This is a genomic window from Paracoccus sp. S3-43 (assembly GCF_029027965.1).
In the GTDB taxonomy this organism is placed as follows: Bacteria; Pseudomonadota; Alphaproteobacteria; order Rhodobacterales; family Rhodobacteraceae; genus Paracoccus.
In genome coordinates this window covers 1,459,306-1,514,994 of record NZ_CP119082.1, presented here as the reverse complement: position 1 = coordinate 1,514,994, position 55,689 = coordinate 1,459,306, and the positions used below count along the sequence as shown (strand labels likewise).

At 67.7% G+C, this 55,689-nt stretch carries 54 protein-coding genes, 1 tRNA gene and 1 pseudogene (2 of these 56 cut by a window edge); 40 read left to right on the top strand and 16 right to left on the bottom strand.

Annotation, left to right across the window (positions count from 1 at the left end; translation table 11 throughout):
- On the top strand, positions 1-2,080 hold the 3' portion of the coding sequence (gene ligA / locus PXD02_RS07805) for an NAD-dependent DNA ligase LigA (protein WP_275106251.1). It extends 107 nt beyond the left edge of the window; 2,080 of the gene's 2,187 nt are visible here — the last part of the coding sequence; its start codon lies beyond the left edge, outside the window; it ends in the stop codon at positions 2,078-2,080.
- Positions 2,077-4,173, top strand: a complete 2,097-nt coding sequence (gene recG, locus PXD02_RS07800) for an ATP-dependent DNA helicase RecG (protein ID WP_275106250.1) — start codon at positions 2,077-2,079, stop codon at positions 4,171-4,173. The genes ligA and recG overlap by 4 nt, the downstream gene beginning before the upstream one ends.
- A 259-nt stretch (positions 4,174-4,432) precedes the next feature.
- Here the strand turns inward: recG and PXD02_RS07795 are convergent, their stop codons facing one another.
- On the bottom strand, positions 4,433-4,870 hold the full coding sequence (locus PXD02_RS07795; RefSeq protein WP_275106249.1) for an iron-sulfur cluster assembly scaffold protein: 438 nt from the start codon (positions 4,868-4,870) through the stop codon (positions 4,433-4,435).
- 61 nt (positions 4,871-4,931) lie between these two features.
- Here PXD02_RS07795 and hisI point away from each other — a divergent pair, with 61 nt between their 5' ends.
- Complete coding sequence (hisI, locus tag PXD02_RS07790) at positions 4,932-5,288, top strand: phosphoribosyl-AMP cyclohydrolase (RefSeq protein ID WP_275106248.1); 357 nt, start codon at positions 4,932-4,934, stop codon at positions 5,286-5,288.
- On the opposite strand, the gene gluQRS is transcribed toward hisI, so the two are convergent.
- The 3 genes from gluQRS to PXD02_RS07775 all read right to left on the bottom strand — a co-directional run bounded on the left by gluQRS (position 5,285) and on the right by PXD02_RS07775 (position 8,150).
- A complete protein-coding gene (gluQRS, locus tag PXD02_RS07785) occupies positions 5,285-6,130 on the bottom strand; it encodes a tRNA glutamyl-Q(34) synthetase GluQRS (protein WP_275106247.1) in 846 nt (281 codons plus the stop codon). The genes hisI and gluQRS overlap by 4 nt on opposite strands.
- Entirely contained in the window at positions 6,112-7,449 is a 1,338-nt protein-coding gene (trmFO, locus tag PXD02_RS07780) for a methylenetetrahydrofolate--tRNA-(uracil(54)-C(5))-methyltransferase (FADH(2)-oxidizing) TrmFO (RefSeq protein ID WP_275106246.1), read from the bottom strand. The genes gluQRS and trmFO overlap by 19 nt, the downstream gene beginning before the upstream one ends.
- 80 nt (positions 7,450-7,529) lie before the next feature.
- Complete coding sequence (locus PXD02_RS07775; RefSeq protein ID WP_275106245.1) at positions 7,530-8,150, bottom strand: 50S ribosomal protein L25/general stress protein Ctc; 621 nt, start codon at positions 8,148-8,150, stop codon at positions 7,530-7,532.
- Between the two features lie 176 nt (positions 8,151-8,326).
- Here PXD02_RS07775 and PXD02_RS07770 point away from each other — a divergent pair, with 176 nt between their 5' ends.
- Together PXD02_RS07770 and PXD02_RS07765 are read left to right on the top strand one after the other, a co-directional pair.
- Positions 8,327-9,112 (top strand): hypothetical protein, encoded by a 786-nt coding sequence (locus tag PXD02_RS07770; RefSeq protein ID WP_275106244.1) that lies wholly within the window; start codon positions 8,327-8,329, stop codon positions 9,110-9,112.
- A gap of 1 nt (position 9,113) precedes the next feature.
- Positions 9,114-9,581, top strand: coding sequence for a hypothetical protein (locus PXD02_RS07765; RefSeq protein ID WP_275106243.1), 468 nt, complete (start codon positions 9,114-9,116; stop codon positions 9,579-9,581).
- On the opposite strand, the gene PXD02_RS07760 is transcribed toward PXD02_RS07765, so the two are convergent.
- Together PXD02_RS07760 and PXD02_RS07755 are read right to left on the bottom strand one after the other, a co-directional pair.
- Positions 9,573-10,754 (bottom strand): alpha-hydroxy acid oxidase, encoded by a 1,182-nt coding sequence (locus tag PXD02_RS07760; RefSeq protein ID WP_275106242.1) that lies wholly within the window; start codon positions 10,752-10,754, stop codon positions 9,573-9,575. The genes PXD02_RS07765 and PXD02_RS07760 overlap by 9 nt on opposite strands.
- A 56-nt stretch (positions 10,755-10,810) precedes the next feature.
- A complete protein-coding gene (locus PXD02_RS07755; RefSeq protein ID WP_275106241.1) occupies positions 10,811-11,071 on the bottom strand; it encodes a hypothetical protein in 261 nt (86 codons plus the stop codon).
- Between the two features lie 76 nt (positions 11,072-11,147).
- On the opposite strand from PXD02_RS07755, the gene PXD02_RS07750 reads away from it, so the two are divergent.
- The 7 genes from PXD02_RS07750 to ribD all read left to right on the top strand — a co-directional run bounded on the left by PXD02_RS07750 (position 11,148) and on the right by ribD (position 19,372).
- Positions 11,148-11,732, top strand: a complete 585-nt coding sequence (locus tag PXD02_RS07750) for a TetR/AcrR family transcriptional regulator (RefSeq protein WP_275106240.1) — start codon at positions 11,148-11,150, stop codon at positions 11,730-11,732.
- A 65-nt stretch (positions 11,733-11,797) separates the two neighbouring features.
- On the top strand, positions 11,798-13,687 hold the full coding sequence (gene dnaG / locus PXD02_RS07745) for a DNA primase (RefSeq protein ID WP_275106239.1): 1,890 nt from the start codon (positions 11,798-11,800) through the stop codon (positions 13,685-13,687).
- Between the two features lie 140 nt (positions 13,688-13,827).
- Positions 13,828-15,801 (top strand): RNA polymerase sigma factor RpoD, encoded by a 1,974-nt coding sequence (gene rpoD, locus PXD02_RS07740; RefSeq protein WP_275106238.1) that lies wholly within the window; start codon positions 13,828-13,830, stop codon positions 15,799-15,801.
- 99 nt (positions 15,802-15,900) lie between these two features.
- Positions 15,901-17,331 carry a DNA recombination protein RmuC gene (locus PXD02_RS07735; protein ID WP_275106237.1) on the top strand — a complete coding sequence of 477 codons (1,431 nt, stop codon included), beginning with the start codon at positions 15,901-15,903 and terminating at the stop codon, positions 17,329-17,331.
- A complete protein-coding gene (locus PXD02_RS07730) occupies positions 17,328-17,750 on the top strand; it encodes a secondary thiamine-phosphate synthase enzyme YjbQ (RefSeq protein WP_275106236.1) in 423 nt (140 codons plus the stop codon). The genes PXD02_RS07735 and PXD02_RS07730 overlap by 4 nt, the downstream gene beginning before the upstream one ends.
- A 120-nt stretch (positions 17,751-17,870) precedes the next feature.
- Positions 17,871-18,335 carry a transcriptional regulator NrdR gene (nrdR, locus tag PXD02_RS07725; RefSeq protein WP_275106235.1) on the top strand — a complete coding sequence of 155 codons (465 nt, stop codon included), beginning with the start codon at positions 17,871-17,873 and terminating at the stop codon, positions 18,333-18,335.
- Positions 18,336-18,364: 29 nt separating this feature from the next.
- Entirely contained in the window at positions 18,365-19,372 is a 1,008-nt protein-coding gene (ribD, locus tag PXD02_RS07720) for a bifunctional diaminohydroxyphosphoribosylaminopyrimidine deaminase/5-amino-6-(5-phosphoribosylamino)uracil reductase RibD (protein WP_275106388.1), read from the top strand.
- Between the two features lie 115 nt (positions 19,373-19,487).
- On the opposite strand, the gene PXD02_RS07715 is transcribed toward ribD, so the two are convergent.
- Positions 19,488-21,914: a penicillin acylase family protein gene (locus tag PXD02_RS07715; RefSeq protein ID WP_275106234.1), complete on the bottom strand. Its 2,427-nt coding sequence runs from the start codon at positions 21,912-21,914 to the stop codon at positions 19,488-19,490.
- Positions 21,915-22,059: 145 nt separating this feature from the next.
- On the opposite strand from PXD02_RS07715, the gene PXD02_RS07710 reads away from it, so the two are divergent.
- A complete protein-coding gene (locus PXD02_RS07710; protein WP_275106233.1) occupies positions 22,060-22,923 on the top strand; it encodes an NAD(P)-dependent oxidoreductase in 864 nt (287 codons plus the stop codon).
- On the opposite strand, the gene PXD02_RS07705 is transcribed toward PXD02_RS07710, so the two are convergent.
- From PXD02_RS07705 to PXD02_RS07695, 3 genes are read right to left on the bottom strand one after another with little or no spacing between them, the layout of a single operon-like run.
- Entirely contained in the window at positions 22,920-23,690 is a 771-nt protein-coding gene (locus PXD02_RS07705) for a hypothetical protein (protein WP_275106232.1), read from the bottom strand. The genes PXD02_RS07710 and PXD02_RS07705 overlap by 4 nt on opposite strands.
- Positions 23,690-25,114 carry a dihydrolipoyl dehydrogenase gene (locus PXD02_RS07700; protein WP_275106231.1) on the bottom strand — a complete coding sequence of 475 codons (1,425 nt, stop codon included), beginning with the start codon at positions 25,112-25,114 and terminating at the stop codon, positions 23,690-23,692. Before PXD02_RS07700 ends, PXD02_RS07705 begins: the two co-directional genes overlap by 1 nt.
- A gap of 60 nt (positions 25,115-25,174) precedes the next feature.
- Positions 25,175-25,972 (bottom strand): 2-dehydro-3-deoxygalactonokinase, encoded by a 798-nt coding sequence (locus PXD02_RS07695; RefSeq protein ID WP_275106230.1) that lies wholly within the window; start codon positions 25,970-25,972, stop codon positions 25,175-25,177.
- Between the two features lie 99 nt (positions 25,973-26,071).
- Between PXD02_RS07695 and PXD02_RS07690 the strand changes: the two genes are divergently transcribed.
- The 4 genes from PXD02_RS07690 (at position 26,072) to PXD02_RS07675 (ending at position 30,006) form a co-directional block, all read left to right on the top strand.
- Entirely contained in the window at positions 26,072-26,893 is an 822-nt protein-coding gene (locus PXD02_RS07690) for a TIGR00282 family metallophosphoesterase (protein ID WP_275106229.1), read from the top strand.
- A gap of 91 nt (positions 26,894-26,984) precedes the next feature.
- Positions 26,985-28,763 (top strand): SLC13 family permease, encoded by a 1,779-nt coding sequence (locus PXD02_RS07685; protein ID WP_275106228.1) that lies wholly within the window; start codon positions 26,985-26,987, stop codon positions 28,761-28,763.
- Between the two features lie 129 nt (positions 28,764-28,892).
- On the top strand, positions 28,893-29,114 hold the full coding sequence (locus tag PXD02_RS07680) for a hypothetical protein (RefSeq protein WP_275106227.1): 222 nt from the start codon (positions 28,893-28,895) through the stop codon (positions 29,112-29,114).
- Positions 29,115-29,262: 148 nt separating this feature from the next.
- Complete coding sequence (locus PXD02_RS07675) at positions 29,263-30,006, top strand: YebC/PmpR family DNA-binding transcriptional regulator (protein ID WP_275106226.1); 744 nt, start codon at positions 29,263-29,265, stop codon at positions 30,004-30,006.
- Positions 30,007-30,182: 176 nt separating this feature from the next.
- On the opposite strand, the pseudogene PXD02_RS07670 reads toward PXD02_RS07675, so the two are convergent.
- Positions 30,183-30,353, bottom strand: a pseudogene (locus PXD02_RS07670) (LysR family transcriptional regulator); the annotation flags it as partial.
- 81 nt (positions 30,354-30,434) lie between these two features.
- On the opposite strand from PXD02_RS07670, the gene PXD02_RS07665 reads away from it, so the two are divergent.
- On the top strand, positions 30,435-30,689 hold the full coding sequence (locus tag PXD02_RS07665; RefSeq protein ID WP_275106225.1) for a LysE/ArgO family amino acid transporter: 255 nt from the start codon (positions 30,435-30,437) through the stop codon (positions 30,687-30,689).
- Between the two features lie 68 nt (positions 30,690-30,757).
- Positions 30,758-31,648 (top strand): DMT family transporter, encoded by an 891-nt coding sequence (locus PXD02_RS07660; RefSeq protein WP_275106224.1) that lies wholly within the window; start codon positions 30,758-30,760, stop codon positions 31,646-31,648.
- 49 nt (positions 31,649-31,697) lie between these two features.
- Here the strand turns inward: PXD02_RS07660 and glyA are convergent, their stop codons facing one another.
- Positions 31,698-32,993 (bottom strand): serine hydroxymethyltransferase, encoded by a 1,296-nt coding sequence (glyA, locus tag PXD02_RS07655; protein ID WP_275106223.1) that lies wholly within the window; start codon positions 32,991-32,993, stop codon positions 31,698-31,700.
- Positions 32,994-33,111: 118 nt separating this feature from the next.
- On the opposite strand from glyA, the gene PXD02_RS07650 reads away from it, so the two are divergent.
- The 7 genes from PXD02_RS07650 to PXD02_RS07620 all read left to right on the top strand — a co-directional run bounded on the left by PXD02_RS07650 (position 33,112) and on the right by PXD02_RS07620 (position 39,034).
- Positions 33,112-33,921: an NAD kinase gene (locus tag PXD02_RS07650; RefSeq protein WP_342759906.1), complete on the top strand. Its 810-nt coding sequence runs from the start codon at positions 33,112-33,114 to the stop codon at positions 33,919-33,921.
- Positions 33,922-33,982: 61 nt separating this feature from the next.
- Positions 33,983-34,999 (top strand): alanine racemase, encoded by a 1,017-nt coding sequence (alr, locus tag PXD02_RS07645; RefSeq protein WP_275106221.1) that lies wholly within the window; start codon positions 33,983-33,985, stop codon positions 34,997-34,999.
- A complete protein-coding gene (locus PXD02_RS07640; protein WP_275106220.1) occupies positions 34,996-35,760 on the top strand; it encodes an MlaE family ABC transporter permease in 765 nt (254 codons plus the stop codon). The genes alr and PXD02_RS07640 overlap by 4 nt, the downstream gene beginning before the upstream one ends.
- Positions 35,757-36,470 (top strand): ABC transporter ATP-binding protein, encoded by a 714-nt coding sequence (locus tag PXD02_RS07635; RefSeq protein ID WP_275106219.1) that lies wholly within the window; start codon positions 35,757-35,759, stop codon positions 36,468-36,470. The genes PXD02_RS07640 and PXD02_RS07635 overlap by 4 nt, the downstream gene beginning before the upstream one ends.
- Before the next feature lie 59 nt (positions 36,471-36,529).
- A complete protein-coding gene (locus PXD02_RS07630) occupies positions 36,530-37,606 on the top strand; it encodes a PhoH family protein (RefSeq protein ID WP_275106218.1) in 1,077 nt (358 codons plus the stop codon).
- On the top strand, positions 37,599-38,093 hold the full coding sequence (gene ybeY / locus PXD02_RS07625) for an rRNA maturation RNase YbeY (RefSeq protein WP_275106217.1): 495 nt from the start codon (positions 37,599-37,601) through the stop codon (positions 38,091-38,093). Before PXD02_RS07630 ends, ybeY begins: the two co-directional genes overlap by 8 nt.
- Positions 38,093-39,034 (top strand): hemolysin family protein, encoded by a 942-nt coding sequence (locus PXD02_RS07620; protein ID WP_275106216.1) that lies wholly within the window; start codon positions 38,093-38,095, stop codon positions 39,032-39,034. Before ybeY ends, PXD02_RS07620 begins: the two co-directional genes overlap by 1 nt.
- Here the strand turns inward: PXD02_RS07620 and PXD02_RS07615 are convergent.
- Entirely contained in the window at positions 39,031-39,984 is a 954-nt protein-coding gene (locus tag PXD02_RS07615; protein ID WP_275106215.1) for an alpha/beta fold hydrolase, read from the bottom strand. The two genes, PXD02_RS07620 and PXD02_RS07615, sit on opposite strands and share 4 nt — an antisense overlap.
- Before the next feature lie 4 nt (positions 39,985-39,988).
- On the bottom strand, positions 39,989-40,273 hold the full coding sequence (locus tag PXD02_RS07610; protein ID WP_275106387.1) for an SCP2 sterol-binding domain-containing protein: 285 nt from the start codon (positions 40,271-40,273) through the stop codon (positions 39,989-39,991).
- A 196-nt stretch (positions 40,274-40,469) separates the two neighbouring features.
- On the opposite strand from PXD02_RS07610, the gene PXD02_RS07605 reads away from it, so the two are divergent.
- The 7 genes from PXD02_RS07605 to PXD02_RS07575 all read left to right on the top strand — a co-directional run bounded on the left by PXD02_RS07605 (position 40,470) and on the right by PXD02_RS07575 (position 46,156).
- Positions 40,470-40,937, top strand: a complete 468-nt coding sequence (locus PXD02_RS07605; RefSeq protein ID WP_275106214.1) for a tetratricopeptide repeat protein — start codon at positions 40,470-40,472, stop codon at positions 40,935-40,937.
- 3 nt (positions 40,938-40,940) lie between these two features.
- A complete protein-coding gene (locus PXD02_RS07600) occupies positions 40,941-43,910 on the top strand; it encodes a helicase-related protein (RefSeq protein WP_275106213.1) in 2,970 nt (989 codons plus the stop codon).
- Positions 43,907-44,185 (top strand): RNA-binding S4 domain-containing protein, encoded by a 279-nt coding sequence (locus PXD02_RS07595; protein WP_275106212.1) that lies wholly within the window; start codon positions 43,907-43,909, stop codon positions 44,183-44,185. The genes PXD02_RS07600 and PXD02_RS07595 overlap by 4 nt, the downstream gene beginning before the upstream one ends.
- Before the next feature lie 146 nt (positions 44,186-44,331).
- Entirely contained in the window at positions 44,332-44,670 is a 339-nt protein-coding gene (gene fdxA, locus PXD02_RS07590; protein ID WP_275106211.1) for a ferredoxin FdxA, read from the top strand.
- Between the two features lie 322 nt (positions 44,671-44,992).
- A complete protein-coding gene (locus tag PXD02_RS07585) occupies positions 44,993-45,502 on the top strand; it encodes a CarD family transcriptional regulator (RefSeq protein ID WP_275106210.1) in 510 nt (169 codons plus the stop codon).
- 68 nt (positions 45,503-45,570) lie between these two features.
- Positions 45,571-46,038 carry a GNAT family N-acetyltransferase gene (locus PXD02_RS07580; RefSeq protein ID WP_275106209.1) on the top strand — a complete coding sequence of 156 codons (468 nt, stop codon included), beginning with the start codon at positions 45,571-45,573 and terminating at the stop codon, positions 46,036-46,038.
- Between the two features lie 41 nt (positions 46,039-46,079).
- Positions 46,080-46,156 (top strand) — tRNA-Arg (locus PXD02_RS07575).
- Between the two features lie 11 nt (positions 46,157-46,167).
- Here PXD02_RS07575 and PXD02_RS07570 read toward each other — a convergent pair.
- Positions 46,168-47,637, bottom strand: a complete 1,470-nt coding sequence (locus PXD02_RS07570) for an APC family permease (protein ID WP_275106208.1) — start codon at positions 47,635-47,637, stop codon at positions 46,168-46,170.
- Between the two features lie 28 nt (positions 47,638-47,665).
- Positions 47,666-48,607, bottom strand: coding sequence for a LysR family transcriptional regulator (locus PXD02_RS07565; RefSeq protein WP_275106207.1), 942 nt, complete (start codon positions 48,605-48,607; stop codon positions 47,666-47,668).
- A gap of 185 nt (positions 48,608-48,792) precedes the next feature.
- On the opposite strand from PXD02_RS07565, the gene PXD02_RS07560 reads away from it, so the two are divergent.
- The 7 genes in view from PXD02_RS07560 to PXD02_RS07530 are tightly spaced (at most 52 nt apart) and all read left to right on the top strand, a layout consistent with a single transcriptional unit that may run on beyond the window.
- A complete protein-coding gene (locus PXD02_RS07560) occupies positions 48,793-49,995 on the top strand; it encodes an ABC transporter substrate-binding protein (protein WP_275106206.1) in 1,203 nt (400 codons plus the stop codon).
- A gap of 15 nt (positions 49,996-50,010) precedes the next feature.
- A complete protein-coding gene (locus PXD02_RS07555; protein WP_275106386.1) occupies positions 50,011-50,784 on the top strand; it encodes an ABC transporter ATP-binding protein in 774 nt (257 codons plus the stop codon).
- Entirely contained in the window at positions 50,781-51,485 is a 705-nt protein-coding gene (locus PXD02_RS07550) for an ABC transporter ATP-binding protein (RefSeq protein WP_275106205.1), read from the top strand. Before PXD02_RS07555 ends, PXD02_RS07550 begins: the two co-directional genes overlap by 4 nt.
- Before the next feature lies 1 nt (position 51,486).
- A complete protein-coding gene (locus PXD02_RS07545; protein WP_275106204.1) occupies positions 51,487-52,374 on the top strand; it encodes a branched-chain amino acid ABC transporter permease in 888 nt (295 codons plus the stop codon).
- Between the two features lie 16 nt (positions 52,375-52,390).
- Positions 52,391-53,389 (top strand): branched-chain amino acid ABC transporter permease, encoded by a 999-nt coding sequence (locus PXD02_RS07540; RefSeq protein WP_275106203.1) that lies wholly within the window; start codon positions 52,391-52,393, stop codon positions 53,387-53,389.
- Entirely contained in the window at positions 53,389-54,987 is a 1,599-nt protein-coding gene (locus tag PXD02_RS07535) for a GMC family oxidoreductase (RefSeq protein ID WP_275106202.1), read from the top strand. The genes PXD02_RS07540 and PXD02_RS07535 overlap by 1 nt, the downstream gene beginning before the upstream one ends.
- A gap of 52 nt (positions 54,988-55,039) precedes the next feature.
- Positions 55,040-55,689 carry the 5' end (the start) of a gamma-glutamyltransferase family protein gene (locus tag PXD02_RS07530; protein ID WP_275106201.1) on the top strand. It continues 958 nt past the right edge of the window, so the window shows 650 of its 1,608 coding nt (coding positions 1-650); it begins with the start codon at positions 55,040-55,042; its stop codon lies off the right edge, out of view.

The window sequence follows — 55,689 nt, the reverse complement described above, 5'->3', positions numbered from 1 at the left end:
CCAAGCGAACGAGGATTATCACCTCAAGGACGCTCCGGTCCTGTCGGATGCGGACTATGATGCGCTGAAGCATCGGCTGCTGGCGCTGGAACGCGCCTTTCCCCAGCTTGCCCGTCCCGACAGCCCGACCCAGGCGGTCGGCGCCGCCCCGGCCGAAGGCTTTGGCAAGGTCACCCATGCCCGGCGGATGATGTCGCTGGAAAACGGCTTCGGCGACGCGGACGTGACGGATTTCGTCGCCCGTGTCCGCAGCTTCCTTGGCCTGCGCGACGGCGATCTGGCCTTCACCGCCGAACCCAAGATCGACGGGCTGTCGCTGTCGCTGCGATACGAGGACGGCGTGCTGGTCCAGGCCGCGACACGCGGCGACGGCACCGTGGGCGAGAATGTGACCGCCAATGCCCGCACCATTGCCGACATTCCCCATCGGCTGACGGGGGCGCCCGCCGTCCTCGAGGTGCGCGGCGAGGTCTATATGAGCCATGCCGACTTCGAACGGCTGAACGCCGCGGAAGGCGGCCGGGTCTTTGCCAACCCCCGCAATGCCGCCGCCGGATCGCTGCGCCAGATCGACCCGGCCGTGACCGCCTCGCGCCCGCTGCGGTTCTTCGCCTATGGCTGGGGGCAGATCAGCGAACCGCTGGCCGATACGCAGATGGGCGCGGTGGACCGGCTGGCCGCGCTTGGCTTTCAGACCAACCCGCTGACGCGGCTGTGCCACGACGCCGATCAGATGCTGGCGGTCTGGGCCGAGATCGAACAGCAGCGCGCGACGCTGGGCTATGACATCGACGGGGTGGTCTACAAGGTCAACGACCTGTCCTATCAGGCCCGGCTGGGATACCGCTCGACCACGCCGCGATGGGCGCTGGCCCACAAGTTCCCGGCCGAGACCGCCTGGACCCGGCTGGACCGGATCGAGATCCAGGTCGGCCGCACCGGCGCGCTGTCGCCCGTCGCCCGGCTGGAGCCGGTCACGGTGGGCGGCGTCGTCGTCTCGAACGCGACCCTGCATAACGAGGATTACATCGCCGGGCGCGACAGCAGCGGCGCCCCGATCCGCGACGGCCGCGACATCCGCGAGGGCGATTGGGTCAAGGTCTATCGCGCGGGTGACGTGATCCCCAAGATCGCCGATGTCGACCTGTCGCGCAGGCCCCAGGGCAGCCAGCCCTATCGTTTCCCGGAAACCTGCCCGGAATGCGGATCCGCCGCGATCCGGGAACCCGGCGATTCGGTGCGCCGCTGCACGGGCGGCCTGATCTGCCCCGCCCAGGCCATCGAGAAGCTGAAGCATTTCGTCAGCCGGGGTGCCTTCGACATCGAGGGGCTGGGCGCCAAGCAGATCGAGATGTTCTTTGCCGACCCGACCCTGCCGATCCGCGAACCGGCCGATATCTTCACCCTGGCCGAACGCGACGCCCGCAACATCGCCAAGCTGAAGAACCGCGACGGTTTCGGCCCCAGATCCGCCGAAAAGCTGTTCGCCGCTATCGAGGACAAGCGCCGCATCCCCTTGGAACGGCTGATCTTCGCCCTGGGCATCCGCCATGTGGGCGAGGTCGCGGCGGGGATCCTGGCGCGGCATTTCGGCACCTGGGACGCGCTGATCGCCGCCGTCGATGCCGCGGCTACCGAACCCGCCTTCGCCGCCGAGGACAAGGCCCGCCGCGCCGCCCTGGCCGACAGCCCCAACTGGGCGGAGCTGACCGCGATCAACGGCATCGGCGGCGTGCTGGTCCAGTCGCTCGTCACCACCCTGGCCCAAGAGGCCGAGCGCGCCGGCATCGACCGCCTGATCGCCCAGGTCGAGGTGCTTCCGGCCGCCGCGCGTCAGATCCGGCAGACCGAGATCAGCGGCAAGACCCTGGTCTTCACCGGCACCCTGGAACGCATGACGCGCGCCGAGGCCAAGGCTCGGGCCGAGGCGATGGGCGCCAAGGTGGCGGGATCGGTCAGCGCCAAGACCGACCTGCTGGTCGCCGGACCGGGTGCCGGATCGAAAGCCGCAAAGGCCACCGAACTGGGCGTCACCGTCATCGACGAGGACGAATGGCTGCGCATCGCGGGCGGATCATGACGCAGCCAAGGGGGCGGCCGCCCGCGCTTTTTCCGCTGTTCGCGGCCATCGACACCTTGCCCGGCATCGGGCCGAAAAGCCGCGACGCCCTGGCGCAGATGGGGATCGAACGGCCGCGCGACCTGATCCTGACCCTGCCCGCAAGCGGCGTCATCCGCCGCCGCATCGACCGCATCGCCGACGCCCGCGCGCCCGAGATCGTGACGATTCCCGTCACCGTTGGCCGCCATCATCCGCCCGCCGCGAAGGGCCGCCCCTGGCGCGTCCATTGCGGCGACGGGGTGGGCGACCTGACGCTGGTGTTCTTTCATCCGCGCAAGGACTGGATCGAAAGCCAGCTTCCGACCGGCGCCCGCCGCATCGTCAGCGGCAAGGTCGAGCTGTTCGACGGCATGGCGCAGATGGTCCATCCCGACCATATCCAGCGCGAGGACGAACCGCCCCTGCCGGACTTCGAGGCCGTCTATCCCCTGACCGAGGGCCTGACGCGCAAGGTCATGGCCAAGGCCGTCGCCGCCGCGCTGACGCGCCTGCCGCCGATGCAGGAATGGATCGACCCGCAGCTTGTCGCGCAACGCGGCTGGCCGGATTTCGTGGACGCGCTGCGGCAGGCGCATGATCCGGGGTCGATGCGCGACCTGTCGCCCGATGCCCCGGCGCGGGCGCGGCTGGCCTATGACGAATTTCTGGCCCATCAGATGACGCTGGCCCTGGTGCGGCGCGAAAAGCGGCGGCTGAAGGGCCGGCCCAGCCAGGGCGACGGCCGTTTGCGCCGCGCGGTTCTGGACCATCTGCCCTGGCGGCCGACCGGCGCGCAGACCCGCGCGATCCGGGAAATCGCCGCCGACATGGCGGGCGAAGGCCGCATGAACCGGCTGCTGCAAGGCGATGTCGGGTCGGGCAAGACCCTGGTCGCGATGCTGGCCGCCTTGGTCGCGGTCGAGGCCGGGGGCCAGGCGGTCCTGATGGCCCCGACCGAAATCCTCGCCCGCCAGCACGCCCGCGCCCTGGAGCCTCTGGCCCGCGCGGCGGGCGTCCGGCTGGCCGCGCTGACCGGCCGGGACAAAGGTGATTTGCGCGCGCAATTGCTGGAGGATCTGGCCCAGGGGCGCATCGACATCCTGGTCGGCACCCATGCGGTGTTCCAGCGCGGCGTCGAATTCCACGATCTGCGCCTGGCGATCATCGACGAACAGCACCGTTTCGGCGTGGCCCAGCGGCTGGAGCTGTCGGCCAAGGGACAGGTGCCGCCCGACATGCTGATCATGACCGCGACGCCGATCCCGCGGTCCCTGGCGCTGACGCAATATGGCGACCTGGACATCTCGATCCTGGATGAAAAGCCGCCGGGGCGGCAGCCGATCACGACGGTGATGATCGGCGATCAGCGCCTGGATGAGGTGACCGCCCGGCTGCGGCGGGTGCTGGACCAAGGCGCGCGCGCCTATTGGGTCTGCCCGCTGGTCGAGGAAAGCGAGGTCAGCGACCTGACGGCGGCCGAGGCGCGGTTCCAGTCCCTGCGGGCGCAGTTCGGCGACATCGTGCGGCTGGTCCATGGCCAGATGCCGCCCGATCAGCGCGACGCCGCCATGGCCGATTTCGCCAGCGGCCGCGCGCGGCTTCTGGTCGCGACCACGGTGATCGAAGTCGGCGTGGACGTGCCCGAGGCCACGATCATGGTGATCGAGCGCGCCGAAAGTTTCGGGCTGGCGCAGTTGCACCAGTTGCGGGGACGGGTCGGGCGGGGCACGGGCGCCTCGACCTGCGTGCTGATGTATCATCCGCCGCTGAACGAAACCGGCGCGCGGCGCCTGACCACCCTGCGCGATACCGAGGACGGGTTTCGCATTGCCGAGGTCGATCTGGACATGCGCGGGGCGGGCGACGTGATCGGCACGGCCCAGTCGGGCCTGCCCCGGTTCCGCATCGGCGATCTGGAACATCAGGCGGCGCTGATGGCCGTGGCGCGCCAGGATGCCCGCGCTCTGCTGGACCGCGACCCTACGCTCGAAAGCCCGCGCGGGCAGGCGATTCGGATGCTGATGTGGCTGATGAGCCAGGAGGAGGCGATCCGGCTGATCTCGGTCGGATAAAAGTTCTTAAAATGTTCTTTACGAATCGCCGTGGAAATGAGAACAAAGGAGCAACTGATAGGAGTTGCTTATGTCCCGCGAATTCATCTGCGATCTTCTTGGCGTCACCGCCCTGACCGTGACCACCGTCATCGTGCTGTGGCTGCCCGCGATCCTGCAAGCTTGATCTCTGCCCCGCGTTGCGAGGACGGCGCCTGCCTGTGCGACCGTCACCTTTCCAGCACGCGCAACTGCCGGTCCTGTCACAGGACCGGCTTTTTCATGCCTGGGCCTGGTCGATCGCTGCCAGAACCGCGTCCCAGGCCAGCAGGATCGAGGCATGGCGGTTGGGATAGTCTCGGGCGGGCAGCAGGGCTTCCAAATCGGCGAAGGGCGCGGCCGGGGGATCGCCCGCCGCCGTCAGCATCGCGCGCAACGCGTCGCGGGTGGCGGCCAGTTCCGTTCTGCTGCGGCCGATGACCGCCTGTCCCAGGACCGAGGCCGAGGCCTGGCCCAAGGCGCAGGCCCGCACCTCTTGCCGGAAATCGGCGATCCGGTCGCCCTCCATCGCGACATAGGCGGTGACCGAGGATCCGCATTGCGGCGACCGGCGCATGGCCTTGCCGTCGAAGTCGGGCAGGGTGCCCAGATGCGGAATGGCCGTGGTCAGCGCCAGGATCCGGCGGGAATAAAGCTGCATCAGGTCGCTGTCGGCCATCGGTCTTTCCCATGGGCTGCCTTGCGCCTAGATAGGAACGACGAGTGCGAAAGGAAACCCGATGTTCGATCCCGCCGGCCTGAAATACGACTCGCACGGGCTGATTCCCGCCATCGCCCAGGATCCCGACAGCGGCGAGATCCTGATGATGGCTTGGATGAATGCCGAAAGCGTGGCGCGGACGTTGCAGACCGGGCGCGTCACCTATTGGTCGCGGTCGCGGCGGGCGTTCTGGGTCAAGGGCCAAAGCTCGGGCCATGTGCAGGAACTGGTGGAACTGCGCGTCGATTGCGACCGGGATTGCCTGCTGGTGCTGGTGCGCCAGACCGGCCCGGCCTGCCACACCAACCGGCGAAGCTGCTTCTATACCGCGATCCGCGACGGGGCCGAGGTCGAGATCATGGCGCCGATGGCCTAGAAACCGACAAGCCGGCGAATGTCCTGCGGCGTGGCGCCTTCGTCGCGGAAATGGCGGATCGCGCGGGCGTCGTCGCGTTTGGCCAGCCGCTTGCCTGCGTCGTCCCGGATCAGGCGGTGGTGGTGATAGAGCGGCGTCGGCAGGTCCAGAAGTTTCTGAAGAAGAACGTGGATATGGGTTGAATCGAAAAGATCTTTTCCGCGCGTGACCAGCGTGATTCCCTGCGCCGCATCGTCGACGACCACCGCCAGATGATAGGACGTTCCCATGCCGCGCCGCGACAGGATCACGTCGCCGATCCCGTCCTGGAACTGATCGCGGGTCAGCACATGGTCCTGGCCCGGCATGATCGCCTGATCACGAAAGGACACCCGGTCGATGCCCAGGGCGTCGAAGGCCCGCGCCACATCCAGCCGGATCACGTCATCCGGCCCGGCATCGGCCATGCTGCGGCCCCGGCAAGTGCCGGGATAGACCATCCCGTCCGGCCCGGCGGGCAGGGCGCCTTCCTGAGGGGCCAACAGCGCGGCGCGGATGTCGCCCCGGCGGCAGCGGCAGGGATAGGTCAGCGGCGACAGCCGCGCCAGCGCCTCGTGATAGGCCGCCATGCGGTCGGACTGACGCATCACCGGTTGCGGCCATGTCAACCCCAGCCAGGCCAGATCCTCGTAAATCGCCGCCTCGTATTCATGACGGCAGCGGTCGCGGTCGATATCCTCGATCCGCAACAAGAAGCGGCCGGGATCGGCCAGGCTTGCGGCCACAAGCGCGGCATAGGCATGGCCCAGATGCAGCAGCCCGGTGGGCGAGGGCGCGAAGCGGGTTACTGCGCCGCCAGCCATGCGCTGAAATCGTCCTTGGCGCGCTGCGTATAGGCGGGATAGCGGTCCTTGCGGCCCTTCCTGCCGACCCGCGCCTGATCCAGCGGCGGGAACAGGCCGAAATTCACGTTCATCGGCTGGAAGGTCTTGGCCTCGGCCCCGCCGGTGATGTGATTGACCAGGGCGCCCATGGCGGTGGTCGGCGCCGGGGGCGGCAGGTCGCGCCCAAGCGCCTGCGCCGCCGCCATCCGCCCGGCCAAGAGGCCCATCGCGGCGCTTTCGACATAGCCCTCGACCCCGGTGACCTGCCCGGCGAAGCGCAGGTTGGAACGCTGGCGCAGCCGCATCCGGTCGTCCAGCAGCGTGGGCGAATTGAGAAAGGAATTGCGGTGAATGCCCCCCAGACGGGCGAAGCTGGCGTTTTCCAGGCCGGGAATCATGCGGAACACCTGGGTCTGCGCGCCGTATTTCATCTTGGTTTGGAAGCCGACGATATTATAGAGTGTTCCCAGAGCGTTATCGCGGCGAAGTTGAACCACTGCATAAGATTTTTCGTGGGGCTTGTGGGCATTGGTCAGCCCCACAGGTTTCATCGGACCGTGGCGCAATGTCTCTCGTCCGCGTTCCGCCATCACCTCGATCGGCAGGCAGCCGTCGAAATAGCCCGCGGTCTCGCCCTCGTGGAACTCGGTCTTTTCGGCGGCCAGCAGGGCGTCGATGAAAGCCTCGTATTGGTCGCGGGTCATCGGACAGTTGATATAGGCGCGTCGCTCGGCCTCGGTCCCGCCCTTGTCATAGCGGCTTTGTTCCCAGGCCACCGTCATGTCGATGGTCTCGGCATGGACGATGGGGGCGATGGCGTCGAAGAAGGCCAGCGAGTCGGTGCCCGTCACGGACCGGATCGCCTGCGCCAGCCTGTCCGAGGTCAGCGGCCCGGTCGCCACGATCCAGTTGCCGTCCGAGGGCAGGTCCGTCACCTCGCCCGGCACGACCCGGATCAGCGGTTCGGCCCGCAACGCCTGGGTCACGGCGGCGGAAAAGGCGTCGCGGTCCACGGCCAGGGCGCCGCCCGCGGGCAGGCGGTGGCGGTCGGCCATCGCCATGATCAGGCCGCCCGCCGCGCGCATTTCCCAATGCAGCTGTCCGACCGCGTTCATCACGTCGTCGTCGGACCGGAAACTGTTGGAACAGACCATTTCCGCGCAATCGCCGGTCTTGTGGGCGAAGGTGCCCTTGGCGGGGCGCATCTCGTGCAGGATCACCGGGACGCCCGCGCGGGCGACCTGCCAGGCGGCCTCGGATCCGGCGAGGCCCGCGCCGATGATGTGGACTGGTTCCATGTGACCCCCTGCAAACGACTAGCAAAATGGAAAGGGCGGCGCCAGCGGCACCGCCCCAGGATCGCGCGAGGCGGCCGGGTTCACTCCTCGGCTGCGACCTCGGCTTCTTCGTCGTCACCGCCCGAACGCAGCGCGGAGGGCGCGGCGATGTTGGCGATCACGAAGTTGCGGTCGATGGTCGGCTTCACGCCATCGGGCAGCTTCACGTCGGCGATGTGGATGGTGTCGCCGACGTTCAGGCCATCCAGATCGACGGTGATGTGATCGGGGATGTCGCCCGCCGTCACGACCAGCTCGACCTCGGGGCGCACCGTGACCAGCGTGCCGCCGCGCTTCAGGCCGGGGCATTTGTCGTGGTTGATGAAGTCCACATGGATGAACAGGTTCACCTTCGACGTGCGGCGCAGGCGCATGAAGTCGATATGGATCGGCAGATCCTTCACCACGTCCTTCTGGACGCCGCGGCAGATGACGCGCACGTCTTCCTGGCCTTCGACCTTCAGGTTGAACAGGGTGGACATGAAGCGGCCGGCGCGCAGTTGCGTCAGCAGCTTGTTGAAGTCGAACTGCACGTTGACCGGGTCTTTGTGGTCGCCGTAAACGACTCCGGGAACCTTACCGTCGCGGCGAGCTTGGCGGGCGGCCCCCTTGCCTGACCCCGCGCGCGGCTCGGCCACCAGATCAGGGATCTCTTTGGCCATGATATCTATCCTAAACAGGTTGTGAGCGCCGCCATCCTCCAAGGGTGCATGGCGGAAGATGGGGCTATAGCGCGGGTCACGGACGATGTGAAGTCATAAATGCCCGGTCGCGGTGGGGTGCTTGTGCCGAATCACCTGCTCTGCCAGACTGAAACCGTGCCTGGTGCGGGGTTTGCATGGTCTCGGTGCGTTTGCGCAAGCTTGCGGTTGCAACAACCCTTGCCATGCTGCTGGCCGGCTGCCGGTTCGAGGCCGAGCGTGATATCTTGGCAGGCCGGCCCCCGTTGTCGTTGGATGCGACATTGGCTGTGTTGCCCGCCACCCGCTACGAGGAAGTCGGCGGCACGCGCTCAGCCAGCCTTGAGATGACCCCCGACGGCCTGCTGGAGGTGACGCTGTTCGATAACGGCATTGAAAAACAGCAGGTCAGATTCGTTGCGCTTTATACCGTTCCCGGTCCCATGAATGCCAAGCTGGGGGCGGAAATGCAGGATTCGGGCCGGGTCCACTATTACCTGTTCCGCACCCACGCCGACGGGCGCATTGATTTTGTCGATGTGGATACAGTCACCCATGACGATCCACGGGTTCTGCTGAACCGCGCCAATCTCTGGGCGGTGGGTATCCCGCAGCTTTTCAAGATAATCAACCTTTACGACGAATCCGGGACGTTCCGCCCCTCTCGCCAATCGGAAGCGGATTTTGATGCCGCCGTCGCAGCCCGCCGGCAGCAGAAGGCCGGGGACGACGCGCGACGCAACCGGCAGGAATGTCTGGCGATGATGGCCGACTGCCCCCTGGCCAATGCGGTCTGCGTGGCCGAAGACGACCAGTTGATCGTTAACAGCGTGGACGGCAGGTTCTGGTATTCCTTTGAAACCGGCGCCTTTGTGGCTGGATCAGAAGAGGGGCTTCTGGGAACGGGGCGGCCGAACTGTGGCATGGAAAAGCTGGTGGATTGACATGAGGGGACTGCAATTGTTTTCCGCTGCCGTTCTTGCTGCGGCAGGTCTGTCGCCAGCCCAGAGTGATGCCGCGCAGCTTGCGGTCTGCGCCAGCGACATCGGTTTGCGCATCGCCTATGGCCAACTGGCCGATCACGGTTGGGTGACGCAGGGCTGGGTCAGCATCGGCGCAGGCGACTGCCAAGTTCTGTCCGTCACCATGGGCAAGCCCATCGACCTGCGCCTTCTGGCCTTGCGCCAGGACGAGTCGGGACCAGTCATGACATCCCGCCTTCCGGGCACGCAGGACGAAACAGAACCGACCTACATGCGGGACGAAGAGGTGGTTTGCGGTGCACAGACTGATTTCGAATCCGTCGGCACGATCATTTTCACCATGCAATCCTGCCCCCAGGGACAGGAGCGCATGGTTCTTCCCATGCGTATCCTTGTTCCGGCAAATGCACGGTATCGCCTGTCACTCTGACAGGGCGGCAACCTGATATTCGTCCAGGAAGCCGTGCGGGATCATCACGTTCTGCGGACCGATATTCCTGACATCGCGTTCGCCGCACAGCGCCATGCTGATGTCCAGTTCCTTGCGGATGATCTGAAGCGCGGCGGTCACGCCCGCCTCGCCTATGGCGCCAAGCCCGTGCAACCAGGCGCGGCCGATCCAGGTGGAATGCGCGCCAAGCGCAAGTGCCTTCAGCACGTCCTGGCCCGACCGGATGCCGCCGTCCATATGGATTTCGACACGGTCGCCCACCGCCTTGACGATATGCGGCAACATGCGGATGGACGACAGCGCCCCGTCCAGCTGCCGCCCGCCGTGGTTGCTGACGATGATCGCGTCGGCCCCGAAATCGGCGGCGATGCGGGCGTCGTCGGGATCCAGCACGCCCTTCAGGATCAGCTTGCCGCCCCACAGGTCGCGGATCCGGGCGATCTTGTCCCAGTCCAGCTTTTCGTCGAACTGCTCGGCCGTCCAGCTCATCAGGCTGGAGGGGTCGGCGACGCCTTTCGCATGACCCACGATATTGCCGAAGAAACGCCGCCTGGTTTGCAGCATCCCCATGCCCCACCGCCAGCGCGTCGCCAGATCCAGCAGCGTCGGCAGGGTCAGCTTGGGCGGCGCGGACAGGCCGTTCTTCAGATCCTTGTGCCGCTGGCCCAGGATTTGCAGATCCAGCGTCAGCACAAGCGCGCTGCACCCGGCTTTCTTCGCGCGTTCGATGATGGCCGCCAGGAAGTCCTGGTCCTTCATCACGTAGAGCTGGAACATGAAGGGCTTGGTCGTGTGTTCCGCCACATCCTCGATGGAACAGATCGACATGGTGGACAGGCAGAAGGGCACGCCGAATTGCTCCGCCGCGCGGGCCGCGTGGATTTCGCCGTCCGCGTGCTGCATTCCGGTCAGGCCCACCGGGGCCAGGGCCACCGGCATCGCCACGGGCAGGCCCACGATGTCGGACGCGGTGCTGCGGTTCGACATGTCCACGGCGACCTTCTGGCGCAGCTTCAGCCGGGCGAAATCGGTCGCGTTCTCGCGGAAGGTCTGTTCGGTATAGCTGCCCGATTCCGCATAGTCATAGAACATTTTCGGCGTGCGGGCGCGGTGCATCCGCTTCAGATCTTCGATCGAGGTGACGACGGGCATGGCGCTCTCCGGCAGTTTGGTCAAAAATCTTTACCAGAGAGGCGGGCCTTCGGCAATCAGTCCTGCGGACGCATCCGCGACAGGGTGTCCGGCTCGATCACCGGGCCGCGCAGGGCCTCGGCCCGCTGCCGCAAGGCATCGGCCCGCGCCTTCGCCTGGGCATCCACGGCGGCGGAGGAGGCGGCGCGCGGCGCATGATCGGGCAGCGCGGGTTCGGCCAGGATCCGGTCGGTGGGCAGCAGGCTGGGATAGGTGTCGGCATCGCCGGTGCAGGCGGCAAGGGCCGCGGCGCAGGTCAGGATCAGGGCATGTCTCATGGGTTCCATGATTACGGCGGGTCCGGCCACGGGGCAACGGACTTTCCCGCCCGCGCGCCCCGCGTTACAAGGCCCCATGGCCCGCACCCAAGGTTCCCGCGCCGAGATCACCGGCCCCCTGATCCGCACCCATGCCCGCCGCCTGTTCGCGCGGCAGGGCTATGCCGCCGTGTCGATGCGCCAGATCGCATCCGCCGTGGGGGTGCAGGCGGGGGCGCTCTATGCCTATACGCCCGACAAGCAGGCGCTGCTGTTCGATCTGTTGCAGGATCATATGGAGCACCTGCTGGCGTCCTGGGCGGATATTCCGGGCGATCCCCTGGCCCGGCTGGAACATTTCGTGCGCTTCCATATCGACACCAGCCTGGACCAGGCGGACGCGGTGTTCCTGGCCTATATGGAACTGCGCAACCTCACGCCGGAAAACTTCGCCCGCATCGCCGCGTTGCGGGGGCAATACGAATCCGCGCTGGAAACGATCCTGCGCGACGGGGTGGCGGCGGGCGTGATGCGCATCGACGACCTGAAGCTGGCGACCATGGCGCTGATCGCGATGCTGACCGGCGTGACCAACTGGTATCGCGAGGGCGGGCGCCTGGACCGCCGCCGCATCGGCGACATCTATTGGGGTCTGGCGCGCGGTGCGGTCGGCGCGGATTGACCGCCGCGTCTTCCTTGCCCAAATACCCCTTTCCTTGACGCCTGCCACAGCGCGATAATCCCCCCATGAGTCTGCCCCCCGGCTTCCTTGACGAGATCCGCAACCGCGTTCCGATCAGCCGCGTGATCGGCAGGAAGGTGGCGTGGGATCTGCGCAAGTCGAACCAGGCGCGCGGCGACTGGTGGGCGCCATGCCCGTTCCACCAGGAAAAATCGGCCAGTTTCCACTGCGACGACCAGAAGGGCTATTATTACTGCTTCGGCTGCCACGCCAAGGGCGACGCCATCAGCTTCCTGCGCGAGACCGACGGGCTGGACTTCATCGAGGCCGTCAAGCTGCTGGCCGCCGAGGCGGGCTTGCAGATGCCCGAACCCGATCCCCGCGCCCGCGAAAGGACCGACCGCCGCACCCGCCTGCTGGATGTGACCGAGGCCGCCTGCCGCTGGTTCCGCCTGCAACTGCAAACCGCCGCCGCCGCCCAGGCGCGCGATTACCTGGCCCGGCGCGGGCTGGACGCGGCGGCGCTCGACCGCTTCGAGATCGGCTTTGCACCCGACAGCCGCACCGCCCTGACCGCCGCCCTGCGCGACAAGGGCTTCGACGACGCGCTGATCGTCGAATCGGGCATGTCGGCCCTGCCCGACAAGGGCGGCGCGCCCTATGACCGCTTCCGCGGCCGGATCATCTTTCCGATCCGGGACGGGCAGGGGCGCTGCATCGGCTTTGGCGGCCGGGCGATGGATCCGAACGCGCGGGCCAAATACCTCAACAGCCCGCAAACGCCGCTGTTCGACAAGGGCCGCAACCTCTACAATCTCGGCCCCGCGCGCGCCGCCGCCGCCAAGGGCCAGCGGCTGGTGGTGGCCGAGGGCTATATGGACGTGATCGCCCTGGCCCGCGCCGGGTTCGAGGGCGCCGTGGCCCCCCTGGGCACCGCCATCACCGAGGATCAGCTGCACCTAATGTGGCGCCTCTCGCCGGAACCGGTGATCGCGCTTGACGGCGACGCGGCGGGGCAGCGCGCGGCGCAGCGGCTGATCGACCTGGCCCTGCCGATGACCGGGCCGGGCCAGGCGCTGCGCTTCGTCATCCTGCCCGCGGGTCAGGATCCCGACGACCTGATCCGCGCGGCGGGACCGGGCGCGATGGGCGCGCTTCTGGACCAGGCGCGCCCGCTGGTCGATCTGCTGTGGGCGCGCGAAACCGAAGACCAGGTTTTTGACAGCCCCGAACGCAAGGCCGCCCTGGACAAGCGGCTGGCCGAGGCCATCGCGCGGATCCCCGACGAACGGACCCGCGCCCATTATTCCGAGGAACTGCGCCGCAAACGATGGGAGCTTTTCGGCGGAGCCCGGCGGGGCGACTGGAAGCCCGGCAAGCGCGGCGGGGCGGCCAGGGCGGCGCGCCCCATCGTGCCGGTTCCGGCCACGGCGACCGATCCCCAGGCCGCCGGCGCCCTGCTGGAAGGGGCCAGCCTGCTGATCTGCGCGCTGCGTCCCGAACTGATCGGGCCAGAGGAAACGCGCCTGGAACGCCTGACGCCCGCCGATCCCGACCGCGCGGCCCTGCTGTTCGACCTGCTGGGCCAGACCCAAAGCCTCGCCGGGGCGCGCGGGCTTGAAACGCTGCGCCGCGACGCCCATCTGGGCCTGACCCCGGCCGTCATCGACGCGCAGGATACCGAAACCGTCGCCGCGATTCTGACCAATCTTCTGGACCGGCTGGAAGCGCAGCGCGCCATCGGCGCCGAACTGGCCCGCGCCGAGGCCGAAATCCAGGGAGAGGCGGATGAGGGCCTGACCTGGCGGATGCAGCAGATCGCCCGCGCCCGCCACCGCGCCGAACGCCCCGAACTGGAAGGCGGCACGGATCTGAACGAGGATCGCGAGGCCCTGTCGGCCCAGCTGTCCCAGTTCCTCGACGGTCAGATCTGGCGCAAGCCGCCGCGCCGCTGACCATCCGCAGGTGATTCGCCGGCGACGCGAATCGGTCGCATCGCGCGCCCTTTGATTCGGGGGTGCGCCACGCTAAATGTAGAGCAGATTTCAGTGATTCGCCCCGCCCGCGAATCACCGCCTGAGCAAGGGAGCCGTTCATGGCCGCCAAGGACGACGATCACGACAAGACCGACAAGGACGACAACGCCCATTCGCTGGACATGAGCCAGGCCGCCGTCAAGCGCATGATCGCCGAGGCGCGCGAGCGCGGCTATATCACCTATGACCAGCTGAACGCCGCGCTGCCGCCCGAACATGCCTCGTCCGAGCAGATCGAGGATGTGATGTCGATGCTGTCCGAAATGGGCATCAACGTGATCGAGGACGAGGACGGCGCCGAGGAACCCGAAGGCGGCGCGGTCGCCATTGTCGGATCGACCTCGCGGGAGGTGGCCGTCGCCACCTCCGAGACGGAAAAGCTGGACCGCACCGACGATCCCGTGCGCATGTATCTGCGCGAGATGGGATCGGTCGAACTTCTCAGCCGCGAGGGCGAGATCGCCATCGCCAAGCGGATCGAGGCGGGCCGCAACACCATGATCGCGGGCCTGTGCGAAAGCCCGCTGACCTTCAAGGCCATCACCATGTGGCGCGAGGAGCTTCTGGACGAAGAGATCCTGCTGCGCGACGTGATCGACCTGGAAACCACCTTCGGTCAGTCGCTGGAAGACGAGGACGGCGCCGACGAGGAACTGTCCGAGGAAGCCGCCCCGGCCGAGCCCACGCAGAAGCACGAGGAACTGGATGCCGACGGCAATCCCATCCTGACCGAGGAGGACGAGGACGAGGACGAAGGCGCCAACCTGTCCCTGGCGGCGATGGAGGCCAGCCTCAAGCCCAAGGTTCTGGAAACGCTGGAACTGATCGCGCATGACTATGAAGCCCTGGCCGCGATGCAGGACCAGCGGATGTCGGCCACGCTGAACGAGGACAACAGCTTCTCGGCCACCGCCGAGAGCGACTATCAGGTGCTGCGCTCGCGCATCGTCGGGCTGGTGAACGAGCTGCACCTGAACAGCAGCCGGATCGAGGCCCTGGTCGATCAGCTTTACGGCATCAACCGCCGGATCGTGACCATCGACAGCGGCATGGTGAAACTGGCCGATGCCGCCCGCATCAACCGCCGCGAGTTCATCGACGCTTATCGCGGGACCGAGCTTGACCCCACCTGGATCGACCGCATGTCCCAGCAGTCGGGCCGCGGCTGGCAGGCGCTGTTCGAACGCTCGCGCGACAAGGTCGAGGATCTGCGCAACGAAATGGCGCAGGTCGGCCAGTATGTCGGTGTCGATATCGAGGAATTCCGCCGCATCGTGTCCCAGGTCCAGCGCGGCGAGAAAGAGGCGCGTCAGGCCAAGAAGGAAATGGTCGAGGCGAACCTGCGGCTGGTCATCTCGATCGCCAAGAAATACACGAACCGGGGCCTGCAATTCCTTGATCTCATTCAGGAAGGCAATATCGGCCTGATGAAGGCCGTGGACAAGTTCGAATACCGGCGCGGCTACAAGTTCAGCACCTATGCGACCTGGTGGATCCGTCAGGCGATCACGCGCAGCATCGCCGATCAGGCCCGCACGATCCGCATCCCGGTCCACATGATCGAGACGATCAACAAGCTGGTGCGTACCGGCCGCCAGATGCTGCACGAGATCGGCCGCGAACCCACGCCCGAGGAACTGGCCGAAAAGCTGCAAATGCCGCTGGAAAAGGTCCGCAAGGTGATGAAGATCGCCAAGGAGCCGATCTCGCTCGAAACCCCGATCGGGGATGAGGAGGACAGCCAGCTTGGCGATTTCATCGAGGACAAGAACGCCGTCCTGCCGCTGGATTCCGCGATTCAGGAAAACCTGAAGGAAACCACGACCCGCGTCCTGGCCAGCCTGACCCCGCGCGAGGAGCGGGTTCTGCGGATGCGCTTCGGCATCGGCATGAACACCGACCACACGCTGGAGGAGGTCGGTCAGCAGTTCAGCGTCACCCGCGAACGCATCCGCCAGATCGAGGCCAAGGCGCTGCGCAAGCTGAAGCACCCGTCGCGGTCGCGCAAGTTGCGGTCCTTCCTGGACCAGTGACCGGCACCGACAGCCTTTCCCCAATCGGGCAGGTGCCGAACCGGCTTGCAAGTTCGGCACAAACCATGAACACTATCCCCAGTTGTTCGTGGAGAGCCGATGCCCAGCCTGATTGAAGACCCCGACGCCCTTCGCATCCTGCTGATCGGTGCGGTTGCGATGCTGGCGGTCCTGACGGTGCTTGCGGCGGGTTGGGCCAAGGCGCGCCGACTGGCGGAAAGCCGCGCCGCCGACCTGGAAGCGCGGCTTGCCGCCTTGGGCGAGGAATCGCGCGCCCTGGCGCTGCGCGCGGGTCAGCACGAGGCGCGGCTGGACGGTCAGTCCGCGCGCCTGTCCGAACTGTCCGAGGAACGCGACGGACTTGCCGATGCGCTGCACCAGGCGCGGCAGTTGCTGTCCGCATCCCGCACCGAACTGGCCGAGGCGCGGATGGGAGCCGAAAAGGACGCCGAATCCGCCGCCCGCGAAATCCAGACGCTGCGCGAGTTGCGCGCGGACATGACCGCGCAGTTCAAGCTGCTGGCCACGGAAACCCTGCGCGTCCAGCAAGGCGACATGCAGAAGGCCCAGGGCGAGCAACTGTCGGCGCTGCTGAACCCGTTCCGCGAACAGGTCCATCGCTTCCAGACGGAATTGCAGGCCAGAAACAAGGTCTTGGACGAAGAAGGTGCGAGACTGCGCGAACAGATCGCCTTTCTGCACCAGCGGTCCGAGGATATCTCTCGCGAGGCGGTGAACCTGACCCGCGCCTTGAAGGGCGACAAGCAGCGGCAGGGCGCCTGGGGCGAGATGGTGCTGGAACGCCTGCTGGAGGATTCGGGCCTGATCGCGGGCACCCATTACGACACCCAGTCAAGCTGGACGGACGAGGACGGCAAGCGCTGGCGTCCCGACGTGGTGGTCAGGATGCCGCGCGCCAAGGTCATGGTGATCGACAGCAAGGTGTCGCTGAACGACTATGAAGCCTCGGTCAATGCCGAGGATCCGGCCGAGGCGCAGGCCGCGCTGCGCCGCCATGTCGCGGCCCTTCGCGCCCATGTCGTGACGCTGGGCGACAAGGGCTATCACCGGATGGATGACGGTTCGGTCGATTACGTCTTGATGTTCATCCCCATCGAGGGCGCGTTCTCCGAGGCGCTGCGGGCCGATCCGACGCTGGCCAGCTTCGCGATGGAGCGGCGGGTGGGGCTGACGACGCCCACGACCCTGATGCTGACCCTGCGCACCGTCGAACATATCTGGGCCGTCGAACGGCGCGAGGCCAACGCGACCGAGATCGCCAAGCGCGCCGGCCAGCTTTACGACAAGGTGGCGGGCTTCGTCGAATCGATGGAGGGCGTGGGCCGCGCCCTGGACCAGGCGGGGCGGGCGCATGGGCAGGCCATGGACCGGCTGTGCCGCGGATCCGGCAACGTGATCCGCCAGGTCGAGATCCTGCGCGAACTGGGCGCGCGCGCCCAGAAGCGCATCGAGACCAGCCACGACGGCGACGACGGCTTTCGCCTGGAACCGCCCGAGGCCGCCGAATGAACCGGATCTTCACGATCGCCACGCGCGGTCCCGCCTGTCACGACTTTACCCGCGACGTGGCGCGATGGCTGACCGATCTGGACGCGCGGGACGGGCTGTTGACCCTGATGGCGCGCCACACCTCTTGTTCGCTGCTGATCCAGGAAAACGCCGATCCCGATGTGCAGACCGATCTGCTGGGCTGGCTGGATCGCATCGCCCCGCCCGCCGATCACCCCTCGATGTCCTGGCTGCGCCACCGCGACGAAGGCCCCGACGACATGCCCGCCCATCTGAAGGCGGCGGTCCTGCCGGTCAGCCTGCAAATCCCCGTGGCGGGCGGCCGGATGATGCTGGGCACTTGGCAGGGCCTCTATCTGGTCGAACACCGCCGCGCGCCGCACCGGCGAGAGATCGCGGCCCTGTTCCAGCCCGCCTGACCGCGCGGCATTCCGGTCACAGGCCGGCCCATGAACATCTTGTGGCTTGTGGATAAGGCTACCCAATTCCTGCCGGTCTTTTATAGTGATGGGGATTTTCGGGGCAAAGGGGACAACTGGATGCGCTGCCCGTTTTGCGGAAACGTCGATACGCAGGTCAAGGACTCGCGCCCGGCCGAGGATAACGTCGCCATCCGCCGCCGCCGGTTCTGCCCCGCCTGCGGGGGGCGCTTCACCACCTATGAACGGGTGCAGCTGCGCGATCTGGTGGTGGTGAAAAACAGCGGCAGGCGCGAGGATTTCGACCGCGACAAGCTGGCCCGCTCGATCCGTATCGCCATGCAGAAGCGCCCGGTCGAGCCCGAGCGGATCGAACAGATGATCAGCGGCATCGTCCGGCGGCTGGAAAGCACCGGCGAAACCGACATCCAGTCCAAGATGATCGGCGAGATCGTGATGGAGGCGCTGTCGCGCATCGACAACGTCGCCTATGTGCGGTTCGCCAGCGTCTACAAGAACTTCCAGGACGCCGACGATTTCGACAAGTTCGTGTCGGAACTGCGTCCCATGCCCGGCGGCGCATGAACGTGCCGCGACCCGACGATCTGCGCCATATGGCCCATGCGCTGCGGCTGGCGCGGCGGGGGCTGGGGAATGTCTGGCCCAATCCGGCGGTGGGCTGCGTGATCCTGCGCGACGGCCGCGTGGTGGGACGCGGCTGGACCCAGCCCGGCGGCCGTCCTCATGCCGAACGGATGGCCCTGGATCAGGCCGGTCCGCTGGCGCGGGGCGCGACGGCCTATGTCACGCTGGAACCCTGCGCCCATCATGGCCGGACCCCCCCTTGCGCCGAGGCGCTGGCGGCGGCGGGGATCGCGCGCGTCGTGTCGGCCATGACCGATCCCGACCCGCGCGTGGCCGGGGGCGGGCATCGGATCCTGCAAGACGCCGGGATCGCCGTCACCGAAGGCGTGCGGCAGGCCGAGGCGGAGGAATTGCAGGCCGGTTTCCTGTCGCGCCTCTTGGCGGGGCGGCCCTTCGTGACGCTGAAGCTGGCGACCAGCTTTGACGGCCGCATCGCCACGGCCAGCGGCGAAAGCCGGTGGATCACCGGCCCGCAGGCGCGGCTGCATGTCCACGCGATGCGGATGATCCACGATGCGGTGATGGTGGGCGGCAACACCGCGCGCGCCGACCGGCCGTCGCTGAACGTGCGGGGGCTGACCACCCCGTGCCAGCCGGTGCGGGTGGTCCTGACCTCTGGCCCCGTGCCCGGCCTGCCGCCCGAGGGGCCGATGCACGGCCCCCTGATCCAGATCGACGCCCCGCCGTGGGACGCGCTGACCCGGCTTGCGCAGCAGGGCATCACGCGGGTGTTCTGCGAAGGCGGAGGCGTGCTGGCCGCGTCGCTGCTGCGCGCGGGGCTGGTCGATCAGGTCATCGGCTATACCGCCGGGGTGATGCTGGGCGGCGACGGACGGGCTGCGGTCGGGACGCTGGGCCTGGACCGGCTGGCCGACGCCCCCCGGTTCCGCCTGGCCGAAACCCGGCGGCTGGGGGACGACCTGTTCCACCGCTGGCTTGCCGAGAACCCGCGACCTGGGGGCGGCCGGCACCCGTGACGCGGCCGAACCGGGTCTGGCCGCCCGGATCCGCGCGGAAACCGGCGGCGGCGTGGATCATGCGCTGGACCGGGCGGGCGCCACCCCCGCCCCCGCCTTCGAGCGCCGGCTCGTTCTATTCGACTGACGGTCCGCCCGAGGGTTGCAGGCGGGTGATGCCGGTGGCGGCTGCGCGGGCCAGTCCCGGATCCAGCGACATGCCGATATATTCCCCCCGCCGCCACAGCCCCGCCAGATCGTCGTAATGGCGCGACAGCGGATGGCCCGACTGCCCGGTCGAGATGATGAAGACCGAACTGTCGGGATCGGCCAGGTCATAGACGCCGCGATAGCCCGGACCCGTCGCGGCCTCGAACGGATCGGGACCGGCGCCCAGCATCCCGGTATGGGACAGGGTGAAGGCCCCGCCGGACGTCGACTGCGACAGGTTCACGATCCAGCCAAGCGCAGGGATCCGCCCCAGCCCCGGATGGACATGGCGCGCCTGATGCGCGTCGCCCCACCGCCAGCTTGTCACGTCGGGGCCGAACCGCTGTGTCAGATCCAGGATCGCGCGGTCCAGGGCCTGGCGGGCGATGGCCGTGCAATCCTCGACCGGGGCGCTTTGCACGATGTCGCACCAGGCGCCCGCGCCGTCGCGGTTGCGAAAGACCGAATCGACGAAGCCCGGATGCAGGCCGCGGATGTCGTCGGCCAGGGGACCAAGCTCGTCCCGGATCAGGCGGTCTTGCAGCGCGGCCATCCAGGCGGCATAGATCAGCGGTTCGGGCAGATGCTCGCTCATCGCGCCGTCCCATTCGGCCAGCAGGTTCAGCGCGTCCTGGCGCTGCCGGTCGGGCGTGCCGGGGGCGGCGGCTTCGCCGGTGAACCACAGATCGGCCCCGACCAGCGGCAGGAGGGCGCGCGCGGCAGGGCTGACGATGTCCAGCTGGGCAGCGATGAAGCTGTCGCGGGAATGGACCTCTCGGTCGTTCAGCAGATGCGACAGCCGCGCGCGGCGCAGGGCCAGGGGACCGCGTTCCTCGGTCGCAAGCGCCAGGTTGCCGGGGGTCGGGCTGTCCTGGGTGACGGGCACCAGCCCGGACCATTCGCCTTCCGAAAGCCAGCCCGGAACCGGCATCGCGCCGCCGGTCGGATGGCTGGCCGACCGCTGAGGCATGGCGCCGACCGTCACCTGCCGGATGGAGTCCGCGTCGGCCAGCGTCACCGCCATCGCGGGCGCCACCACGCGGCCAAGCGCGGTGGCGGCGCTGTCGGCATCGGTGGCGCGCATCAGCCCGATCAGCGCCGACATGGTGGTGTCCGTGGCCGACAACCCGGTCCATCGCAGCGCCGGCACATGGCCCAGGGGGGTGACATCGGCCAGCCCCGGATCCAGCAGCGGCACCAGGGGACCGTTGCGGGTGCCGCGCAGGACGACGGCGCGGGCCGGTTCGTCCAGCACGCGGATCACCTCGCGCCGGGTGGCGAATTCGGTCCAGCCCTCGGCGCCGCGATAGCGGTCGGCCTGTCCGGGCTGGACCTCCTCGATGGCGATGTCGGCGTCGTCCACGGCGGCCGGGGCGATGCCCCAGGCCAGTTGCGGGTTGCGCCCGGAAAAGATCACCGGCAGCCCCGGTATCGTGGCCCCGATCACCCCGCCCGGCGTCAGGTGCAGCCGCGCCAGATAATACAGCGACGGCGCGACCAGCGGGCTTTGCGGATCGTTGGCCAGCAGCGCGCCGCCAGCCGCCGTGCGGTCCGCGCCCGCCGCGAAGGCATTGGCGCCGAGCCCCTGGTTGGGGCGCAGGAACCCGGCGGCGTCGCGGGCCAGCGGATCGCCCAGCCGCGCCTCGGGCGCGGCAAGGCGCGCGCCGGGAAACAGGTCGGCATAGCGGGGCAGGGCGGCGTTGCCTTCGCCCGTCAGCAGGTCCGTACCCCGGTCGGGCCAGGTCAGCGACAGGCGGGCGCGCAGGATCTCCTCGGCCGCCGAATTGCTGGTGGCGGCGGCCAGAAGCTTCAGGATCGCCAGCGAATCGGCAGGCTGCCAATAGGCGATGTCTTGGGGCAGGACGAAGAATTCGGGCGCCCCCCGGCCCAACGCCCCCTTGTTGATCTGCGCGATCCACTGGTTCACGCCGTCGGAATAGGCGCGCAGCGCCGCCTGGGTGGCCTGGTCCTGCGATTCCACCGACGCGGCGGCGTTGCGATACAGTTCCAGCCGCCGCGCCAGGTCGTCGGCGGGAAAGGCGCCCGCGCCATAGACCTCGGACAGGCGGCCCTGGGCCGCGCGGCGCAGCAGCGTCATCTGGAACAGCCGGTCCTGGGCATGGGCCAGGCCCAAGGCGAAGAACACGTCCTCGTCCGTCTGGCCGAAGATATGGGGCACGTTCTCGGTGGTCCGCACGATCTCGACCGGGGCGGAGATGCCCTGCACGCGCAGCGTGGCGTTATAGTCGGGCAGCGACCGCACCGCGAAATACCAGGCCAGGATCGCCGCCACGACCAGCAGCACGATCAGCCCGATGGTCAGCCGCAGAAGCCAGCGGAAAAGGGTCAGCATGTCGGAAGATGATCCATGGGCCGGTCCGCTGCCTGTCTTTCGGGGGCCTGCGCGCTTGACCATGGCGCGCGGGAATGTTGGGGTGCTGCATAATTCAGGCGCGGCGTCAGTTCAACGGACCCGCGCAGCGGCATCGAGGGGACGAATGGCAAAGCTGGCATTTCTGGGACTGGGCGTCATGGGCGCGCCGATGGCGGGGCATCTGAAGGGCGCGGGCCACGAGGTGACGGTGTTCAACCGCACCCATTCCAAGGCCGGGGACTGGGTGGCCCGGCATGGCGGCGCCTGGGCGGAAACCCCGCGCCAGGCGGCCGAGGGCGCGGAGTTCGTGCTGTGCTGCGTGGGCAACGACGACGACCTGCGCCAGGTCTGCCTTGGTTCCGACGGGGCCTTCGCCGGGATGGGACCGGGCGCGATCTTCGTCGATCACACCACGGTATCGGCCGCCGTGACCCGCGAACTGGCCCAAGCCGCGCGGGATCTGGGGCTGGGCTATGTCGATGCGCCGGTATCCGGCGGGCAGGCGGGCGCCGAGAACGGCCAGCTTTCCGTGATGTGCGGCGGGTCCGAGGCCGATTTCGACGCGGCCGCCCCGGTGATCGGCGCCTATGCCCGGATCTGCCGCCGGATGGGCGATGTGGGCGCGGGCCAGATCACCAAGATGTGCAACCAGATCGCCATCGCCGGTCTGGTCCAGGCGCTGTCGGAATCGCTGGCCTTCGCCAAGCGGTCGGGGCTGGAGGTCGAGAAGGTGGTCGAGGTGATCAGCCAGGGCGCCGCCGGAAGCTGGCAGATGGTCAACCGCCACAAGACCATGGATGCGGGCCAGTTCGACCACGGCTTCGCGGTGGACTGGATGCGCAAGGATCTGGCGATCTGCCTGGCCGCCGCGGACGAGGTCGGGGCCTCGCTGCCCGTGACCGCCCTGGTCGATCAGTTCTACCAGGATGTGCAGCGGATGGGCGGGGGCCGCTGGGACACCTCGTCCCTGATCGCGCGGCTGGGCTAGTCGCGCTTCGCCTCGGACCGTTTCAGGACAGGTTCCGCGCGGGCCAGGGCGCGGCGGATATGGCCGGGAAAGCTGCCCGGCGCGATCGCCAGCGTCGCCGAATGGGCCGCGCAGATGGTGCGGGCGTCGCGCCAGTCCTGGGCTGTCCGCAAGGCCCAGGCGCGGAAATCCCGCGCCGCGCCGGGCCGATCCTGCAAGGCCTGGCCCAGGGTCGGGTGAAAGGCAAGGCGCGGCAGCCGCAAAAGCCGCCGCAGCAGGCCGGGGATCGGCAGGACGTTCAGCGTGTCGTCGACATGCAGGCTGCCGCTGGCGGGGTGATAGGCCAGCAGCGACCCGGCATGGACCCGCTCGTTCCGGCAGATATAGTCGATCCCGTCGGGCAGCGAAAAGCGCAGGTCGGGAAACCGCGCCGCGACCGGGGCGGATTCGACCGCATCCGGCTGCCAGGGCAGGGCGGGCCATGTCCGGCGGTGGCGATCCGACCCGAACAGCAGCGCCTGGGGAAACATCCGGTGCATCCTTTCGCAATGGATCGTGTGGAATGGATGCAGATTCAGGATCGCCCGGACCGACCCGCCGCCCTCGGTCAGCGCCATGACCTGCCCGGCCACCCGGTCGCCGAAGCCATAGGAATCGAGGAACAGGAAATCCCCCGAAGACAGCCGCACCAGCGACGACTGCGTGCCGACATTCACCACGCCGCCGATCCGCAGGGTGCCGCGAATGTTCCAGAAGCCGTTGCCCAGGTCGATCACCCGATCCGCCATCACGCCCCCGGAGGATTGCCGCTGTCGCGGGCGGCGGACAGTTCCAGGCCGGCGGCCTTGCAGATCTCGCGCAGGGCGGGCTTCAACCCTTCCTCGAGCGTGGGGTGATAGAAAGGCACGTCCAGCAGGTCGCGCGCGGTGCTGCCGTTCATGATCGCCGCCACCAGCAGATGCGCCAGATGGTCGGCGCCCGGCACCGCAAGATCCGCGCCGATCAGCCTGCCCTGCGCGTCGGCGCCCAGGCGCAGCCTTCCGTGGTTGCGCGCCTCGATCCGCGCGCGGCCCTGGTCGGCGTAACCGGCAAAGCCGTTCAGCGGGCAGTCCTCCGGCCCGGCGCCGATGGCCGCGACCGGCGGATCGGTGAAGGTGATCGTGAACAGGGGCGGGCGGTCGGCGGGCGTCACCTCGGGATGGCGGGCGGCGTTCGCCCCGGCGATGGCGCCTTCCAGCGACGCCTCGTGCAGGACCGGGGCGTCGGCATCGGCGTCGCCCGCGATGAAGATCGCCCGGTCGTCGCATTGCAGGGTCTTGCGGTCGACATCCGGCACGCCCCTGTCGTCCAGCACCAGCCCGGCCGCCTTCAGATCCAGCCCCTCCAGCGCAGGCGCGCGCCCCGTCGCCACCAGCACGCAATCGAAGTCCCGATGCTGGCCGTCCCAGGAAAGCCGGATCCCCTGGTCCCGCGCCTGCGGTTCCGGCGCGCAGCCCAGATGCAGCGCGACATCCCGGCCGTAAAGTTCGCGGAACCCATCGTGGATCCGGTCGCAGCGGATCTTGGCCAGCCGGTCGCCCTGGTCGAACAGCGCCACCCGCACCCCCAGCCGCGCGAAGGCCTGGGCCAGTTCCGCGCCCAGGGGACCGGCGCCGATCACCGCCATGCTGGCGGGCAGGGCCTTCATCTCGAAGATCGTCTCGTTGGTCATGACCCTGGGGCCGAGATCGCGATAGGGGCCGGGGATCACCGGCCGGGATCCCGTGGCGATCACCACCGCTTGCGCCGCGACCTGCCTGCCATCGCCCAGTTCCAGCCGGTCGGGCGCCACGAAACGCGCCCGCGCGTCGATGCGGATGCCGTCGGGAATGTCGTCGAAGCCCTTGCGCGTCGCCGCCGCGAAGCGGTCGCGTTCGGCGCGCAGCCGCTGCATCACCCGCCCTCCGTCCACCTGCGCCGCCGGGATGTCGATGCCCATCAGCCGGGCCTTGTCCAGATCGGCACGGGCGCGGGCCGCGGCGATCAGCAGCTTCGACGGCATGCAGCCGGTCGTTGCGCAAAGCGTGCCCCCGAACCCGTCGTCGATCAGCAGGGTGCGCGCACCCGCCCGCCGCGCGGCGCGTTCCGCCGCAAGCCCCGCCGTGCCCGCGCCGATGATCGCGACCTCGCAGGTCAGGTCGGCGCTGGTCAGGTCGGCCCCGGTGTCGGTCATCGTCGTCCCCCGCTGGTTTCCGCAACAGAACAACGGGCCGGGTCCGGGGTTCCGTCGCGCCTAGATCGCCTGCCGCGCCGTCGTCATTCCGGCCAGCCAGGCTTGCGCGGGATCGGCCCGTTCCGCGACCACCCCCTGCGCCGCCAGGGCGGCGGCATAGCAGTCGGCCAGCCAGCCCTGGCCCAGGATCACGACGTTCTGGCCCAGCCACCAGGGCCGTGCGGCGGCCAGTTCCGCGCCGATCAGCAGGCCCGCGATCCGTGTCCTGGCGGCGGCCCGGCCGATCCGGTTCAGCGCGAGGTCGGCGCGGACCGACGACAGCTCGGCCGCCAGGGCCGCCGGGCGCGACATGGCCTGTGCGACGGCATCGGCAAAGCCCGCATCGGCGGTCGCGTCGTCCTGCGCGGCCAGGGCCGACAGGATCTCGGCCGTCAGGAAGGTGCGGAAGCTGACCACCTCGGACGCGCTGATCTGCACCCAGGCCGAGGGGCTGCCCGGCAGGCACAGCACACCGTCGAAATCCGGCCGGGCGGCCAGATGGCCCGCGATCCGGGGCACGGGGCCGACGATCAGATCGGTGGGGCGGTCCTGGGCCAGGCCGGGCAGGGGATGCAGGCGGATCCGCGGATCCAGGTCAAGCGCCGGGGCAGGCCGGCCGGGGCTGCAGGGAACGCGGACCGGATCGACCCCCGGCCAGCCCGAGGCGATCACCGTCAGCACCCGGCCCGGCGCCGGCATCGGCAGCAGCAGCCCGCGCAGCGCGGCGCCCGGATCCTCGGTGCAGGGCGCGGCACGCGTCCGGCCGTCGTGCCACAGCCGCAATTCCCCCTCCGCCCGTTCGACCGCCACCCAATCCATCCGCGCCCCCATTCCTGCGACGCGCAAGATGATCGTCCCGCCGCGTCCTGTCCAGAGACGGCGCTTGAACCGCCGCGGGCATGGGCGTAACGACCCGTCATGCGGATACTCTTTCTTGGCGATGTGATGGGGCGGGCCGGGCGGCGCGCGATCGTAGAGCGGCTGGCCCCGCTGCGGACGCGGCTGAAGGCCGACCTGGTGGTGGTGAACGCCGAAAACGCCAGCGGCGGGCGAGGCTGCACGGCGGGCCATGCCCAGCTTCTGCTGGATTCGGGCGCCGATTGCCTGACGCTGGGCGACCACGCCTTCGATCAAAAGGACATGCTGGCCTTCATCGACCGCGAACCCCGCATCGTCCGCCCGCTGAACTTCGCGAAAGAGGCCCCCGGCCGGGGCAGCGCCATCGTCAGCGACACGCGCGGGCGCAAGCTGCTGGTGACGCAGGCCCTGGGGCAGGTGTTCATGTCGCGGCCCTATGACGACCCGTTCTCGGCCCTGGACGCGGTGCTGCGCGCGCATCCGCCGGGCGGGATGGTGCAGGCCCTGCTGGTCGACATCCATGCCGAGGCGACCAGCGAGAAGATGGCGGCGGGCCATTTCTGCGACGGCCGGGCCAGTGCCGTGCTGGGCACCCATACCCATGTGCCGACCGCCGACGCCCAGATCCTGCCGCGCGGCACGGCCTTTCAGTCGGATGCAGGGATGTGCGGCGACTATGACAGCGTGATCGGCATGGACAAGACCGAACCGCTGCGCCGCTTCATCACCGGCATGACCCGCGACCGCTTCACCCCGGCCGAGGGCGAGGCGACGCTGTGCGGCGCCCTGATCGTCACCGACGACCGCACCGGCCGCGCCACCGCCATCGAGGCGGTGCGCGACGGCGGACGGCTGGCCCCGGCCCCCGTTCCCGCCGCATAGAAGATCTTCGCTTGTGCTTGCGGTCGCGGGGAAAACAATTCTATCTCGCCCCTGGTGCCGGCGTTGACCGGCGCCCAGCGACAGGGGCTTCATGCTTGGATTTGACCTGACCGGAACGAACGCCTCGATCGCCATGCTGGTCATCGTGACGATCACCTTCATCCAGTTCATCCGCGAAAAGCAGCCGCCCGAGGTCGTCGCCATCGGCTCCGCCGCCGCGATGCTGGTCCTGGGCCTGCTGCCCGCCGACGACGCGGCGGGCGTGCTGTCGAATTCCGCCCCCTGGACCATCGCCTTCATGTTCCTGATCATGGGCGGGCTGCTGCGCACCGGCGCGTTGGAGATGATGTCGCGCATCGTCACCGCGCGCGCGGCGACCAACCCGGCGCTGACCGTCTGCGCGCTGTTCGGCTTCGTGATCGTCGCCTCGGCCGTGATGAACAACACTCCGGTCGTGGCGGTGATGATCCCGATCTGCATCCAGCTTTCCCGGCGGCTGAACGTCTCTCCGTCCAAGCTGCTGATGCCGCTCAGCTATTTCACGCTGATGGGGGGCATGATCACGCTGATCGGCACTTCGACCAACCTGCTGGTCGACGGCGTGGCGCGCGAACAGGGGATGGAGCCGTTCACGATCTTCGAAATCGCCCCGGTCGGCATCGCCATCACCCTGGCCGGAATCGCCTATTTCGCGCTGCTCGGGCGCAAGCTGCTGCCCGACCGGACCTCTCTGGCGGGGTTTCTGGGGGCGCGGCGGGAAATGAAGTATTTCACGGAACTGGCGATTCCGCAGGATTCGTCCCTGGTGGGCCAGAAGGCGGTCGAGGTCGCGCTGTTCAAGCGCGACGCGGTGCGGCTGATCGACGTGCTGCGCGGCGACGCGTCCTTGCGCCGCGACCTGGCCAGCGTCGTGCTGGAACCCGGCGACCGCGTGGTTCTGCGGTCGGAAATGGTGGACCTGCTGGAGCTTCTGGGGAACAAGAACCTGCAAGTCGCGGACAAGCTCAGCTCGGTCGCTACCGATACGGTCGAGGTTCTGATTTCGCCCGGCGCGCATCTGATCGGGCGGCGGCTGGGCGACATGCGCCTGCGCCGCCGCTATGGCATCTATGTCCTGGCGGCGCATCGGCGCGACCAGAACCTGGGACGCCAGCTGGACGATCTGGTGGTGCGGGTGGGCGACACGCTGCTGCTGGAAGGCGCGCCCGAGGATATCGCGCGGCTGGCCGCCGACATGGGGCTGGTCGACGTGACCCGCCCCGCCGCCCGCGCCTATCGTCGGGACCGCGCGCCCATCGCCGTCCTGTGCCTGCTGTCGGTGGTGACGCTGGCCGCCCTGGACGTGGCGCCGATCATGGTGCTGTCCTTCCTGGCGGCGGCGGCGATCCTGCTGACCCGCTGCATCGACGCCGAGGAGGCCTTTGCCTTTATCGACGCACGGCTGATGGCGATGATCTTTGCCATGCTGGCGGTGGGCGAGGCCCTGGAACATACCGGCACGGTCGCGCTGATCGTGGATGTCGTCACCCCCTGGCTGCGCGACCTGCCGCCTTTCGCCACGCTGATCGCGATCTATTTCCTGGGGCTGGTGATGACCGAGATCCTGTCGAACAACGCGGTCGCCGTGCTGCTGACGCCCATCGCCATCGCGCTGGCGCAGTCGCTGGGCCATGATCCGCGCGCCTATGTCGTGGCGGTGATGTTCTCGGCCACCGTCGCCTTCGCGACGCCCATCGGATACCAGACGCATATGATGGTCTATGGTCCCGGCGGCTATCGCTTCAGCGATTTCTTGCGCGTCGGCGTGCCGCTGGACATCATCTGCGGCATCGTCGTCTGCCTGGTGATCCCGCTGTTCTGGCCGCTTTGAGGCCGGGTCAACCCTTCCTGCCCGTCCCGCAATGCTGCCATGCAGCATTGGCCGTTGTGAAACGCCGGTCCCGCGGCAATATGGGTGGGCGGGGAGGAAACGTTTTGTGTTGCACGAAAGGGTTTCCACATGGCCAACACGACCATCGGCACGCCGCGGGGCCTTTCCTGGGCCTTCCTGACCGCTCCTCTGGCCGCCATCGGCCGGTTCTTGGTGCTGGTCGCCGAATCCAGTTCCCGATACCGGGAGCTTGAGCGTCTGCGTCAGGTGAGCGACGCCCAGCTTTCCGCGCGCGGCCTGACCCGCGACGGCGAAATCCGCCGTATCATGGGGGTTTCGGCCCTTCTCTAAGATCCGCCGCCGGATCCGCTGCGCAGCGCCCGCCCCCTGGGGGATCGGGCGCTTTTGCATGTGCCGCGTGATGACTTGCGAGGGATGGGCGGGCTGGACTAAAAGCGCGCCTATCCGGAATTTTCTGAACTGCGAAGGACGACCGATCATGGCAGGCCATTCCAAATGGGCCAATATCCAGCATCGCAAGGGGCGCCAGGACGCCGCGCGATCCAAGCTGTTTTCCAAGCTGGCCAAGGAAATCACCGTTGCCGCCAAGATGGGCGATCCCGATCCCGACAAGAACCCCCGCCTGCGCCTGGCCGTGAAAGAGGCCAAGTCGAATTCCTGTCCCAAGGACGTGATCGACCGCGCCATCAAGAAGGCCGTGGGCGGCGACGCCGAGAATTACGAAGAAATCCGCTATGAGGGCTATGGTCCCAACGGCATCGCCCTGGTCGTCGAGGCGATGACCGACAACCGCAACCGCACCGCCTCGAACGTGCGCAGCTATTTCACCAAGGCGGGCGGCGATCTGGGCCAGACGGGTTCGGTCAGCTTCATGTTCGACCGGGTGGGGGAAATCATGTATCCCCTGTCGGCGGGCGATACCGACAGGGTGATGGAAGCCGCCATCGAGGCGGGCGCCGACGACGTGGAAACCGACGAGGAAGGCCACTGGATCTATTGCGCCGACACCGCCCTGAACGAGGTGTCGACCGCGCTGGAGGCGTCCTTGGGCGAATCCGAGACCGCGAAGCTGATCTGGAAGCCCCAGTCCCCGTCCGAGATCGCCGATCTGGAAACGGCGCAGAAGCTGATGAAGCTGATCGACGCGCTGGAAGACGACGACGACGTGCAGAACGTCACCGGCAATTTCGACCTGACCGAAGCGGTCGCGGCGCGACTGTAGCGCCGCCCTGCCGGGGGCGGTGGCGGGGGGCCAGCCCCCCGGTCCCTACGGGACTCCCCCCGGGATATTTGGACCAAGGCAAAGGGCACGGGGCGGTCCGGCGCGGCCTGGGTCAGACCAGCTTCGAGCAGCCGCACCTGATCCAGATGCGCGGCAAGGCGCGACCCTGGGGCGGTCGCCCGGATGGGCGGACCCCGGTCGATCTGGACGGTTCCCATCCGGTCCTCGAGCGTGCGGATGCGTTGAGAGACGGCCGAGGGCGTGACGCGCAAGGCCAAGGCGGCGGCGTCGAACGATCCGCGGCGGATCACCTCGGCCAGGACGGCGAGGGCGGGATAGTCCAGCATCAGCGGCGCTTCATCGGGGTAAGGCAAATTCAGTGCGACTGATCTTCCGCCTGTGCGACAGGGCCGGCCGGAGGTGCCGTGATGATGTCCTATGCCGCCGGGCTTGGAACCGGGTTGTCGCTGATCGTCGCCATCGGCGCGCAGAACGCCTTTGTCCTGAAGCAGGGGCTGATGCGGCGGCATGTGTTCTGGGTCTGCCTGGTCCGCGCCCTGTCCGACGCGGCCCTGATCCTGCTGGGCGTGACCGGCATGGCGCGCATCGTCGCGGCCGCGAGCTTGCTGGCGGAGGTGATGCGGTGGGCCGGGGCGGCGTCCTCATGTGGTCCATCGCGCTGAGCCTGATCGCCGATTGAACCTTGCGCAGCCGCCGCAAAGCGGTCCAACTGCACATCATGCAAATGGACATGCAGACACGCCGCGATCTGGCGGGAATCGGCTGGATGCTGGCGACGGGGCTGTGCTTCGTCGCCGTGAACGGCATCGTGCGGTGGCTGGGCGGCGCGGTGCCCGCCCCCCAGGCCGCGTTTATCCGGTTCCTGTTCGGGCTGGTGTTCCTGGGACCGGTGCTGATCCCGGCGCTGCGGGCGGGGTTTCCGCCCCAGGTCTGGCGGATGCTGACGCTGCGGGGGGCGCTGCATGTCCTGGCGGTGATCGCGTGGTTCTATGCCATGTCGCGCATCACCGTGGCCGAGGCGACGGCCATCGGCTTTCTGAACCCCATCGTCGTCACCGTGGGCGCCGCCCTGATCATGGGCGAGCGGCTGGCCGCCCGGCGGATCGCGGCGGTCTGCGTCGCGCTGATCGGGGCGCTGATCGTGCTGCGGCCGGGGCTGCGGGAACTGGATCCGGGGCATCTGTCGCAGATCGTGGCTTCGCTGGCCTTCGGGGCCTCCTATCTGGTCGCCAAGCGGCTTACCGACCATGTTCCCGCCGCCATCGTCGTGGCGATGATGTCGCTGACCGTCGCGATCGGCCTGGCGCCGATCGCCTGGGCGGTCTGGGTGCCGCCGACCTGGGCGCAGATCGGCTGGCTGGGGCTGGTCGCGGTCTTTGCCACGGTGGGGCATTACACGATGACGCGCGCCTTTGCCGCGGCGCCGCTGACGGTGACGCAGCCGGTCGTCTTCCTGCAACTGATCTGGGCCAGCCTGCTGGGCGTCCTGGTCTTTCACGAACCCATGGACCAATGGGTGATCCTGGGCGGCGCGTTGATGATCGGCGCGATCAGCTATATCACATGGCGCGAGGCGCGGCTGCGGTCGGCCGCCATTCTGCCTGCCGCCGAACAGCCATGAAAAAACCCCGCCGCGAGGGACGCGGCGGGGCCATGTTCGGATCAGCCGATCACATCCCGGCGTAGAGCGGGAAGCGGGCGCAAAGCTGGGCCACCTCGGATTTCACCTTGGCCTCGACCTCGGCATTGCCTTCCTCGCCATTCGCCGCAAGACCGTCCACGACCTCGACGATCCAGCGGGCGATCTGGCGGAATTCCTCTTCGCCGAAGCCGCGGGTGGTGCCGGCCGGGGTGCCCAGGCGGACGCCGCTGGTCACGAAGGGTTTTTCCGGGTCGAAGGGCACGCCGTTCTTGTTGCAGGTGATATGCGCGCGGCCCAACGCGGCCTCGGTCGCCTTGCCGGTCACGCCTTTCGGGCGCAGGTCGGCCAGGCACAGGTGGTTGTCGGTGCCGCCCGAGACGATGTCGATGCCGCCCTTCATCAGCTCGTCCGCCATGGCCTGCGCGTTCTTCACGACCTGCGCGGCATAGGCCCTGAACGAGGGCTGCAACGCCTCGCCGAAGGCCACGGCCTTGGCGGCGATCACATGCATCAGCGGGCCGCCTTGCAGGCCGGGGAACACGGCGCTGTTGATCTTCTTGGCGATCTCGGCGTCGTTTGTCAGCACCATGCCGCCGCGCGGGCCGCGCAGGGACTTGTGCGTGGTGGTGGTCACGACATGCGCATGGGGCAGGGGCGAGGGGTGCTGACCGCCCGCGACCAGGCCCGCGATATGGGCCATGTCCACCATCAGCCAGGCGCCGACCTCGTCCGCGATCTTGCGGAAGGCGGCCCAGTCCCAGACGCGGCTGTATGCCGTGCCGCCCGCGACGATCAGTTTCGGCTTATTTTCCAGGGCCTTCTGGCGGACCTCATCCATGTCCAGCAATTGGTCCTGCTGGCGCACGCCATAGCTGACGACGTTGAACCACTTGCCCGACATGTTCACCGGCGATCCGTGGGTCAGGTGCCCGCCGGAATTCAGGTCCAGGCCCATGAAGGTGTCGCCCGGCTGCAACAGCGCCAGGAACACCGCCTGGTTCATCTGGCTGCCGCTGTTGGGCTGGACGTTGGCGAATTCGCAATCGAACAGCGTCTTGGCGCGTTCGATGGCCAGGGTCTCGACGATATCGACATACTGGCAGCCGCCGTAATAGCGCTTGCCCGGATAGCCCTCGGCGTATTTGTTCGTCAGGACCGAACCCTGCGCCTCCAGCACGGCCTTGGACACGATGTTCTCGGACGCGATCAGTTCGATCTCGTCCCGCTGGCGGCCCAGTTCCTGGGTGATGGCCTTTGCGACCTCGGGATCGCTGCTGGCCAGCGTTTCGGTGAAGAATCCGGTTTCGCGGGTGGGGGCGTTCATGGTCTCGCGTCCTTATCGTTGGGCCAAGGGGCGGTGGTTCGGCGCCTTCTAACCCACGGTTCACGGTGCGGAAAGGCACAAATGCGGCAGAATCCGGGATAGGGGCGACAGGGCTTGCATTGCCAGGGGCTGCGTCCGATGCTGCCCGCGCCAAGCAGGGACCGACATGACCGCCAAGATCCATTTTACCGCCAGCGAATCCGAGATCGCGCAAAAGGCCCTGGCGGTGCTGACCGACCGGTATGGCGCGGCGGATCTGGATCGGGCGCAGGTCGTGGTGGCGCTTGGCGGCGACGGGTTCATGCTGCAAACCCTGCACGCGCTGACCGACCGCGACCTGCCGGTCTATGGCATGAACCGGGGAACCGTGGGGTTCCTGATGAACGGCTATTCCGAAACCGGGCTGCTGGAACGGCTGGCGGCCGCCGAGGAAACCGTCATCAACCCCCTGCGGATGCGGGCGATCCGCGCCGACGGGTCGGTCCACGAGGCGCTGGCCATCAACGAGGTCAGCATGTTGCGCGAAGGGCCGCAGGCCGCCAAGCTGCGCATCCATGTGGACGGCAGGATGCGGATGGCCGAACTGGTCTGCGACGGCGCGCTGATCGCCACGCCCGCCGGGTCCACGGCCTATAACTATTCCGCGCATGGCCCGATCCTGCCGATCAATTCCGAGGTTCTGGCCCTGACCGCCATCGCCCCCTTCCGCCCCCGCCGCTGGCGCGGCGCGCTGCTGCCCAAGGGCGCCGAGGTCGAGATCGAGGTGCTGAACCCCGAGCGCCGCCCGGTCATGGCGGATGCGGATTCCCGGTCGGTCCGCCATGTCGTCCGCGTCCAGATCCGCAGCGCCCAGGACGTGCGCCACCGGCTGCTGTTCGACAACGGCCACGGGCTGGAAGAACGGCTGCTGCGCGAACAGTTCGTGTGAACGGGCTGGAAGCGCGGGGCGATTTCTGCTTGAAGAGGCGCGACCATCACGGGACCACGCCATGACCCTGCATATCGACCTGCAAGCCATCGTCGCCAACTGGCAGGCGCTTGCCGCCAAGGCCCCCGGCGCGCGGACCGCAGCCGTGGTCAAGGCCGATGCCTATGGCCTGGGCGCGGCGCGGGTGGCGCCCGCGCTGTATCAGGCCGGGGCGCGGGATTTCTTCGTGGCCCTGGCGTCCGAGGGCCGGGCGCTGCGCCCGCATCTGCCGGACGATGCCCGCATCAATGTCCTGTCGGGACATCTGCAGGGGGCCGACCTGACCGGCCTGGTCCCCGTTCTGAACAGCCCCGAACAGTTCTTCCGCGACCGCGCGATGCGGCCCGGCAAGCCCTTCGCGATCCAGCTTGACACCGGTATGAACCGCCTGGGGCTTGAACCGGGCGAATGGTCCGTGATCCGGGCCGAGGCGCTGGCGGCAGGCCCCGATTTCATCATGTCCCATCTGGCCTGCGCGGACGAACCGGACCACGCCGCCAATGCCGCGCAGCTGGCGGCGTTCCGCGCCATGACCGAGGGCTGCGGCGTGCCGCGTTCGCTGGCGGCGACGGGCGGGATCCTGCTGGGGCCGGATTATCATTTCGACCTGGTCCGCCCCGGCATCGGCCTTTACGGCGGGCTGCCCTTTGCGGATGCCCAGCCGGTGATCCGCCTGTCCCTGCCGGTGATCCAGACGCGAACCGTGCAGCCGGGCGAATTCGTGGGCTACGGCGCCACCTGGACGGCCGCCGCGCCGCGCCGCATCGCCACGGTCGCGGCGGGCTATGCCGACGGGATCCTGCGGTCGATCTCATCCAAGGGGGCCGACCTTTACGCGGGCGACACGGCCTGTCCCATCGTCGGCCGCGTGTCGATGGACCTGATCACCGCCGATGTGACCGGGCTTGAGGATATTCCGGCGGAACTGGACCTGATCTGTCCCGCGCAGCCGGTGGACAAGGTGGCCGATTACGCGGGCACCATCGGGTATGAGATCCTGACCTCGCTGGGTCATCGCTACAACCGGATCTATCGGTGAACCCAGTCCGGCTGATCGGCCGCGCCGCGCTGTCGGTGACGCGCGGGATCGGAGCCGTCGCGCTGTTCACCGCGCGCGGCCTGTTCCGGCTGCGGCCCTTTCACGGCCGCGCCTTCGCCGCGCAACTGGTCCAGATCGGCTGGCTGTCGCTGCCGGTCGTGGGGCTGACGGCGCTGTTCACCGGGGCGGCGCTTGCCTTGCAGATCCATTCCGGCGGCGCGCGCTTTCAGGCCAGCGACGTGGTGCCCGCCATCGTCGCCATCGGCATGGTGCGCGAACTTGGCCCGGTGCTGGGCGGGCTGATGGTCGCGGCCCGCGTGGCAAGCTCGATCGCGGCGGAAATCGGCACGATGAAGGTCACGGAACAGATCGACGCGCTGGTCACGCTGTCCACCGATCCGATGCGGTGGCTGGTCACGCCGCGCTTGTGGGCGGCGATGCTGACCGTGCCCGTGCTGGTGGGAGTGGGCGACATCATCGGCATCCTGGGCGGCTGGCTGGTCGGCACGCAGTCGCTGGGCTTCAATTCGACCCCCTATCTGGCGAACACCTCGGCCTATCTGGAACGCTGGGACGTGGTGTCGGGCCTGCTGAAGGGCGCGGTCTTCGGGCTGATCGTCGCGGTCTGCGGCTGCTGGTTCGGCATCCGGTCGGGGCGCGGCGCGGCGGGCGTCGGGCGGGCCACGACATCCGCCGTGGTCGCCGCCGCCGTGGGTATCCTGGCCGCGAATTTCGTGCTGACGGGGCTGTTCTTCGAATGATCCAGATCGCCGGTCTGCACAAATCCTTTGGCGGCAAGCCGGTGCTGGCGGGCGTCGATCTGGCCGTGGCGCAGGGCGAGAGCCTGTGCGTGATCGGCCAGTCGGGCACGGGAAAATCGGTGCTGCTGAAATGCGTCCTGGGCCTGACCGCGCCGGATGCCGGGCGGATCCTGTGGCAGGGCAGGCCCTTGGATCGCGCAACGCGGCCCGCCTTCCTGGCCCGCTTCGGGATGCTGTTCCAGGGGGCTGCGCTGTTCGACAGCCTGACCGTCTGGCAGAACGTCGCCTTTCGCCTGCGCCAGCGGATGCCGGACGCCCAGGCCCGCGCCATCGCCGTGGAAAAACTGGTCCGCGTCGGCCTCGGTCCCGAAACCGCCGACCTGATGCCCGCCGAACTGTCGGGCGGCATGGCCAAGCGCGCCGGTCTGGCCCGCGCCATCGCCGACGATCCGGCGGTGATCTTTTTCGACGAACCGACGACCGGGCTGGACCCGATCCGGGCGCGGCGGATCAACGCCCTGATCCGGGGGATCGTCACCGAAACCGGCGCCACCGCCATCACCATCACCCATGACATGGATTCGGTCCGCGCCATCGGCGACCGGGTGGCGCTGTTGCAGGACGGGCGCATCGCCTGGGACGGGCCGGTCTCGCAGATGGGTGACGCCGCGCCGCTGGCGGGGTTTCTTGGCAACACCCCGCCACTATGACCTTGTGCGAATCCCCCCGGATTGCCACCATGACGGCAAGACCTGAGCAGGAGAGAAATTTGGGCCTTACGCCTACGCCCCCCGTCGCGACCCCTTCGACCGAAACCCTGCTGGAATTTCCCGACAACCGGCTGCTGATCGACCTGTGCGGCGTGAACGACCGCCATCTCGCCCGGATCGAGGAGGCGCTTGGCGTCCATATCCTGCGGCGCGGCAACCAGGTGGCCGTGGTCGGCACCCCCGAGGCGCAGGCCGAGGCCGCCCTGCTGCTGCGCGGCCTGTACGCGCGGCTGGAACAGGGCCGCCCGGTGTCCCTGGCCGAGGTCGAGGCCGCCTTGCGTATGGGCGTTGATGACAGCGCGCCCGCGACGCCCGCCGAACAGATGGAGATGTTCGCGGCGGGCGACTATGAGCTGCGGACCCGCAAGAAATCGGTGGAACCGCGCACCGACGCGCAAAAGGCCTATGTCCGGTCGCTGTTCCAGAATGAACTGGCCTTCGGCATCGGCCCGGCGGGCACCGGCAAGACCTATCTGGCGGTCGCGGTGGGCGTCACCATGCTGATCGGCGGGCATGTCGACCGCATCATCCTGTCGCGCCCGGCGGTCGAGGCCGGGGAACGGCTTGGCTTTCTTCCCGGCGACATGAAGGAGAAGGTCGATCCCTATATGCAGCCGCTCTATGACGCGCTGAACGATTTCCTGCCCGCCAAGCAGATGCAGAAGCTGATGGAGGAAAAGCGCATCGAGATCGCGCCCCTGGCCTTCATGCGCGGCCGCACGCTGTCCAATGCCTTCGTGGTGCTGGACGAGGCGCAGAACGCCACCACCATGCAGATGAAGATGTTCCTGACCCGCCTGGGCGAGGGATCGCGCATGGTCGTGACCGGCGACCGAACCCAGATCGACCTGCCGCGCGGGATGCAGTCGGGCCTTGTCGATGCCGAACGCATCCTGGACGGGGTCAAGGGGATCGGCTTCAACTACTTCACCGCCAAGGACGTTGTGCGCCACCCGCTTGTCGCGCGCATCATCACCGCGTATGACGCGGACGATGCCGCCGCCCTGGCGCGCGGCGAATCAGAGGGACCGCGCGGACAATACGCACCCCGCCGGGCAATGCGAGGCGATGCCTGACGACATATCCACCGATTGCGTCATCGAGGATGACCGATGGGAGACACTGGGGCTTGAGGCCCTGGCCGAACGCGCGGTGACCGCCGCGCTGTCCTGGCATGGCATCGGCGGAGCGGTCGTGGTGATGGGCTGCGACGACGCCCGCATCGCCGCGCTCAACGCCGATTTCCGCGGCAAGCCCCGCGCCACCAACGTGCTGTCCTGGCCCTCGGTCGAGCATGTCCCGCACGAACCCGGCGCCGCCCCCGACCTGCCGGACGAGGATGAGCTGGGCGACATCGCCATCGCCTATGACACCTGCCTGGCCGAGGCGCAGGCGCAGGGCAAGCCGGTGGCCGATCACGTCACGCATCTGCTGGTCCACGCGACCCTGCACCTGCTGGGCTATGACCACCAGGACGACGCCGACGCGGAAACCATGGAAGCGGCCGAGCGTTCGATCCTGTCGCGCCTGAATATTCCCGACCCCTATCACGAGAAGGTCTGATGAACTCCGAGTCTCGATTACCCGGCCATCCCCTTGGTGCCGATGCCGCCTCCGAGGCGGATGGCGTCGGAGGAGAGGGACGGGATCTTCCCAGTTCGCGCGGTTTCCTGGGACGGTTCTTCGACGCCCTGAAAGGCGCCGAGGATGAGGCCGACGACAACGACAGGCGCGCCCAGATCGTGCCCGGCATGGTCAACCTGCGGCGGATGCGGGTCGACGACGTGGCCGTCCCCAAGGCCGAGATCATCGCCGCCGCCGAAACCAGCAGCCTGGACGATCTGGTCGCGCTGTTTCGCGAACACGGCTTTTCCCGCCTGCCGGTCTATGCCGAGACATTGGACAGCCCCTTGGGGATGGTCCACCTGAAAGATCTGGCGCTGAAGCACGGGTTTGGCGCCAACGGCGAATTCCACCTGCGGCCGATGCTGCGGCCCCTGCTGTATGTTCCCCCGTCGATGTCCATCGGCGTGCTGTTGCAGCAGATGCAGCAGAAGCGCACCCACATGGCGCTCGTCATCGACGAATATGGCGGCGTGGACGGGCTTGTGACCATCGAGGATCTGATCGAACAGGTCATCGGAGAGATCGAGGACGAACATGACGACGCCGAGGGCAGCCTGTGGGTGCTGGAAAAGCCCGGCCAGTGGCTGATCCAGGCCCGCGCCCCCGTCAGCGATGTCGAGGCCGAGACCGGCCTGCCCCTGCTGGGCGAGAACGAGGGCGAGGATATCGACACCCTCGGCGGGCTGGTCTTTGCCCTGGCGGGCCATCTTCCCGCGCAGGGAGAGGTGATCCCCCATGCCTCGGGCGCGGAATTCGAGGTGGTCGATGCCGACCCCCGCCGCATCAAGCGGGTGCGGCTGCGCCTTCCGGCGGCGAGGGCGGCGGACGAGGTGCGCCCGCATCACATCCCCCAGCAGGATTTGGGCCAGGAAAGCTAACGGGCGGATCGAAACAGGTTCAGCGCCGCCGACAGGAAGGCGGCGCGGCGATCGGGGGTGCACATCATGACCTCGTGCCGCGCGCCTTCGACCGTCATCAGCGAAGCTGCGGGCCAACCGGAAACCCGGTCGCGGATCGCCGTCGACGAGACGATCCTTTCCCGGCTGCCCAGGCTGACCAAGGCGGGAAGATCGGGCGACGGCAGGCGCGACAGGCGCAGGCATTCGTTCAGCGCCTTGCCCACCCAGTCGAAGCTGGCGCCGCCCAGGGTCATGTCGGGCCAGTCCGCCGCCTGGCGCACCATGCGGCACCATGCGTCGGCATCCTCGGTCAGCAGGTTGGCGCTGAAGCTTTCGTCCAGCACATAGGTGCCAAGCGCGCCGCCCCCGCTGCCGGGGGCAAGGCGCGCGCCGCGCCCCAGCCGTCCCGCCAGATAGGCCATGCCCACGGCCAGCCCATGCGACATCGGCCGCAGGTTGATGCCCCACATGGGCGCCGAAAACGCGGCCGAGGCGACCGGCAGATCCTGGTGCAGCGCCGCCAGGCCGATGCAGCCGCCCATCGAATGGGCCAGCAGGTGCCAGGGCCGGGGCAGGGCCAGTTCGGTCGCGGCCACGATCATCTCGACCACGTCGCGCTGATAATCGGCGAACTGCCCGACATGGCCCAGCCGCACATCCGGCAGCAGCCGGTCGGACAGGCCCTGGCCGCGCCAGTCGATCGCCAGCACATCGTATCCCGCCGCCGTCAATTCGGCGGCGATGCCCGAGTATTTCTCGATATATTCGGTGCGGCCGGGAAACAGCAGCACGCTGCCCCGGCTGCCGGTCGCGGCGGGCCAATGGGCCAGCCGCAGGGTCACGCCGTCGTCGGCCTGGGTCCAGAAGGCCCGCGCCGGGGGCGAGGGATCGTCCGGCAATTGCCTGAACGGAGCGGGCCGGCCGGGCATCGGATCAGGACAGCGCCTGGCCCAGCTGCATGGCGACACCCATCGACCCGTCGATCCTCAGCTTGCCCATCATGAAGGCGGTGGCCGGGTTCACGCTGCCGTTCAGGATGCCTTCGAAGGTGTCGCGGCTGGCAAACAGCGTCACCTCGGCCTCTTCGTCGCCTTCGCGAACGCCGTTTTGGTCGATCATGATCGCGCCTTCATCCTCGATCACGAATTTGGCGGTCGATCCGAACGTGCCGATCTTTTCGTTCAGCTTCTCGACGGCCGCATGCACAACATTGCTCATCTTTTTTCCAGGTCTTTCGTTTCGGGTGGGCTGGCGCCCGGCAAGCGGGCTGGATAACATCCCTGATATGCGTCCGGTCCGCCACATTTTCCATGATGTCGTCGCGGCATTCCGCCACGGAATAATTACCTTTTTCTTCATTTCCGCAACCGCTTTGGTGGCCGCCGCTGCCGCCGGGGCGCAGGATCGCCCCGACATGGACGATCTTTTCCGCCGCCTGGCCGAGCCGCAGGGCGAATCCTGGCGCATCGCCGAATCGGATATCCTGCGCGAATGGTCGAAATCGGGATCCGCCGCGATGGACCTGCTGTTGCAGCGGGGCGAGGAGGCCCTGGACCAGGGCGACACCCAGGCCGCCATCGGCCATCTGACCGCGCTGACCGACCATGCCCCCGACTTTCCCACGGGTTTCTATACCCGCGCCGCCGCCTATGCCGCCGCCGGGCAGTTCGGCCCGGCCTTCCAGGATCTGTCCCGCACCCTGCGCCTGGAGCCGCGCCATTTTCCCGCGCTGACCCAACTGGCCATCATGCTGGAGGAGACCGGCGATACCGAACGCGCCCTTGCCGCCTTCCGCGAAAGTCTGGCCATCCATCCCCACCAGCAAGAGGCGATTGATGGCGTCGCGCGTCTGGAACGGCAGCGGGACGGCACCGATATCTAGGCCATGACACTTCATGAACGCGGCCGCGTCACGGCCATCCTTGGGCCGACCAATACCGGCAAGACGCATTACGCGATCGAACGGATGCTGGCGCATCGGACCGGCGTCATCGGCCTGCCCCTGCGCCTGCTGGCGCGAGAGGTCTATGACCGCATCGTGCGCGCGCGCGGCCCCTCGGTCGTGGCCCTGGTCACGGGAGAGGAGCGGATCGTCCCCGACCGCGTGCAATACTGGGTGGCGACGACCGAGGCGATGCCCGACATCGCCGCCGATTTCGTCGCCATCGACGAAATCCAACTTTGCGCCGATCCCGAACGCGGCCATGTCTTCACCGACCGGCTGCTGAAGATGCGCGGCCTGCACGAGACGCTGTTCCTGGGCAGCGACACGATGCGCCCGGCCATCGCCTCGCTGATCCCCGGCGTGCAGTTCCAGCGGCGCGACCGGCTGTCGCAACTGTCCTGGTCGGGGTCGAAGAAGCTGTCGCGGATGCCCGCGCGGTCGGCCATCGTCGGGTTCTCGGTCGATGACGTCTATGCCATGGCCGAACTGATCCGGCGGCAGAAAGGCGGCTGCGCGGTGGTGATGGGCGCGCTGTCGCCCCGCACGCGCAACGCCCAGGTCGCCATGTATCAGGCCGGAGAGGTCGATTACCTGGTCGCCACCGACGCTATCGGCATGGGCCTGAACCTGGACATCCGCCACGTCGCCTTCAGCGCCACCCACAAGTTCGACGGCCGCCGTGTCCGCCCGCTGTTCCCGCACGAGATGGGCCAGATCGCGGGACGCGCCGGGCGGCACATCGAATCGGGCACTTTCGGCGTGACCGGAGAGGCCGAGGTTCTGGACGAGGGGCTGATCGACGCCATCCAGAACCACCGCTTCGCGCCGATCCAGCGGCTGACCTGGCGCAATTCGGACCTGCAATTCGGCACCATGGACCGGCTGGTGGAAAGCCTGGAATCGCCGTCCGGCCACGCGCTGCTGGGCCGGGGCCGGGACGCGGACGATGTGCAGGCGCTGAAATCGCTGCGCGACATCCCCGACATCCGCGACCGCGTGCAGGGCGGGCAGGACGTGCGGCTTTTGTGGGACGTGTGCCGCGTGCCGGATTTTCGCGGCATCTCGCCCGTCGAACATACCAGCCTGCTGGCGCGAATCTTCGGCTTCCTGCAAGATGGGGCCATTCCGTCGGACTGGCTGGCCGCCGCGATCCGGCGGATCGACCGGACCCATGGCGATATCGACGCGCTGTCCAAGCGGCTGGCCTATATCCGCACCTGGACCTATGTCGCGCAGAGATCCGGCTGGGTGCAGGACGAAAGCCATTGGCGCGGAGAGACTCGCGCGGTAGAAGACCGCTTGTCGGACGCCTTGCACGCCGCGCTGACCCAACGATTTGTGGACCGGCGCACCTCGGTGCTGCTGCGCCGGCTCAAGCAGAAGGAGAGCCTTGTGGCCGAAGTGAACGACAAGGGCGAAGTGACGGTCGAGGGCGAATTCGCCGGCCGTCTGGAAGGCTTTCGCTTCCGCCCCGACCAGACCGCAACGGCGGACGAGGCCCGGATGCTGAACCGCGCCAGCTACGAGGCGCTGCGCCCGGAATTTCACCTGCGCGCCGACCGCTTCTACAACGCGCCGGATACCGAACTGGACTATACCGAACAGGGCGGGCTGATGTGGGGCACCGCCGCCATCGGCAAGCTGGTGCGCGGATCGGACGCGCTGCATCCCGGCGTCGAGGTCTTCGTGGACAAGGAAGCCGGTCCCGAGATCGCCGAGAAGGTCAAGCGCCGCTTGCAGCACTTCATCGACCGCAAGGTGGCCGCCCTGTTCGAGCCGCTGCTGACCCTGCAAAAGGACGAGGCGCTGACCGGGCTTGCGCGCGGCTTTGCCTTCCGCCTGGTGGAATCGCTGGGTGTCCTGCCGCGCGACGGCGTGGCCCACGAGGTCAAGGAGCTGGACCAGGAGGCGCGCGGCGCGCTGCGCAAGCATGGCGTCCGCTTCGGCCAGTTCACGATCTTCATGCCCGCGCTGCTGAAACCCGCGCCCACCCGGCTGCGGCTGGTGCTGTGGTCGCTGGCCGAGGGGCTGGACAGCTTCCCGGAAAGCCCGCCGCCCGGCCTGGTCACGATCCCGCATATCGCCGAGGTTCCCGAACAGCATTACACGCTGTCGGGATATCGTCCTGCGGGCGAACGCGCGATCCGCATCGACATGCTGGAACGGCTGGCCGACCTGCTGCGCACCCAGGACACGCGCGGCGGCTTCGAGGCCAATCCCGACATGCTGTCGATCACCGGCATGACGCTGGAACAGTTCTCGAAACTGATGGAAGGGCTTGGCTATGCCGCCGAGCGCGGCGAGCGGGCCAAGGTCAAGACGGCCGAGGTTCCGGTCGCGGCGCCCGCGCCGGAAGGCGAGGCGTCGGACGCCCCGCTGACCGAGGAGGAAAGCGTGCTGGCCGCCGAGACCCGCGCGAAATGGGAGGCCGAGCAGGCCGAGAAACGCCGCGCCGAGGCCGAGGCCGCGGGTGAGCCGGTCGAGGAAGCCGCCCCCGAGATGGAGGTGTTCTATACCTTCCGCTGGGCGCCGAAGCCGCGCCCGAACCGCCGTCCGCAGGGCGACGGCCAGGGCCGCCGGGGCGGCCCGCGCCGCGACGCCGCCGGTCAGGACGGCGCAGGCGAAGCTGGTGCCGACCGGCAGGAACGGGGCGACCGGCAGGAACGGGGCGACCGTTCCGCCCATCAGGGCGACCGCCCGGACCGTCCCGAAGGCGGGCGCCCGAACCGCGAACGCCGCGACAAGCGCGATCATGGCGAGGGCGGCGGCAAGCCGCGCGGCAAGGAGAACTTCAAGAAGGGCGGCAAGCCGCAGCAGAACAAGCCCGCCACCTTCTCCTCCCGGCCGGAAAAGAAGGCCGATCCCGACAGCCCCTTCGCGATCCTCGCGGCGCTGAAGGACAAGAAGTGACGGACGGTCCCGACGGGCTGCGACTGGACAAGTGGCTGTTCTTCGCGCGGGTCTTCAAGTCCCGCGCGATTGCCGTCGAACGGATCGAGGGCGGGGGCGTGCGCGTGAACGACCAGCCCTGCAACAAGCCCGGCAAGCTGGTCCGGCCGGGCGACCGGATCGTGGTGTCGGCCTTCGGCCATGTCCGGGTGCTGGAAATAGCCGCGCTTGGCCAGCGGCGCGGCCCCGCGCCCGAGGCTCAGGCCCTGTATCACGACCTGGACGAACCGGCCTGACGGATCCCGTTCGGATGCGCGCGGCCCGCCGGGAACGGCGTTTCCTGCTGGCGCGCTTTCGCGAAACGGCAGTCTTTTCCAAAGCTGCGGCCTTGAATGATCGAACACCGGGGCGTAACTAGCCCTCGGAAGGAATGGAGCCTCTGATGACCTATGTCGTGACCGATAATTGCATCATGTGCAAATACACCGACTGCGTCGAGGTCTGCCCCGTGGACTGCTTCTACGAGGGTGAAAACACCCTGGTGATCCATCCCGACGAATGCATCGACTGCGGCGTCTGCGAACCGGAATGCCCGGCCGACGCGATCCGCCCCGATACCGAACCGGCCATGGAGGAATGGGTCGAGTTCAACCGCAAATATTCGGAAATCTGGCCGGTCATCACCCAGAAGAAGGATCCGTTGCCCACCGCCGCCGAACTGGACGGCGTTCCGGGCAAGCTGGAGAAGTATTTTTCCGAAGCGCCGGGCGAGGGCGACTGATTGTCGCGATTCGCAGGCTGCCGTCGCGTCAATTTTTCGGCGTTCTTTTCTTAATCATTTGGATTAAAACGCTTTTCGCGCAGGGCGCGAGCCGGGGGACTTTCCCCACAGGATGCTTTTTTTGGCGTCTTATTTATGCTATATTCAGGAAACATTCGCATCTGATGGGAGTCAGAGGCCCCAAGGATGTGCGCCCCGAACTGCCGATTTCCTGCCTTCTGCCGGGCAGGGACACCATCACGATCAAAAAACGCACCGGAGGTGGCCTGGGCCGCTTTCGGTTCTTTGTGTCCTTCTCAAGGCACCACCAAGAGGAAGCCAGATGTCCAAGACCAAGAAAAACGAATTCCGCCCCGATGACTTCGTCGTCTACCCGGCCCATGGCGTCGGCCGCATTGTCTCGATCGACGAACAGGAGGTCGCGGGCCTGCGGCTGGAGATGTTCGTCATCTCTTTCGAGAAGGACAAGATGACCCTGCGCGTTCCCACCGCCCGTGCCTCGGAAATCGGGATGCGCAGCCTGTCGACCCCCGACCTGATCGACCGCGCCCTGGAAACCCTGAAGGGCAAGGCCCGCGTCAAGCGCGCGATGTGGTCGCGCCGGGCGCAGGAATACGACCAGAAGATCAATTCCGGCGACCTGATGTCCATTGCCGAGGTGGTGCGGGACCTGCACCGCAATGACGATCAGCGCGAACAGTCCTATTCCGAACGCCAGCTTTACGAAGCGGCCCTGGACCGGCTGACCCGCGAGGTCGCGGCTGTCAAAGGTTTGGACGAGGGTGCGGCCCAGAAAAGCGTCGAGGAAGTGCTGCTGTCCCGCGCCGCCTGATGTCGCACCCATCGCCAAGGGCGGCCCTGCGGCCGCCCTTTTGCTGTCCGCCTCTCAAGGGGCTGCCCGTGACGGAAACGCTTTCCTTTGCCGCCGAATCGCCGCTGGCCGATGACCTGGCTCTGCTGTTCCAGCGCCACACGGTGGAAATGCACGCCGATACGCCGCCCGCCTCCATCCACATGATGCCGCGCGAGACGCTGGTTTCGCCGCAGATCGACTTTTTCGTGCTGCGCCGCGCCGGTGCCCCGGTGGGCATGGCGGCGCTGAAGCGCCTCGATCCCACGCATGCAGAGATCAAGTCCATGCACATCCTGGCCGAGGCGCGCGGCGGGGGCCTGTCGCGGCTGATGCTGGCCCGGCTGATCGACCATGCGCGCCGGGCCGGGCTGACGCGGCTGTCGCTGGAAACCGGCGCGCAGCCCAGCTTTGCCGCCGCGCGGGGCCTCTATGCGCGCGGCGGCTTCGCCGAATGCCCGCCGTTCGGCGCCTATCGTGCCGATCCGAACAGCGTCTTCATGACCCGAACGCTGTGACTTGCGCATCGGCCTGCGATCCCGCAAAAGATCGGCCAGACGGTCCCGTAGCTCAACTGGATAGAGCAGCCGACTTCTAATCGGCAGGTTGAGGGTTCGATTCCTTCCGGGATCGCCAGTCTTTCCGCCCTAGTTGCGCGGTGAATCCCCGTGATGTTCGCGCATCGATTCGATGTCTCCCAGGCTGCCCGGATGGGGCTTGTGACGCGCCCGGTTCCAGATCCAGGTTGCGGCCCACAGCACGATCCCGATGGCCAGCAGCCAGCCCGCGATGCGGTATTGGTCCATCTGCGCCGCGCTGCGCGCCCATGGCCCGGCCAGGAAGGCGCAGGTCACGGCGCCGATCCAGGGCGTGATCGCGGGCGCCCGGAAATGGTCGTGCCCGGCAGGCTGTCGCCGCAGCACGATCAGCGAGATGTTGACCACCGTGAACACGCACAGCAGCAGCAGCGAGGTGGTGCCGCCCAGCAGGCTGACCGCCGGAAGTTCGGACCGGGTGACGACGAAATAGATCAGCCCGAAGGCCAAAGCGGTGGTGAACAGGATCGCCACCCAGGGCGTGCGCCGCCTGTGATGGACCAGGCCCAGCCCGTGCGGCAGCACCCCTTGGCGGGCCAGTCCGTAGAGCAGGCGGCTGGCCATCAGCATGTTGATCAGCGCGGAATTCGCCACCGCGAACATGCCGATGAAGGGGAAGATCGTGTCGAAGGGCAGGTTCGGCGCGCCCGCCCGGACCACCTGCGTCAGCGCCGATCCCTTGTCGGGGTTCGACAGGTCGCCCACCGGCACCAGGGCCACCGCGCAGATCGACACCAGGATATAGATCACCCCGGTAATGCCCAGGCCCGTCAGCATGATGCGTGGGAAGATGCGGACGGGATCCTTGACCTCTTCGGCCATGTTCACGGAATCCTCGAACCCGACCATGGCAAAGAAGGCCAGCGCGGTCGCGGCGGTCAGCGACAGGAAGGCGCCCTTTTCCTCGGAGGAATGAAAGACCATCACCTCGGAAAAGTCGGCTCGTCCCTGGGCCATCGCATAGAAGCCCACGAAGATGATCATCAGAAGGCCGGTCAGTTCCACGCAGGTCAGGATCACGTTCGCCTTGACGCTTTCGCCCACGCCGCGCAGGTTGATCGCCGCGACAAGCGCCATGAAGCCAAGCGCGATCAGCAGGATCCCCGCGCTGCTCTTGGCGAAGCCCAGCCGGAAGCCGTCATTCAGGAACCCCGCGAAGGCGTTCGACGCGGTCGAGGCCGAGGTGATCCCCGAACACATCACCGTAAAGGCCACCAGGAAGGTCAGGAAATGGACGCCGAAGGCCCGATGCGCATAGAGCGCCGCGCCCGCCGCCTGGGGATAGCGCGTCACCAGTTCCAGATAGGACATCGCGGTGATCGTGGCGACCAGGAAGGCCACCAGGAAGGGCGCCCAGGCCGCGCCGCCGACCTCGGCCGCGACGGTGCCGGTCAGGGCATAGACCCCGGTGCCCAGAATGTCGCCGACGATGAACAAGAGCAGCAGCTTCGGCCCCATGACGCGATGCAGTTCCGGCTGATGCGCGCCCGGCGCGGCCGCCCCCATATATGTGTCCGCCATGTCCCACCTCCTTGACATCACATGAATGTCAAGTCTGTGCCTCCGGTTGCATTGCGGCAAGCGGAATCGCTTGGGCTGGGCGCACCAGTTCCGATCCGCGCGCCCGCAGGCTGTCGGTCAGGAAGGCGATGACCGCCCGTTCGCGCCGCATCGCGCGCACATCGCGGTGGCAGGTCAGCCAATAGCTGCGGGTCAGCGTCACCTCGTCGGGCAGGACGATCCGCAGTTCGGGATATTTCGAGGCGATGTAATGGGGCAGGACCGCGATCCCAAGGTGATTGCGCGCCGCCGCCAGCTGGTTGAAGATGCTGCTGCTTTTGATCGAGGCGCGGATCCCCGGCAGGATCTCGTTCAGATAGTCCAGACCGGGGGCGAAGATCATCTCCTCGATATAGCCGATGATCCGGTGCGGGCGCAGGTCGTCGCGCGTGGCGATGGGCGGATTGGCGGCCAGATAAGCGGCGGTCGCATAGAGGTGCAGGGTGTAATTCGCCATCCGCTCGGACCGATAGGGACCGCTTGAGATCGGATCCAGCGTCACCGACATGTCGGCCTCTCGCCGCGACAGGGAGAGGATCTGCGGCATGGTGACCAGTTCCAGCGAGATCAGCGGGAATTGCGCGATGAAATCGGGCCACAGATGCTGGGAAAACAGGCTGGCGAAGCCTTCGGGCGCCGCCAGGCGCAGCGGCCCCGCCTGACGCGACGCGCTGCCCTGGTCGACGGGGATCTGGTCGGCGGCCTCCTCCATCCGCTCGGCCGTGTCGACCAGGCGCCGGCCTGCCGGGGTCAGTTCGTAGCCGCGCGGGTTGCGTTCGAACAGCCGGGTGTTCAGCGCCTGTTCCAGCCGGTCGATGCGGCGCGACACGGTGACATGCGAGGTGCCCAGCATCCGGGCCGCCCGCGACAACTGTCCTTCGCGGGCGACGGACAGGAAGAATTGAAGATCGTCCCAGGACAGCGCGGCCATTGTTCAGATATGTTCAGAACCTGAACGAAATTAGACCGTGTTGAACGCTTGTGTCAAAGTGACTTTGGGGTCATCCTTTGGCCGAACGACCGCTGGAGGAGAGGCTGTCGTCATCAGGAACAGGACATCATCCCGGCCTGCGGCATCGACCGCGGTGTCGCAGGGTTGTGCCTAAGGGAGGTTGAATGCGTAAACTTTTGTTGTCGGCCGCATCCGTCGGCCTGTTGGCCGCGCCCGCAGTGGCCGAAGTGTCGGACGGCAAGGTCAGGATCGGCATCCTGAACGACCAGTCGGGCGTCTATTCCGATTTCGGCGGCAAGAATTCCTATGAAGCCGCGCTGATGGCGGTCGAGGATTTCGGCGGCAAGGTGCTGGACGCGCCCATCGAGGTGGTGACCGCCGACCACCAGAACAAGCCCGACATCGCGTCGAACATCGCGCGGCAGTGGTATGACAACGAACAGGTCGATTCCATCATGGAGCTGACGACCTCCTCCGTCGGCCTTGCCGTGCAGGCGCTGAGCGTCGAGGAAAAGAAGATCACCATCAACACCGGCGCCGCGACGACCGAACTGACCGGCGCGCAATGTTCGCCATATGGCTTCCACTGGGCCTATGACACCCACGCGCTTGCGGTGGGCACCGGCGGCGCCCTGGTGAAAGAGGGCGGCGACAGCTGGTTTTTCCTGACCGCCGATTATGCCTTCGGCTATTCGCTCGAGGAAAACACCGGCAATTTCGTCAAGGAACATGGCGGCACCGTGGTCGGATCGGTCCGCCATCCGCTGGCCTCCACCGACTTCTCGTCCTTCCTGTTGCAGGCGCAATCCTCGGGCGCCAAGGTGATCGGCCTGGCCAATGCGGGCGCCGACACGCAGAACGCCATCAAGCAGGCGGCCGAGTTCGGCATCACCCAGGGCGGGCAGAAGCTGGCGGCGCTGCTGTTCACGCTGGCCGACGTTCACGGCCTGGGGATCGAGGCCGCGCAGGGCCTGAACCTGACCGAAAGCTTCTATTGGAAGCGCAACCCCGAATCCGAGGAGTTCGGCCGCCGCTTCTTCGAACGCACCGGGTCGATGCCGAACATGGTCCATGCGGGCACCTATTCGGCGGTCACGTCCTATCTGAAGGCGATCGTGGCCGCAGGCTCGGACGAAACCGAAGCCGTCGCCGCCAAGCTGCACGAACTGCCGGTCAACGACGTGTTCGCGCAGGACGGCAAGGTCGGCGCCAACGGTCGCCTGATCAAGGACGTCTACCTGATGGAGGTGAAGGCCCCCGCCGAGATCACCGAGGATTGGGATTACTACAACGTCCTGGCCACGATCCCCGGCGCCGAAGCCTTCATCGACCCGGCGCAAAGCGGCTGCCCGCTGGTCTCCCAGTAAGGCCTGCCGATGAGCATTGCGCCAGCCATGACGCAACCCGAACCGCGGGTGGTGCTTTCCGCCCGCGGTCTCGGCAAGGATTTCGCCGGGTTCACCGCTGTCAACAATGTCGATCTGGATGTGGAACATGCGCGCATCCACGCGCTGATCGGCCCCAATGGGGCGGGCAAGACCACGGTGTTCAACCTGCTGACCAAGTTTTTGCAACCGACGCGCGGCAAAATCACGCTGCTGGGCCAGGACATCACCCGGACCCGGCCCGACAGGGTGGCGCGGATGGGGCTGGTGCGGTCGTTCCAGATTTCCGCCGTGTTTCCGCATCTGACGGTGCGCGAGAACGTCAAGGTCGCCTTGCAGCGCCCGGCGGGGCTGGCGGTGCAGTTCTGGAAACCCTTGTCCTCGCTGGACCGGCTGAACGGGCGCGCCGATGAGCTGATCGACCACCTGGGCCTGACGCCTTACCGTGACCACCGCGCCGCCGACCTGTCCTATGGCCGCAAGCGCGTGCTGGAGATCGCCACGACACTGGCGCTCGACCCTGAGGTTCTGCTGCTGGACGAGCCGATGGCCGGGATGGGACAGGAAGACGTGCGGATGGTGGCCGAGATCATCCGCGACGTGGCCCGCACCCGCGCCGTGCTGATGGTCGAGCATAACCTGAACGTGGTCGCCGACATCTGCCACCACGTCACCGTCCTGCAACGCGGAGAGATCATCGCGACCGGCGACTATGCCACCGTGTCCGCCGATCCCCGCGTCCGCATCGCCTATATGGGAACCGAGGAATGACGGCCCCGCTTCTGGAAACCGCCGGGCTGCAAGCCTGGTATGGCGAAAGCCATGTGCTGCACGGCGTCGACCTGCATGTCGATGAAGGCGAGATGATCTGCATCCTGGGCCGCAACGGCATGGGCAAGACCACCACCCTGCGCGCGATCATGGGCATTCTGCGCAAACGCACCGGCCGCATCACCTTTGCCGGCCGGGACATGATGTCGGTGCCCCTGCACCAGACCGCCCGCGCGGGCCTGGGCTTCGTCCCCGAGGAACGCGGCATCTTCGCGACCCTCTCGGTCGAGGAAAACCTGATGCTGCCCCCGAAGGTCGCCGAGGGCGGCATGACGGTGGCCGAGATATACGACCTGTTCCCGAACCTCCAGGAACGCCGCAACAGCCCCGGCACCAAGCTGTCGGGGGGCGAGCAGCAGATGCTGGCGATGGCGCGGATCCTGCGCACCGGGGCGCGCTGCCTGTTGCTGGACGAGCCGACCGAGGGGCTGGCCCCGGTCATCATCAACGCCATCGGCGACGTGCTGCGCAAGCTGAAGCAACGCGGCATGACCGTGGTGCTGGTGGAACAGAACTTCCGCTTCGCGGCGCGGGTCGCCGACCGCTTCTATCTGATGGACCATGGCACCATGACCGCCGAATTCCCGGTATCCGACCTGCCGAACCGGATGGACCTGCTGCATCGGGAACTGGGGGTGTGACATGACGATGATCTTCGGCATTCCCGTCGCCGCGCTGATGGGCCAGCTGCTGGTGGGCCTGATCAACGGGTCGTTCTATGCCCTGCTGAGCCTCGGCCTGGCCGTCATCTTCGGCCTGCTGCGGGTAATCAACTTCGCCCATGGCGCGCAATACATGCTGGGCGCCTTCACCGCGCTGCTGCTGCTGACCGTGGGGGGCGTCAACTACTGGCTGGCGCTGATCCTGGCGCCGCTGATCGTCGGCCTGTTCGGCGCCATCGTCGAACGCACCATGCTGTCGCGGCTCTACAAGCTGGACCACCTGTATGGGCTGCTGTTCACCTTCGGCCTGGCGCTCGCCATCGAGGGCACGTTCCGGTATTTCTACGGCGCTTCGGGGATGCCCTATGCGCCGCCCGCGCAACTGACCGGGGCGGTCAACCTGGGCTTCATGTTCCTGCCGATCTATCGCGGCTGGGTGGTCGTCGCATCCTTGATGGTCTGCCTGGGGGTCTGGTTCCTGATCGAGAAGACCAAGCTCGGCGCCTATCTGCGCGCCGCGACCGAGAACCCGGTGCTGGTGCAAAGCTTCGGCGTGAACGTGCCGCTGCTGCTGACGCTGACCTATGCGCTTGGCGCGGGGCTTGCGGGTTTCGCGGGGGTGCTGGCGGCGCCGGTCTATCAGGTCAGCCCGCTGATGGGGTCGAACCTGATCATCATCGTCTTCGCGGTGGTCGTCGTCGGCGGCATGGGCTCGATCTTGGGCGCCATCGTCACCGGCTATCTGCTGGGCGTGGTCGAGGGGCTGACCAAGGTCTTCTACCCCGAGGCGTCGAACATCGTGATCTTCGTCATCATGGCGATCGTCCTGATCCTGCGGCCCGCGGGCCTTTTCGGAAAGGATGCCTGACATGGCCGGAAACCATATGGCTAACAAATCCGAATCCGTCGCCGCCGAACAGGTCGCGGTCCATCCCAGATCCGGGCAGATCCAGCTTGTGCTGCTGGCCGTGATCGGGGCCGGGCTGCTGCTGGCGCCGCAGTTCCTCTATCCGATCTTCCTGATGAAGCTCTTGGCCTTCGGGCTGTTCGCGGCGGCCTTCAACCTGCTGCTGGGCTATACCGGCCTGCTGTCCTTCGGCCATGCCGCCTTCTTCGGCGGCGCGGCCTATTTCACGGCGCACGCCGTCAAGGTCTGGGGCTGGCCGCCCGAGGCCGGGATCGCCCTGGGCGTGCTGGGCGCCGCCGGGTTGGGGCTGGTGATGGGCGCCATCGCCATCCGCCGCCAAGGCATCTATTTCGCGATGATCACGCTGGCCCTGTCGCAGATGTTCTTCTTCTTCTGCCTGCAGGCGGGCTTCACCCATGGCGAGGACGGCATCCAGTCCGTGCCGCGCGGCCGCCTGTTCGGCATGGTCAACCTGGCCGACACGATGACGATGTATTATTTCGTGCTGGCAGTCTTCGTCATCGGGCTGCTGGTCATCTGGCGCTTCGTCAACTCGCCCTTCGGCATGATCCTGAAATCCATCCGGGAAAACGAACAGCGGGCGATCTCGCTGGGCTATTCGGTCAGCCGCTACAAGCTGGGGGCCTTCGTGATGTCGGCGGCCCTAGCCGGGCTGGCCGGGGGCACCAAGGCGCTGATCTTCCAGTTCGCCACCCTGACCGACGTGACCTGGCAGATGTCGGGCGAGGTGATCCTGATGACCCTGCTGGGCGGCATCGGCACGCTTCTGGGTCCGGTCGTGGGCGCCGGACTGGTGGTGACGCTGCAAAACTACCTCGCCACCTCGGACTTTCCGGTGACGATCATCACGGGCGTCGTCTTCATGGTCTGCGTGCTGGTTTTCCGACGCGGGCTGATGGGCGAGTTCTTCGCCAGCAAACTGGGCCGAAAACTTGGGTTCAGGGCCGAAAACTGATGGAAAGCTATGACTACATCGTCATCGGCGCGGGCAGCGCCGGTTGCGTGCTGGCCAATCGCCTGTCCGCCGACCCCAAGGCGCGGGTGCTGCTGCTGGAGGCCGGGGGCCGCGACAATTACCACTGGATCCATATCCCGGTCGGGTATCTCTATTGCATCGGCAATCCCCGCACCGACTGGGGCTTCAAGACCCAGGCCGAGCCGGGGCTGAACGGGCGGCAATTGCTGTATCCGCGCGGGCGGGTGCTGGGCGGCTGTTCCTCGATCAACGGCATGATCTACATGCGCGGGCAGGCGGCGGACTACGACCACTGGCGCCAGCTTGGCTGCGCCGGCTGGGGCTGGGACGACATCCTGCCGCTGTTCCGCGCGCAGGAGGATTTCTATCGCGGCGCCGACGACGCCCACGGGACTGGCGGCGAATTGCGGGTGGAGACCGCCCGCGTCCGCTGGGCCGTGCTGGACGCCTTCATGGACGCGGCCGAGCAGGCGGGCATTCCCCGCACCGACGACTTCAACCGGGGCGACAACGAGGGCGGCGGCTATTTCGACGTGACCCAACGCGCCGGTTGGCGGTGGAGCGCGGCCAAGGCCTTCCTGCGCCCGGTCCTGTCGCGCCCGAACCTGCGGGTGCTGACCGGCGCCGAGGTCGAGCGGCTGGTGATCGAAGCGGGCGAGGTCAAGGGCGTCGTCTTCCACCATCAGGGCCAGCGCAAGGAAGTCCGGGCGGCGCGCGAGACCGTTCTGTCGGCGGGCGCCATCGGATCGGTGCAGGTGCTGGAACAGTCGGGCGTGGGCCGCGGCGAGGTGCTGCAAGCGGCAGGCATCGTCCCCCGGATCGAGGTGCCGGATCTGGGCGAGAACCTTCAGGACCATCTGCAATTGCGGCTGGTCTACAAGGTCAAGGGCGTGCCGACGCTGAACGAAAAGGCATCGCGCCTGCTGGGCCGCGCATCCATCGGGCTGGAATACCTGCTGAAGCGGTCCGGGCCGATGTCCATGGCCCCCAGCCAATTGGGCATCTTCGCCAAATCCGGCCCCGACAAGGCCACGGCGGATCTGGAGTTTCATGTCCAGCCGGTCAGCCTGGACAAGTTCGGCGATCCGGTCCACCCTTTTCCGGCGATGACCGCCAGCGTCTGCAACCTGCGCCCCGAAAGCCGGGGATCGGTGCATGTGACCGGCCCCGATTTCAGCGCCCATCCGGCGATCCGCCCGAATTACCTGTCCACGCCGGGCGACCGGGACGTGGCCGTCCGTGCGATCCGGCTGGCCCGCAGGATCGCGGCCCAACCCGCCTTCACCCGCTTCGATCCCAGCGAACATGTGCCGGGCATCGCCTTCCAGACCGACGACGACCTGGTCCGCGCGGCGGGCGCGGTGGGCACGACGATCTTCCACCCGGTCGGCACCTGCCGGATGGGCAGCGATGACGGCGCGGTGGTGGATCCGCGCCTGCGGATGCGGGCGGTGGGGCGGCTGCGGATCGCGGATGCCTCGATCATGCCGACGATCACCAGTGGCAATACCAACGCGCCGGTGATGATGATCGCCGAAAAGGCCGCCCGGATGATGCTGGAGGATGCGCGGGCTTGATCGCCCCCTGCGCCGCCGCCTAAGCTGCCCGCGAACAGCGGAAACGACCTGCATGGCCTTGCCCTTCACCTGCGAAAAGCGCCCCGCCAGCGGCGCCCTGGGCGTCGTCGTGACGAACGCGCCGATGGGATCGGTCGCGGGGTCCGAGATGCTGGCCATCGGCGGCAATGCCGTGGACGCCGCCGTCGCCGCGCTGCTGACGCTGACGGTGGTCGAGCCGATGATGGTCGGCATCGCGGGCGGCGGCATCGCGCATCTGCGGCTGGCGGACGGTCGGCATGGGGTGATCGACGCGCTGTCGGTCGCGGGGCAGGGGGCGCGGCCGGACATGTTCACGCCGGTCTCGGATCTGCCCGACGCCTATATGGAGGTCGAGGGGCGGCTGAACCGCATCGGCCCCTCGGCCGTGGCGGTGCCCGGCAATCTGCGCGGCTGGTTCGGGATGCAGCGGCGATACGGGCGGCTGCCCTGGGCCGATGTGGTCGAGCCCGCGATCCGCGCCGCCGCGCGCGGCTTTGCGGTCAGCCCCTATCTGCACGGCGCGATCCGCGAACACGAAGATGACCTGCGCGCCGATCCCGAGATCGCGCGCCTGCTGCTGCCGGACGGCGCGCCGCTGGCGCCGGGCGCGCGGCTGGTGATGGGCGATTACGCCGAAAGCCTGCGGCTGGTCCAGGTCCAGGGCGACGCGGCGCTGCATGG

Excerpts from the sequence above, each read along its gene's own strand:
- recG (WP_275106250.1), top strand. The coding sequence starts at position 2,077 with ATGACGCAGCCAAGGGGGCGGCCGCCCGCGCTTTTTCCGCTGTTCGCG.
- PXD02_RS07795 (WP_275106249.1), bottom strand. The coding sequence starts at position 4,870 with ATGGCCGACAGCGACCTGATGCAGCTTTATTCCCGCCGGATCCTGGCG.
- hisI (WP_275106248.1), top strand. The coding sequence starts at position 4,932 with ATGTTCGATCCCGCCGGCCTGAAATACGACTCGCACGGGCTGATTCCC.
- gluQRS (WP_275106247.1), bottom strand. The coding sequence starts at position 6,130 with ATGGCTGGCGGCGCAGTAACCCGCTTCGCGCCCTCGCCCACCGGGCTG.
- trmFO (WP_275106246.1), bottom strand. The coding sequence starts at position 7,449 with ATGGAACCAGTCCACATCATCGGCGCGGGCCTCGCCGGATCCGAGGCC.
- PXD02_RS07775 (WP_275106245.1), bottom strand. The coding sequence starts at position 8,150 with ATGGCCAAAGAGATCCCTGATCTGGTGGCCGAGCCGCGCGCGGGGTCA.
- PXD02_RS07770 (WP_275106244.1), top strand. The coding sequence starts at position 8,327 with ATGGTCTCGGTGCGTTTGCGCAAGCTTGCGGTTGCAACAACCCTTGCC.
- PXD02_RS07765 (WP_275106243.1), top strand. The coding sequence starts at position 9,114 with ATGAGGGGACTGCAATTGTTTTCCGCTGCCGTTCTTGCTGCGGCAGGT.
- PXD02_RS07760 (WP_275106242.1), bottom strand. The coding sequence starts at position 10,754 with ATGCCCGTCGTCACCTCGATCGAAGATCTGAAGCGGATGCACCGCGCC.
- PXD02_RS07755 (WP_275106241.1), bottom strand. The coding sequence starts at position 11,071 with ATGAGACATGCCCTGATCCTGACCTGCGCCGCGGCCCTTGCCGCCTGC.
- PXD02_RS07750 (WP_275106240.1), top strand. The coding sequence starts at position 11,148 with ATGGCCCGCACCCAAGGTTCCCGCGCCGAGATCACCGGCCCCCTGATC.
- dnaG (WP_275106239.1), top strand. The coding sequence starts at position 11,798 with ATGAGTCTGCCCCCCGGCTTCCTTGACGAGATCCGCAACCGCGTTCCG.
- rpoD (WP_275106238.1), top strand. The coding sequence starts at position 13,828 with ATGGCCGCCAAGGACGACGATCACGACAAGACCGACAAGGACGACAAC.
- PXD02_RS07735 (WP_275106237.1), top strand. The coding sequence starts at position 15,901 with ATGCCCAGCCTGATTGAAGACCCCGACGCCCTTCGCATCCTGCTGATC.
- PXD02_RS07730 (WP_275106236.1), top strand. The coding sequence starts at position 17,328 with ATGAACCGGATCTTCACGATCGCCACGCGCGGTCCCGCCTGTCACGAC.
- nrdR (WP_275106235.1), top strand. The coding sequence starts at position 17,871 with ATGCGCTGCCCGTTTTGCGGAAACGTCGATACGCAGGTCAAGGACTCG.
- ribD (WP_275106388.1), top strand. The coding sequence starts at position 18,365 with ATGGCCCATGCGCTGCGGCTGGCGCGGCGGGGGCTGGGGAATGTCTGG.
- PXD02_RS07715 (WP_275106234.1), bottom strand. The coding sequence starts at position 21,914 with ATGCTGACCCTTTTCCGCTGGCTTCTGCGGCTGACCATCGGGCTGATC.
- PXD02_RS07710 (WP_275106233.1), top strand. The coding sequence starts at position 22,060 with ATGGCAAAGCTGGCATTTCTGGGACTGGGCGTCATGGGCGCGCCGATG.
- PXD02_RS07705 (WP_275106232.1), bottom strand. The coding sequence starts at position 23,690 with ATGGCGGATCGGGTGATCGACCTGGGCAACGGCTTCTGGAACATTCGC.
- PXD02_RS07700 (WP_275106231.1), bottom strand. The coding sequence starts at position 25,114 with ATGACCGACACCGGGGCCGACCTGACCAGCGCCGACCTGACCTGCGAG.
- PXD02_RS07695 (WP_275106230.1), bottom strand. The coding sequence starts at position 25,972 with ATGGATTGGGTGGCGGTCGAACGGGCGGAGGGGGAATTGCGGCTGTGG.
- PXD02_RS07690 (WP_275106229.1), top strand. The coding sequence starts at position 26,072 with ATGCGGATACTCTTTCTTGGCGATGTGATGGGGCGGGCCGGGCGGCGC.
- PXD02_RS07685 (WP_275106228.1), top strand. The coding sequence starts at position 26,985 with ATGCTTGGATTTGACCTGACCGGAACGAACGCCTCGATCGCCATGCTG.
- PXD02_RS07680 (WP_275106227.1), top strand. The coding sequence starts at position 28,893 with ATGGCCAACACGACCATCGGCACGCCGCGGGGCCTTTCCTGGGCCTTC.
- PXD02_RS07675 (WP_275106226.1), top strand. The coding sequence starts at position 29,263 with ATGGCAGGCCATTCCAAATGGGCCAATATCCAGCATCGCAAGGGGCGC.
- PXD02_RS07665 (WP_275106225.1), top strand. The coding sequence starts at position 30,435 with ATGATGTCCTATGCCGCCGGGCTTGGAACCGGGTTGTCGCTGATCGTC.
- PXD02_RS07660 (WP_275106224.1), top strand. The coding sequence starts at position 30,758 with ATGCAGACACGCCGCGATCTGGCGGGAATCGGCTGGATGCTGGCGACG.
- glyA (WP_275106223.1), bottom strand. The coding sequence starts at position 32,993 with ATGAACGCCCCCACCCGCGAAACCGGATTCTTCACCGAAACGCTGGCC.
- alr (WP_275106221.1), top strand. The coding sequence starts at position 33,983 with ATGACCCTGCATATCGACCTGCAAGCCATCGTCGCCAACTGGCAGGCG.
- PXD02_RS07635 (WP_275106219.1), top strand. The coding sequence starts at position 35,757 with ATGATCCAGATCGCCGGTCTGCACAAATCCTTTGGCGGCAAGCCGGTG.
- ybeY (WP_275106217.1), top strand. The coding sequence starts at position 37,599 with ATGCCTGACGACATATCCACCGATTGCGTCATCGAGGATGACCGATGG.
- PXD02_RS07620 (WP_275106216.1), top strand. The coding sequence starts at position 38,093 with ATGAACTCCGAGTCTCGATTACCCGGCCATCCCCTTGGTGCCGATGCC.
- PXD02_RS07615 (WP_275106215.1), bottom strand. The coding sequence starts at position 39,984 with ATGCCCGGCCGGCCCGCTCCGTTCAGGCAATTGCCGGACGATCCCTCG.
- PXD02_RS07610 (WP_275106387.1), bottom strand. The coding sequence starts at position 40,273 with ATGAGCAATGTTGTGCATGCGGCCGTCGAGAAGCTGAACGAAAAGATC.
- PXD02_RS07605 (WP_275106214.1), top strand. The coding sequence starts at position 40,470 with ATGGACGATCTTTTCCGCCGCCTGGCCGAGCCGCAGGGCGAATCCTGG.
- PXD02_RS07600 (WP_275106213.1), top strand. The coding sequence starts at position 40,941 with ATGACACTTCATGAACGCGGCCGCGTCACGGCCATCCTTGGGCCGACC.
- fdxA (WP_275106211.1), top strand. The coding sequence starts at position 44,332 with ATGACCTATGTCGTGACCGATAATTGCATCATGTGCAAATACACCGAC.
- PXD02_RS07585 (WP_275106210.1), top strand. The coding sequence starts at position 44,993 with ATGTCCAAGACCAAGAAAAACGAATTCCGCCCCGATGACTTCGTCGTC.
- PXD02_RS07570 (WP_275106208.1), bottom strand. The coding sequence starts at position 47,637 with ATGGCGGACACATATATGGGGGCGGCCGCGCCGGGCGCGCATCAGCCG.
- PXD02_RS07565 (WP_275106207.1), bottom strand. The coding sequence starts at position 48,607 with ATGGCCGCGCTGTCCTGGGACGATCTTCAATTCTTCCTGTCCGTCGCC.
- PXD02_RS07560 (WP_275106206.1), top strand. The coding sequence starts at position 48,793 with ATGCGTAAACTTTTGTTGTCGGCCGCATCCGTCGGCCTGTTGGCCGCG.
- PXD02_RS07550 (WP_275106205.1), top strand. The coding sequence starts at position 50,781 with ATGACGGCCCCGCTTCTGGAAACCGCCGGGCTGCAAGCCTGGTATGGC.
- PXD02_RS07545 (WP_275106204.1), top strand. The coding sequence starts at position 51,487 with ATGACGATGATCTTCGGCATTCCCGTCGCCGCGCTGATGGGCCAGCTG.
- PXD02_RS07540 (WP_275106203.1), top strand. The coding sequence starts at position 52,391 with ATGGCTAACAAATCCGAATCCGTCGCCGCCGAACAGGTCGCGGTCCAT.
- PXD02_RS07535 (WP_275106202.1), top strand. The coding sequence starts at position 53,389 with ATGGAAAGCTATGACTACATCGTCATCGGCGCGGGCAGCGCCGGTTGC.